The sequence below is a fragment of the Kitasatospora misakiensis genome, from assembly GCF_042656005.1.
Lineage (GTDB): Bacteria > Actinomycetota > Actinomycetes > Streptomycetales > Streptomycetaceae > Kitasatospora > Kitasatospora misakiensis.
Genome location: NZ_JBHSOF010000017.1, coordinates 56,998 through 114,668 on the forward strand (window position 1 = coordinate 56,998; position 57,671 = coordinate 114,668).

At 71.9% G+C, this 57,671-nt stretch carries 43 protein-coding genes and 1 pseudogene (2 of these 44 only partly in view); 20 read left to right on the forward strand and 24 right to left on the reverse strand.

The genetic code is table 11. From position 1 onward, the window contains the following. The 3 genes from pulA to ACFP3U_RS15565 all read left to right on the forward strand — a co-directional run. Positions 1-3,822 carry the 3' portion of a pullulanase-type alpha-1,6-glucosidase gene (gene pulA, locus ACFP3U_RS15555; RefSeq protein ID WP_380226095.1) on the forward strand. It extends 1,707 nt beyond the left edge of the window, so only the last 3,822 of its 5,529 coding nucleotides appear in the window; its start codon lies beyond the left edge, outside the window; the stop codon is at positions 3,820-3,822. A 573-nt stretch (positions 3,823-4,395) separates the two neighbouring features. Further along, positions 4,396-6,732 carry a M4 family metallopeptidase gene (locus ACFP3U_RS15560; RefSeq protein ID WP_380226096.1) on the forward strand — a complete coding sequence of 779 codons (2,337 nt, stop codon included), beginning with the start codon at positions 4,396-4,398 and terminating at the stop codon, positions 6,730-6,732. A gap of 292 nt (positions 6,733-7,024) precedes the next feature. Next, positions 7,025-8,800, forward strand: coding sequence for a carbohydrate-binding module family 20 domain-containing protein (locus tag ACFP3U_RS15565; RefSeq protein ID WP_380226097.1), 1,776 nt, complete (start codon positions 7,025-7,027; stop codon positions 8,798-8,800). 76 nt (positions 8,801-8,876) lie between these two features. Here ACFP3U_RS15565 and ACFP3U_RS15570 read toward each other — a convergent pair whose 3' ends face one another. Then, positions 8,877-9,620 carry an SDR family oxidoreductase gene (locus ACFP3U_RS15570; RefSeq protein WP_380226098.1) on the reverse strand — a complete coding sequence of 248 codons (744 nt, stop codon included), beginning with the start codon at positions 9,618-9,620 and terminating at the stop codon, positions 8,877-8,879. 482 nt (positions 9,621-10,102) lie between these two features. Here ACFP3U_RS15570 and ACFP3U_RS15575 point away from each other — a divergent pair, with 482 nt between their 5' ends. After that, entirely contained in the window at positions 10,103-11,155 is a 1,053-nt protein-coding gene (locus ACFP3U_RS15575; RefSeq protein WP_380226099.1) for an alpha/beta hydrolase, read from the forward strand. Positions 11,156-11,489: 334 nt separating this feature from the next. Then, complete coding sequence (locus ACFP3U_RS15580) at positions 11,490-12,254, forward strand: hemerythrin domain-containing protein (protein WP_380226100.1); 765 nt, start codon at positions 11,490-11,492, stop codon at positions 12,252-12,254. 62 nt (positions 12,255-12,316) lie between these two features. Here the strand turns inward: ACFP3U_RS15580 and ACFP3U_RS15585 are convergent, their stop codons facing one another. Next, positions 12,317-13,825: an FAD-dependent monooxygenase gene (locus ACFP3U_RS15585; protein WP_380226101.1), complete on the reverse strand. Its 1,509-nt coding sequence runs from the start codon at positions 13,823-13,825 to the stop codon at positions 12,317-12,319. 146 nt (positions 13,826-13,971) lie between these two features. Between ACFP3U_RS15585 and ACFP3U_RS15590 the strand changes: the two genes are divergently transcribed. Further along, positions 13,972-14,655 (forward strand): TetR/AcrR family transcriptional regulator C-terminal domain-containing protein, encoded by a 684-nt coding sequence (locus tag ACFP3U_RS15590; RefSeq protein WP_380226102.1) that lies wholly within the window; start codon positions 13,972-13,974, stop codon positions 14,653-14,655. Here ACFP3U_RS15590 and ACFP3U_RS15595 read toward each other — a convergent pair. The 3 genes from ACFP3U_RS15595 to ACFP3U_RS15605 all read right to left on the reverse strand — a co-directional run bounded on the left by ACFP3U_RS15595 (position 14,636) and on the right by ACFP3U_RS15605 (position 16,523). Next, on the reverse strand, positions 14,636-15,238 hold the full coding sequence (locus tag ACFP3U_RS15595; RefSeq protein ID WP_380226103.1) for a DUF6891 domain-containing protein: 603 nt from the start codon (positions 15,236-15,238) through the stop codon (positions 14,636-14,638). The two genes, ACFP3U_RS15590 and ACFP3U_RS15595, sit on opposite strands and share 20 nt — an antisense overlap. An 80-nt stretch (positions 15,239-15,318) precedes the next feature. Beyond that, complete coding sequence (locus tag ACFP3U_RS15600; protein ID WP_380226104.1) at positions 15,319-15,864, reverse strand: FHA domain-containing protein; 546 nt, start codon at positions 15,862-15,864, stop codon at positions 15,319-15,321. A 98-nt stretch (positions 15,865-15,962) separates the two neighbouring features. Further along, on the reverse strand, positions 15,963-16,523 hold the full coding sequence (locus ACFP3U_RS15605) for a DUF1697 domain-containing protein (RefSeq protein ID WP_380226105.1): 561 nt from the start codon (positions 16,521-16,523) through the stop codon (positions 15,963-15,965). A gap of 183 nt (positions 16,524-16,706) precedes the next feature. On the opposite strand from ACFP3U_RS15605, the gene ACFP3U_RS15610 reads away from it, so the two are divergent. Further along, positions 16,707-17,177, forward strand: a complete 471-nt coding sequence (locus ACFP3U_RS15610) for a pyridoxamine 5'-phosphate oxidase family protein (RefSeq protein WP_380226106.1) — start codon at positions 16,707-16,709, stop codon at positions 17,175-17,177. Positions 17,178-17,220: 43 nt separating this feature from the next. On the opposite strand, the gene ACFP3U_RS15615 is transcribed toward ACFP3U_RS15610, so the two are convergent. Continuing rightward, positions 17,221-17,589 (reverse strand): arsenate reductase family protein, encoded by a 369-nt coding sequence (locus tag ACFP3U_RS15615; protein WP_380226107.1) that lies wholly within the window; start codon positions 17,587-17,589, stop codon positions 17,221-17,223. A 166-nt stretch (positions 17,590-17,755) separates the two neighbouring features. Here ACFP3U_RS15615 and ACFP3U_RS15620 point away from each other — a divergent pair, with 166 nt between their 5' ends. Next, positions 17,756-18,973 carry a cytochrome P450 gene (locus ACFP3U_RS15620; RefSeq protein WP_380226108.1) on the forward strand — a complete coding sequence of 406 codons (1,218 nt, stop codon included), beginning with the start codon at positions 17,756-17,758 and terminating at the stop codon, positions 18,971-18,973. Here the strand turns inward: ACFP3U_RS15620 and ACFP3U_RS15625 are convergent. Beyond that, positions 18,960-19,478 carry a hypothetical protein gene (locus ACFP3U_RS15625; RefSeq protein WP_380226109.1) on the reverse strand — a complete coding sequence of 173 codons (519 nt, stop codon included), beginning with the start codon at positions 19,476-19,478 and terminating at the stop codon, positions 18,960-18,962. The genes ACFP3U_RS15620 and ACFP3U_RS15625 overlap by 14 nt on opposite strands. A gap of 11 nt (positions 19,479-19,489) precedes the next feature. Between ACFP3U_RS15625 and ACFP3U_RS15630 the strand changes: the two genes are divergently transcribed. Beyond that, positions 19,490-19,615: a hypothetical protein gene (locus ACFP3U_RS15630; protein WP_380226110.1), complete on the forward strand. Its 126-nt coding sequence runs from the start codon at positions 19,490-19,492 to the stop codon at positions 19,613-19,615. A gap of 55 nt (positions 19,616-19,670) precedes the next feature. On the opposite strand, the gene ACFP3U_RS15635 is transcribed toward ACFP3U_RS15630, so the two are convergent. The 4 genes from ACFP3U_RS15635 to ACFP3U_RS15650 all read right to left on the reverse strand — a co-directional run bounded on the left by ACFP3U_RS15635 (position 19,671) and on the right by ACFP3U_RS15650 (position 27,164). Next, positions 19,671-22,064 carry a SpoIIE family protein phosphatase gene (locus ACFP3U_RS15635; RefSeq protein ID WP_380226111.1) on the reverse strand — a complete coding sequence of 798 codons (2,394 nt, stop codon included), beginning with the start codon at positions 22,062-22,064 and terminating at the stop codon, positions 19,671-19,673. 107 nt (positions 22,065-22,171) lie between these two features. Continuing rightward, positions 22,172-22,381: a hypothetical protein gene (locus ACFP3U_RS15640; protein ID WP_380226112.1), complete on the reverse strand. Its 210-nt coding sequence runs from the start codon at positions 22,379-22,381 to the stop codon at positions 22,172-22,174. 135 nt (positions 22,382-22,516) lie between these two features. Next, positions 22,517-24,085, reverse strand: coding sequence for a S8 family peptidase (locus tag ACFP3U_RS15645; RefSeq protein WP_380226113.1), 1,569 nt, complete (start codon positions 24,083-24,085; stop codon positions 22,517-22,519). Positions 24,086-24,374: 289 nt separating this feature from the next. Next, positions 24,375-27,164, reverse strand: coding sequence for a helix-turn-helix transcriptional regulator (locus tag ACFP3U_RS15650; protein WP_380226114.1), 2,790 nt, complete (start codon positions 27,162-27,164; stop codon positions 24,375-24,377). 394 nt (positions 27,165-27,558) lie between these two features. Here ACFP3U_RS15650 and ACFP3U_RS15655 point away from each other — a divergent pair, with 394 nt between their 5' ends. From ACFP3U_RS15655 to ACFP3U_RS15690, 8 genes are all read left to right on the forward strand, one after another. Next, on the forward strand, positions 27,559-28,095 hold the full coding sequence (locus ACFP3U_RS15655) for an AMP-binding protein (protein ID WP_380226115.1): 537 nt from the start codon (positions 27,559-27,561) through the stop codon (positions 28,093-28,095). A gap of 148 nt (positions 28,096-28,243) precedes the next feature. Continuing rightward, positions 28,244-29,815, forward strand: coding sequence for an MFS transporter (locus tag ACFP3U_RS15660; protein ID WP_380226116.1), 1,572 nt, complete (start codon positions 28,244-28,246; stop codon positions 29,813-29,815). A gap of 322 nt (positions 29,816-30,137) precedes the next feature. Further along, positions 30,138-30,434, forward strand: a complete 297-nt coding sequence (locus ACFP3U_RS15665) for an FAD-dependent monooxygenase (RefSeq protein ID WP_380226158.1) — start codon at positions 30,138-30,140, stop codon at positions 30,432-30,434. Positions 30,435-30,571: 137 nt separating this feature from the next. Then, positions 30,572-31,729, forward strand: coding sequence for a LacI family DNA-binding transcriptional regulator (locus tag ACFP3U_RS15670; RefSeq protein WP_380226117.1), 1,158 nt, complete (start codon positions 30,572-30,574; stop codon positions 31,727-31,729). A gap of 95 nt (positions 31,730-31,824) precedes the next feature. Beyond that, a complete protein-coding gene (rbsD, locus tag ACFP3U_RS15675) occupies positions 31,825-32,226 on the forward strand; it encodes a D-ribose pyranase (RefSeq protein WP_380226118.1) in 402 nt (133 codons plus the stop codon). Between the two features lie 96 nt (positions 32,227-32,322). Then, complete coding sequence (locus ACFP3U_RS15680; protein WP_380226119.1) at positions 32,323-33,294, forward strand: sugar ABC transporter substrate-binding protein; 972 nt, start codon at positions 32,323-32,325, stop codon at positions 33,292-33,294. A 106-nt stretch (positions 33,295-33,400) separates the two neighbouring features. After that, the gene (locus tag ACFP3U_RS15685) at positions 33,401-34,978 is read left to right on the forward strand and encodes a sugar ABC transporter ATP-binding protein (RefSeq protein ID WP_380226120.1); all 1,578 of its coding nucleotides are present in this window, start codon (positions 33,401-33,403) and stop codon (positions 34,976-34,978) included. Beyond that, on the forward strand, positions 34,975-35,988 hold the full coding sequence (locus ACFP3U_RS15690) for an ABC transporter permease (RefSeq protein WP_380226121.1): 1,014 nt from the start codon (positions 34,975-34,977) through the stop codon (positions 35,986-35,988). The genes ACFP3U_RS15685 and ACFP3U_RS15690 overlap by 4 nt, the downstream gene beginning before the upstream one ends. Positions 35,989-36,135: 147 nt before the next feature. Here ACFP3U_RS15690 and ACFP3U_RS15695 read toward each other — a convergent pair whose 3' ends face one another. The 3 genes from ACFP3U_RS15695 to ACFP3U_RS15705 form a co-directional block, all read right to left on the reverse strand. Further along, the gene (locus ACFP3U_RS15695) at positions 36,136-36,261 is read right to left on the reverse strand and encodes a hypothetical protein (RefSeq protein WP_380226122.1); all 126 of its coding nucleotides are present in this window, start codon (positions 36,259-36,261) and stop codon (positions 36,136-36,138) included. Positions 36,262-36,732: 471 nt separating this feature from the next. Next, positions 36,733-39,630 (reverse strand): glycosyl hydrolase family 95 catalytic domain-containing protein, encoded by a 2,898-nt coding sequence (locus ACFP3U_RS15700; RefSeq protein WP_380226123.1) that lies wholly within the window; start codon positions 39,628-39,630, stop codon positions 36,733-36,735. A gap of 202 nt (positions 39,631-39,832) precedes the next feature. Next, a complete protein-coding gene (locus ACFP3U_RS15705; protein WP_380226124.1) occupies positions 39,833-42,634 on the reverse strand; it encodes a glycosyl hydrolase family 28 protein in 2,802 nt (933 codons plus the stop codon). Between the two features lie 434 nt (positions 42,635-43,068). Here ACFP3U_RS15705 and ACFP3U_RS15710 point away from each other — a divergent pair, with 434 nt between their 5' ends. Next, a complete protein-coding gene (locus ACFP3U_RS15710) occupies positions 43,069-44,067 on the forward strand; it encodes a LacI family DNA-binding transcriptional regulator (protein ID WP_380226159.1) in 999 nt (332 codons plus the stop codon). Positions 44,068-44,166: 99 nt separating this feature from the next. On the opposite strand, the gene ACFP3U_RS15715 is transcribed toward ACFP3U_RS15710, so the two are convergent. The 4 genes from ACFP3U_RS15715 to ACFP3U_RS15730 all read right to left on the reverse strand — a co-directional run bounded on the left by ACFP3U_RS15715 (position 44,167) and on the right by ACFP3U_RS15730 (position 50,446). Then, a complete protein-coding gene (locus ACFP3U_RS15715) occupies positions 44,167-46,401 on the reverse strand; it encodes an MMPL family transporter (protein WP_380226125.1) in 2,235 nt (744 codons plus the stop codon). Positions 46,402-46,643: 242 nt separating this feature from the next. Beyond that, positions 46,644-47,312, reverse strand: coding sequence for a response regulator (locus tag ACFP3U_RS15720; protein WP_380226126.1), 669 nt, complete (start codon positions 47,310-47,312; stop codon positions 46,644-46,646). A gap of 16 nt (positions 47,313-47,328) precedes the next feature. Beyond that, a complete protein-coding gene (locus ACFP3U_RS15725; RefSeq protein ID WP_417466415.1) occupies positions 47,329-48,465 on the reverse strand; it encodes a sensor histidine kinase in 1,137 nt (378 codons plus the stop codon). Positions 48,466-49,033: 568 nt separating this feature from the next. Further along, positions 49,034-50,446 carry a hypothetical protein gene (locus ACFP3U_RS15730; protein WP_380226128.1) on the reverse strand — a complete coding sequence of 471 codons (1,413 nt, stop codon included), beginning with the start codon at positions 50,444-50,446 and terminating at the stop codon, positions 49,034-49,036. Positions 50,447-50,637: 191 nt separating this feature from the next. On the opposite strand from ACFP3U_RS15730, the gene ACFP3U_RS15735 reads away from it, so the two are divergent. Continuing rightward, positions 50,638-51,600, forward strand: coding sequence for a hypothetical protein (locus ACFP3U_RS15735; RefSeq protein ID WP_380226129.1), 963 nt, complete (start codon positions 50,638-50,640; stop codon positions 51,598-51,600). Between the two features lie 599 nt (positions 51,601-52,199). On the opposite strand, the gene ACFP3U_RS15740 is transcribed toward ACFP3U_RS15735, so the two are convergent. From ACFP3U_RS15740 to ACFP3U_RS15760, 5 genes and pseudogenes are all read right to left on the reverse strand, one after another. Next, positions 52,200-53,747, reverse strand: a complete 1,548-nt coding sequence (locus ACFP3U_RS15740; protein ID WP_380226130.1) for an AbiJ-related protein — start codon at positions 53,745-53,747, stop codon at positions 52,200-52,202. Positions 53,748-53,767: 20 nt separating this feature from the next. Further along, positions 53,768-53,962 (reverse strand): hypothetical protein, encoded by a 195-nt coding sequence (locus ACFP3U_RS15745; RefSeq protein ID WP_380226131.1) that lies wholly within the window; start codon positions 53,960-53,962, stop codon positions 53,768-53,770. A 618-nt stretch (positions 53,963-54,580) separates the two neighbouring features. Further along, entirely contained in the window at positions 54,581-55,267 is a 687-nt protein-coding gene (locus tag ACFP3U_RS15750) for an SDR family NAD(P)-dependent oxidoreductase (protein ID WP_380226132.1), read from the reverse strand. An 85-nt stretch (positions 55,268-55,352) separates the two neighbouring features. Further along, positions 55,353-55,745 (reverse strand): ester cyclase, encoded by a 393-nt coding sequence (locus ACFP3U_RS15755; RefSeq protein WP_380226133.1) that lies wholly within the window; start codon positions 55,743-55,745, stop codon positions 55,353-55,355. Between the two features lie 67 nt (positions 55,746-55,812). Beyond that, positions 55,813-55,908, reverse strand: a pseudogene (locus ACFP3U_RS15760) (short-chain dehydrogenase); the annotation flags it as partial. A gap of 107 nt (positions 55,909-56,015) precedes the next feature. Here ACFP3U_RS15760 and ACFP3U_RS15765 point away from each other — a divergent pair. Then, positions 56,016-56,624, forward strand: coding sequence for a TetR/AcrR family transcriptional regulator (locus ACFP3U_RS15765; protein WP_380226134.1), 609 nt, complete (start codon positions 56,016-56,018; stop codon positions 56,622-56,624). Between the two features lie 325 nt (positions 56,625-56,949). On the opposite strand, the gene ACFP3U_RS15770 is transcribed toward ACFP3U_RS15765, so the two are convergent. Then, positions 56,950-57,671 carry the 3' portion of a TetR/AcrR family transcriptional regulator gene (locus tag ACFP3U_RS15770; RefSeq protein ID WP_380226135.1) on the reverse strand. 28 nt of this gene lie beyond the right edge of the window, so only the last 722 of its 750 coding nucleotides appear in the window; its start codon lies beyond the right edge, outside the window; it ends in the stop codon at positions 56,950-56,952.

Sequence of the window (57,671 nt, forward strand, 5' to 3'; positions counted from 1 at the left end):
AACAACGCCGCCGAGGCGAAGACCGTCACCCTGGACACCTTCTCGGCCGGCCAGGGCTTCGACCCGGTCTACCCCGCCGCCGGGGCGCGGACCACCAGCGGCGCCGACCGCAAGGTCACCGTCACCGTGCCCGCGCTCTCCTCGCTCGTGCTCAAGGCCGCCGGGAAGGCCGCCCCGGCCGCCGCCGCGCCCGCGATCACCCTCAGGGCGCCCGCCGACGGCTCCACCGGCACCGTCACCGTCGGAGCCGAGGTGCCCGGCGGCGGCTTCGGCCGGGTCACCTTCGCCGCGCAGATCGGCGACAAGCCCTGGCAGGTGCTCGGCACCTCCGATACTGGCACGTCCGGCTCTGCCGGCCAGCGGCCCTACGCCGTCACCCAGGACCTCGCCGGCGTCGCCCCGGGCACGCCCGTCCGCTACAAGGCCGTCCTCCAGGACGCCGGCGGCCGGCTGCGCTCCGCCACCGGCGGCTTCACCACCGGCACCCCGGCGCCGAAGCCGGTGCCCAGCGCCACCACCCGCCCGTACGCCGTCGTCCACTACCAGCGCAAGGACGGCGACTACGACGGCTGGAACCTCTACGCCTGGGGCGACCTCGCCGACGGCGAGTCCACCCCCTGGCCGGCCGGGCACCCGTTCACCGGCCGGGACGCCTACGGCGCCTTCGCCTACGTGAAGCTCAAGCCGGGCGCCTCGGACGTCGGCTTCCTCGTGGCGAAGAACGGCGTCAAGGACGTCGAGGCCGACCGGCACATCGAGGTCGGCTCCACCGGGGAGGTCTGGCTGAAGGAGGGCGACCCGGGCGTCGCCACCACCAATCCCGGGCCGGGGAACACCCAGCCCGCCGGCACCGCCGTCCTCCACTACAACCGGGCCGACGGCGACTACGACGGCTGGGGCCTGCACACCTGGACCGGCGCCGCCGCGCCCACCGACTGGGGCAGCCCGCTGCGGCCGGCCCGCCGCGACGCCTTCGGCGCCGTCTTCGAGGTGCCGCTCGCCGCCGGCGCCACCAGCCTCAGCTACATCCTGCACAAGGGCAACGACAAGGACCTGCCCGACGACCAGTCCCTCGACCTGGCCGCCACCGGCCGCGAGGCCTGGCTCCTCGGCGGCCGGGCCGGCTACCTGCTGCCGCAGACCGCCGCCGCCTCCTCCCAGCTGGACCTCGGCTCGGCCAAGGCGCAGTGGATCGACGCCAGGACCGTCGTCGTCCCGGCCGGGTACGGCGCCGGCGACGCCGCCCTGGCGAGCGGCACCAGCGCCCAGCTGGTCTTCGACCCGGCCGGGGGCATCCGCGCCGAGAACGGCGTACTGAGCAAGCCCGGCCGGTGGATCCGGCTGGAGCCCGCCGCCGGCGGGCTGACCGACGCCCAGAAGGCGAAGTTCCCGCACCTGGCCGGCCACCGGGCCTTCACCGTGGACGCCCGCGACGCCGCCCGGGTGCCGGACGCCCTGCGCGGCCAGCTGCTCTTCACCGAACACCTGCCGAGCGGCGCCGTCCTGGCCGCCACCGGCGTGCAGATCCCCGGCGTGCTCGACGACCGGTACGCCCGCCGCACCGGCCGGGTCGACTTCGGCCCCGCGTACTACGGCGGCAAGGTCGCGCTCTCGCTCTGGGCGCCGACCGCGCAGGAGGTCTCCGTCCAGGTCTTCGACACCGCCACCGGCGGCACCCCGAGGACCCTGCCGCTCAAGCTCGACGAGGAGACCGGCGTCTGGGAGCTGGTCCGCGACCGGGCCGAGCTCGACGGCAAGTACTACCTGTTCCAGGTCAAGGTCTGGGCGCCGGCCGTCCAGCAGGTGGTGGTCAACACCGTCACCGACCCGTACGCGGTCGCGTTCTCCACCGACTCGAAGCGGAGCCTGGTCGCCGACCTCGCCGCGAAGGAGCTCAAGCCGCCGGGCTGGGAGGACCACGCCGCCCCGCCGGCCGTCCCGCTCGGCCAGGAGCAGATCCAGGAGCTGCACGTCCGCGACTTCTCGATCGCCGACCAGACGGTCCCGGCCGCCGAGCGCGGCACCTACCTGGCCTTCACCGAGTCCGGGTCGGCCGGCATGAAGCACCTGCGCGAGCTGGCCTCGGCCGGCGTCACCACGATCCACCTGCTGCCGACCTTCGACATCGCCACCATCCGGGAGAACCGCGCCGAGCAGCAACTGCCCGCCTGCGACCTCGCCGCGCCGGCCGCCGACAGCGAGAAGCAGCAGGAGTGCGTGGCGGCGGTCGCCGCCCAGGACGCCTACAACTGGGGCTACGACCCGCTGCACTACAACGTGCCGGAGGGCTCGTACGCCACCGACCCCGAGGGGACCGCGCGCACCGTGCAGTTCCGGCGGATGGTGCAGGCGATCCACGCGGCCGGCCTGCGGGTGGTGCTGGACGTCGTCTACAACCACACCGCAGCGAGCGGCCAGGCCGAGCACTCGGTGCTGGACCGGGTCGTCCCCGGCTACTACCAGCGGCTGGACGCCAACGGCAAGGTGACCACCGACAGTTGCTGCGCCGACACGGCCCCCGAGCACGCCATGATGAACCGCCTGGTGGTCGACTCGGTCACCACCTGGGCCCGCGAGTACAAGGTGGACGGCTTCCGCTTCGACCTGATGGGCCTGGACCCGAAGTCCACCATGCTGGACGTGCAGGCCGCGCTGCGCCGGATGACCCCGGCGTCGGACGGCGTGGACGGGAAGAACATCCTGCTCTACGGCGAGGGCTGGAACTTCGGCGTGGTGGCGAACGACGCCCGGTTCGAGCAGGCCACCCAGCTGAACATGGCCGGCACCGGCATCGCCACCTTCGACGACCGGTTCCGGGACGCCGCCCGCGGCGGCGACTTCCAGCTCTCCTCGGCGCCCCAGCAGGGCTTCGCCTCCGGCCTGTTCACCGACCCGAACGGCTCGGCCGCCAACGGGACCCCGGAGCAGCAGAAGGCCCGGCTGCTGCAGCAGACGGACCGGCTCAAGGTGGGGCTGACCGGCAACCTGGCCGGCTACTCCTTCACCGACAGCTCCGGACGGACCGTCACCGGCAAGGACGTCGACTACAACGGCGCCCCGACCGGCTACGCGGCCCGGCCCGGCGAGGCCGTCGCGTACGTGGACGCGCACGACAACGCCGACCTGTTCGACGCGCTCGCGTACAAGCTGCCGACCGGCACCGCGCCCGCCGACCGGGCCCGGATGCAGGCGCTGGGTCTCTCGCTGACCGCGCTCTCCCAGGGCGCCGGCTTCGCCCAGGCCGGCAGCGACCTGCTGCGCTCCAAGTCGCTGGACGCCAACTCCTACGACTCCGGCGACTGGTTCAACGCGATCCAGTGGGACCCGTCGCGGGGCAACGGCTGGGGCCGGGGCCTGCCGCCGGCGGCGGACAACCGGGAGCTGTGGCCCACCGCCAAGGCGCTGCTGGCCGATCCGCGGCTGACCGTCGGCGCCGCCGACATCACGGCGGCGAGCGCGCAGTACCAGGACTTCCTGCGGATCAAGCGCTCCTCGCCGCTCTTCGCGCTGCCGACCCTGGCGGCCGTCCAGCAGCGGCTCTCCTACCCGCTGTCCGGCACACCCGGGGAGGCCCCGGGCGTGATCACCCTGCACCTGGACGGCACCGGGCTGCCGGGGGCGGAGAAGGGGATCACCGTGGTGTTCAACGCCACGCCCACCGAGCGGAGCCAGACCGTGGCCTCGCTGGCCGGGACGGCCCAGGCGCTCCACCCGGTCCAGGCGCGGGGCGCCGACCCGGTGGTGAAGCGGGCCGGCTTCACTGCCGCGACCGGCACCTTCACCGTGCCGGGCCGCACCGTGGCGGTGTTCGTGCAGGGCTGACGGACCGCCGCTCCCCGGGCCCCGTTCCGCCGTCGGCGGGACGGGGCCCGGGCTGTTCCATGCTGCTTCCGGTTCCATTCAATGTATGGAGTTGGCCGAAAACCGCCGCTGGCACGGCCGGAAAGGTGACGTGCCGCGTCCGTCGGGCGCTGTCGGCGGTTCCGCGGGCCGGGCCCGTGCCCTGAGCGCTGGTCAGTGCCCGCGGGGGGTGAGCAAACCTTTTCGGCGCTCATGAAAACGATCGTCAGATGTTCGTACGGTCGTAACACTCGCGGGCGTCCGGCAGATGTACGGCCCGGTAGCTAATCGGCCAATCCATGGCATGCATCTGTCATCAGCGGCTCGTTTGCTGCCACGATTCCTGCGGCTGCAGACGAGGGGGCCCCACCCCCCGGTGCAGCTGTCCCAGGTGAGGAACAGCGCGATCCCCTGCCGGAAGAACGCTCAATCCCCCTGCTCCGCAACCGCACCCGCGCCGCGCACCGGCGGCGGGGGCCCCCACTGAGTCGCAACCCTGCGGCCAGGTTCTCTCCACCGTCCGCGAACCCCGCGGCGGTCGGAAAAGGAGTCCGCATGTCCCGTTACGCCCACGCCCGGAAGGCGGCGGTCGTCATGGCCGCCACCACCGCGCTGCTGGTGACCGGCTTCCCGGCCATCGCGCAGGCGGTCACCCCTGACGCGCCGGCCGCCGTCGCCGCGCAGCAGGCGAGCCGGGCCGAGCTGATCGCCTCCGCGAACCAGCAGACCGCCGGCCTCGCCCAGACCCTCGGCCTGACCGGCGAGGAGAAGCTGGTCACCAAGGACGTCGTCCAGGACGCCAACGGCGCCCGCCACCTGCGCTACGAGCGCACCTACGCCGGCCTGCCGGTGCTCGGCGGCGACCTGATCGTCCACCAGGACGCCACCGGCGCCACCACGGGCGTGACCAAGGCCAGCGAGGCCGTACTGAGCGGCATCGGGACCACGCCGAAGCTCGCCGCGCCGAAGGCCCAGGAGGCCGCGCTGGCCGCCGAGGCCGGCTCCGCGCTCGACAAGGCGCCGACCCTGGTCGTCTGGGCCGGCGACGGCACCCCGCGGCTCGCCTGGCAGACCGTCGTCACCGGCAAGGAGTCGGACGGCACCCCGAGCCGCCTGCGGGTCGTCACCGACGCCACCACCGGCGACGTGCTGGGCAAGACCGAGGCCATCAAGACCGGCACCGGCACCGGCGTCTTCGTCGGCAGCGTCCCGCTGACCACCACCCAGAGCGGGTCCTCGTTCCAGCTCAAGGACGGCACCCGCGGCGGGCAGTACACCACCGACATGGGCAACCGGACGACCGGCAACGGCACCCTGTTCAGCAAGTCCAGCGACACCTGGGGCAACGGCCAGGCCAGCAACCGCGAGTCGGCCGCCGTCGACGCCCAGTACGGCGCCGCCGCCACCTGGGACTTCTACAAGAACACCTTCGGCCGCAGCGGCATCCGCAACGACGGTGCCGGCGCGTTCAGCCGGGTCCACTACGACACCGGCTACGTCAACGCCTTCTGGGACGACGACTGCTTCTGCATGACCTACGGCGACGGCGACGGCGACACCCACCCGCTGACCGAGCTCGACGTGGCCGGCCACGAGATGAGCCACGGCGTCACCTCGGCGACCGCCAACCTCAACTACTCCGGCGAGTCCGGCGGCCTCAACGAGGCCACCTCGGACATCTTCGGCAACGCGGTCGAGTTCTACGCCAACCTGCCGAAGGACAACCCGGACTACCTGGTCGGCGAGCTCATCGACATCAACGGCAACGGCACGCCGCTGCGCTACATGGACAAGCCCTCCAAGGACGGCCGCTCGGCCGACTCCTGGTACTCGGGCGTCGGCAACCTGGACGTCCACTACTCGTCCGGTGTCGCCAACCACTTCTTCTACCTGCTGGCCGAGGGCAGCGGCGCCAAGGTCATCAACGGCGTCAGCTACAACAGCCCGACCGCCAACAACGTCACCGTCACCGGTATAGGCCGGGACAAGGCGCTGCAGATCTGGTACAAGGCGCTGACCTCGTTCATGACCTCCACCACCACCTTCGCCCAGGCGCGCACCGCGACGGAGAGCGCCGCCACGGCCCTCTACGGCGCGGGCAGCCCCGAGCTGATCGCGGTCGGCACCGCCTGGGCCGGCGTCAACGTCGGCACCGTGCCGCCGAACCCGGGTGGCGTCACCGTCACCAACCCGGGCAACCAGAGCACCAAGGTCGGCACCGCCGTCAACCTGGCCGTCAAGGCCAGCGGCGGCACCGCCCCGCTGACCTACTCGGCCACCGGCCTGCCGGCCGGCCTGTCGATCAACGCCTCCACCGGTGTGGTCACCGGCACCCCGACCACCATCGGCACCTCCAACGTCACCGTGACGGCGAAGGACTCGGCCGGCAAGACCGGTTCGACGAGCTTCACCTGGGCGGTCACCGACGTCAACACCACCTGCACCCCGGCGCAGCTGCTCGGCAACGCGGGCTTCGAGACGGGCACGGCCGCGCCGTGGACCGCCTCCAGCGGCGTCATCGACAACTCGTCCTCGCAGGCGGCGCACGGCGGCAGCTGGAAGTCGTGGATGAACGGCTACGGCTCCACCCACACCGACACGCTGTCCCAGACGGTCACCATCCCGACCGGCTGCAAGGCGACCCTCAGCTTCTACCTGCACATCGACACCGGTGAGTCCGGCTCGACGCAGTACGACAAGCTGACGGTCCAGGTCAACGGCACCACGCTGAAGACCTACTCCAACGTCGACGCCGCCGCCGGCTACCAGCTGCGGACCTTCGACCTGTCGGCCTACGCGGGCCAGACGGTGACCCTCAAGTTCACCGGCACCGAGGACTCCTCGCTGCAGACCAGCTTCGTGATCGACGACACCTCCATCGCCACGAGCTGACCCGGCGCCGGTGAAGCCGGCGGAAACCAGGTGAGACAGGGCAGGGCCCGGCGGGTGCGACCGCCGGGCCCTGTGTCGTGCCCGGGTGGTGGTCGGGCCGGTTGCGCGGTGGGAGCGTTTGTCTACGACCTGTGCCGGGCCAGTGGGAACCTGCGGAAACGTTCCTTCCAGGCTCTTGACGGGCAACGACGGTGACCCTAAGTTCGGCGCAACGCTTTCCAGCAAGTTTCAGCAAGGTTTCATGAGCGGTATTCAGGCTGCCCCACCCCAGCCACCCCCCACAGGAGACAACGTGGTCACCACCGCCCCCATCCGCCGGCCCGCCCGCAGGGTCCGGCCCGCCCGAAGGGTCCGGCCCGTCCGCGCGGCCGGTGCGCTCGGCGCCTCGGCGGCCCTCGCGCTCTCGCTCACCGCCACCCTCGGCGCCGCCCCCGCCGCGCAGGCCGCCCCGCCCGGCGGCGGCAAGGACGTCACGGCGACCCTCTTCGAGTGGCGCTTCGACTCGGTCGCCAAGGCCTGCACCGACACCCTCGGCCCCAAGGGCTACGGCTTCGTCGAGGTCTCGCCGCCCCAGGAGCACGTCCAGGGCAGCCAGTGGTGGACCTCCTACCAGCCCGTCAGCTACCGGATAGCCGGCCGCCTCGGCGACCGGACGGCCTTCAAGAACATGATCGACACCTGCCACACGGCCGGCGTCAAGGTGATCGCCGACTCGGTGATCAACCACATGTCGGCCGGCTCCGGCACCGGCACCGGCGGCACCGCGTACAGCAAGTACACCTACCCCGGCTTCTACCAGGACCAGGACTTCCACTCCTGCCGCGCCGCGATCAGCAACTACAACGACCGCGCCAACGTGCAGAACTGCGAGCTGGTCAACCTCTCCGACCTGGACACCGGCAGCGCCTACGTCCAGCAGACGATCGCCCGCTACCTCGACGACCTGGCCTCGCTGGGCGTCGACGGCTACCGGATCGACGCGGCCAAGCACATCGCCGCCGCCGACCTCGCCGCCATCAAGGCCCGGACGGCCAACCCGCAGGCCTACTGGGTGCAGGAGGTCATCTACGGCGGCGGCGAACCGATCCAGCCCACCGAGTACACCGGCACCGGCGACGTCGACGAGTTCCGCTCCGGGACGTGGCTGAAGAGCGCCTTCCAGGGCGGCCGGCTCGCCGACCTGTCCGGCTGGGGCGGCGGCCTGCTGCCGGGCGACAAGGCCCGCACCTTCGTCGACAACTGGGACACCGAGCGCAACGGCTCCACCCTGACCTACCGGGACGGCTCGGCCTACACCCTGGCCAACGTCTTCATGCTGGCCCACCCCTACGGCGCGCCCAACGTCTACTCCGGCTACGCCTTCACCGGCCACGACGACGGCCCGCCGAACGGCGGCACCGTCAACGCCTGCTTCCAGGACGGCTGGAACTGCACGCACGCCTGGCGGCAGGTGGCCAACATGGTCGGCTTCCGCAACGCGGTGGCCGGCACCGGACTCACCAACTGGTGGTCCAACGGCAGCAACGCGATCGCCTTCGGCCGGGGCGCCAAGGGCTTCGTGGCGATCAACCGGGAGAGCGGCGCGCTCACCCAGACCTTCCAGACCTCGCTGCCGGCCGGCTCCTACTGCGACGTCCAGCACGGCGACCCGGCGGCCGGCGGCTGCACCGGCCCGTCCTACACCGTCGGCGCGGACGGCCGGTTCACCGCGACCGTCGCCGCCGGTGAAGCGGTCGCGCTGCACGTCGGCGCGCCCGGCGGCGGCACGGTGGTGAGCGGCGGGGCGTCCTTCGCCGTCAACGCGACCACCAGTTGGGGGCAGAACGTCTACGTGGTCGGGGACAACGCGGCCCTCGGCGCCTGGAACCCGGCCGCCGCGCTGCCGCTCTCCTCGGCCGCCTACCCGCTCTGGAAGCTCGACGTGACGCTGCCCGCCGGGACGTCCTTCTCGTACAAGTACCTCCGCAAGGACGCCTCGGGCGCGGTCGTCTGGGAGTCCGGGGGCAACCGGACCGCGACGGTGCCCGCTTCGGGGAAGGTCGTGCTGAACGACACCTGGCGGCCGTAGTCCTCAGCCGCCCGTAGGGGGACCCTCGTCAGCCGTGTGCGACGAGGGTCCCTTCGCGTGCGGGCCGGTGCCCGGCTCAGCCTCGGCCGATGTACGGCATGGCGGTCGCCATCACCGTGGCGAACTGCACATTGGCCTCCAGCGGCAGCTCCGCCATGTGCCGCACCGTGCGGGCCACGTCGTCGACGTCCATGGTCGGCTCCACCGCGATCCGCCCGTCCGCCTGCCGGACCCCCAGGCTCATCGCGGCCGTCATGTCGGTGGCGGCGTTGCCGATGTCGATCTGCCCGCAGGCGATCCGGAACGGACGGCCGTCCAGCGACAGCGACTTGGTCAGCCCGGTCACGGCGTGCTTGGTCGCGGTGTAGGCGACCGACTGCGGGCGCGGCACGTGCGCGGAGATCGAGCCGTTGTTGATGATCCGGCCGCCCTGCGGCCGCTGCGCCCGCATCTGCCGGAACGCCGCACGCGCACAGAGGAACGCGCCGGTCAGGTTGAGGTCCACCACGGCCCGCCACTCGGCGACGTCCAACTCGTCCACGGTGGCCGGGGCGCCGAACGTCCCGGCGTTGTTGAACAGCAGGTCCACCCGCCCGAACCGCTCGACGGCCGCCGCGAACAGCGCGTCCACGGCCGCCGGGTCGGTGACGTCGGTCGGCACCACGGCGGCCTCGGCGCCGCTCAGCCGGGCGGTCTCGCGCAGCGGCCCCGCCCGCCGTCCGGCGAGCACCAGCCGCCAGCCCCCGGCCGCCAGCTCCCGTGCGACGGCCCGCCCGACGCCGCTCCCGGCTCCGGTGACGACGGCGATCTGTTCCAGCATGTCGGACTCTCCTCGGCTCGCGGCGGCTGGCCCGATCGTTCCCGATTCCCGTCCCGGCGTCACTGGTGCGAGTGTCCGAGGCGCGGGCGCCGCGGCGGGCGCTCGGCCGTTCGGGCGGTCGCCCGTCCGGACGGTTCCGCCGACGGCCCGGTGGACGGTGCGGTGGACGGCCTGGCGGACGTCCGGCGGGCGGGGTCCGGTGGGCTCCCCGCCGACCGGCGGGGAGCGCCCCCCGCCGGTCGGCAGGGGCCGCCGCAGGCTTTACCCGATCGGGAACAAACATTGGATCGCCGCTGGCCATGCGCAACCGGCCCGCCGTCGGCCACGTCATAAGATCGCAGGACGGCACGCCGCCGCGCAGGGCGGCGAGCAGCCTCCCGGGGGTCCCGCAGACAGTCGCGCCCCGGGCCTGTCCGGCCCCACCCGGGGGCCACCGCCCGGCTCCGCGGAGCGGGCGCGACACCGGTCGGAGAGTTCTCACCGTGCAGCCGCAGTCCTTCCGTTTCCGCGCCGTGCTGACCGGTGCCACCGCCTTCACCCTGGCCGCCGCGCTCGCGGCCTGCGGTAGTACGGACGGCGGGAACAAGGGCGATTCGGCGAAGGCGGGCACCGGCTCCTCGGCCCCCGGTTCCCCGGCGGCCGGCTCGACCTCGGCCTCGGCACCGGCCGCGCCGACCACGACCGCCGCCTCGGGCAAGGTGCTGATGCCCACCGGCCCGCAGGCCACCTTCGGCAAGGCCCGGGACACCGCCGCCGGCCAGATCATGATGACCACCCTGACCGGCCCCAAGTCCGGGGTCTCCGGCAAGGTCTGGGTCTGGCTCCCCCCGGAGTACAACGACCCGAAGTACGCGAAGACCGGCTTCCCCGTGCTCACCCTCTACGCGGGCGGCCAGAGCGCCGGCTACAACACCTGGACGGACAATCAGCTGCCGATCCAGGAGGCCGACGCCGACCTGGTCAAGCAGGGCAAGGCGCACCCGTTCATCATGATCATGCCGGTGCAGAACCTCGACTCCAACGAGGCCAAGGCCCTGGAGTGCGCCGACATCCCGGGCCAGCCCAAGATCGGCACCTGGATGGCCGAGGACATCCCCGACTTCGTGCGCGCCAACTTCCGCACCGTGAAGGGCCGCGACGGCTGGGGCCTGATGGGTGCCTCCACCGGCGCGTTCTGCAGCGCGAAGCTGGCCCTCCAGCACCCGGACAAGTTCAAGGCCGCCGTGCCGATCGACGGCTACTTCAACCCCGACTCCCCGCTGTGGAAGGGCTACGAGAACGACCGGCAGGCCAACAGCCCCGACCTGCTGGTCTCCCAGGGCAAGGCCGACGTGAAGATGCTGGCCACCGCCGGCGGTGCCAACGCCTACGAGATCAAGCTGGTCAAGGCCTGGGTCGCGAAGGCCGCGCCGCCGCTCTCCGTCGAGTACTACGAGCAGCCCGGCGGGAAGCACCTGACCACCGACTTCAAGAAGATGATCCCGGACACCCTGCAGTGGCTCAGCAGGAACCTCGCGGGGCCGCAGAGCGACTGAGCCCGGAGCGGACCGGCCGATTCACGGCGGCCGGTCCGCGCAGTACCTCCGGCGGCACCCGGCGAGGTCCCGCGTGCCGCCCGGGAACGACCGGCCGCCCGCGTTCCGGTGGCCTCCGGTCCCCCCGCGCCTCTCGCCGACTTCTCGGCTTCTCGGCTTCTTGGCTTCTTCCTGGCTTCCCGTCTCCCTGGCCCGCGTGGCCCGCATGGCCGCTGAGCTGCACGTCAATCGGACATTGATTCGCCTCTGATGTCCTCCCACCACCGTGTGGGAGTGCCAGCCCACCACTTCCGCCAGGTCGAGCCAAGCCCTGCCAAGCCGTGAAGAGAGTGCCATGCCCAGCCACCTGCTGCCCGTAGCGTCCCCGGTGTCCCCGGCCGTGCCCACCCAGCGCGGCTCCGCGCCCGACCGCACCGCCGACGAGGAACCGCAGGCCGTCCGCTTCGCCGGGCTGCGGCTGGTGCACGCCGCGCTCCGCCGGGACCTCGCCCGGCTGCCCAACGCGCTCCGGCTGCTGCAGCCCGGCGAGGACGAGAAGGGCGCCGCGCTGCTGCGCCACTGGACCTTCGTCACCGCCGTGCTGACCTGCCACCACGAGCAGCAGGACACCCGGATCTGGCCCATCGTCCGCCGCTTCGCGCCCGAGCTGCGGCTGCTGCTGAACTGGTTGGAGGCGGACCACCACAACCTGGACCACTCGTTCACCCGGGTCACCACCCTGGTCCGGATCGCCAGCCGGGACACCGGTTCGGTCTGGCCGGTGGCCTACGCGATCGAGGACCTGGCCGCCCGGCTGGAGACCCATCTGCGGGTCGAGGAGCGCCAGTTGCTGCCGCGGATGGACGCGGTCTTCGCGGAGGGTTCGCGGGTGGGCAGCCTGCCCGAACTGCTCGACGTGATGCACTCGGCCGACGGGCCGGGGACGCCGGACGCGCTGGCCTGGCTGCTGGACGGCGTCGAGCCGGAGGTGGTCGAGCGGCTGCTCGCCGACTGCGACGACATGGTGGCCCGGCACTGGCCGCACTGGCAGGCCACCTACCAGCGCTGCACGGCGCCGCTGTGGGGGGCGTCCGAGGCCTGGGACGCGGCCGGCGAGTGAACGCCGGGGCTTCTGTGGTGCTTTGACGCTCGGCAGCCTGAGGCCGCTCGGGCGCGTTCCGGTCAGCGCAGACCCAGGCGGGCCAGGTAGCCCGGCAGGTCGGACGGGTCGTGGGTGGCCAGGCCCAGGTAGCCGTCCGGTCGGACGACGAACAGGCCCTGCCCGTACGCCCGCTCCGCGACGCCGCCGTCGATCCGGTGCCCGTGCACCCCGGCGGGCAGCTCCGGCAGCTCCGGCAGCGCGCGGCCGACCGCGAGCACGGTGACGTGCGGGCCGCGGAACAGGTCGAACAGCCGCCGCGCCGTCCCGGTTGCGGCGTCCAGCACCGAACCGTCCAGCGGGGCGTCCGGGGCCCGTTCGCCGGCCCGTAGCGCGTCCTCGGCCAGGCCGGGGCGTGCCTCGACGGTCAACGGGCCGTCCTCGTAGCCGAGTCCGAGCTGTTCGGTGCGCGGGCCGCGCCGCAGCCCGCCGTCCCGGACGCCGCCGGCGCGGTGCAGCCGGGTGGAGATGTCCAGGACGTCGGCGGCGATCGGCAGGCGCTCCGCCTCGTAGCTGTCCAGCAGGGCCTCGTCGGCGCCGTGCCGCAGCACCTGGCCGAGCTTCCAGCCCAGGTTGTACGCGTCCTGGACGCTGGTGTTGAGGCCCTGGCCGCCGGCCGGGGAGTGGATGTGCGCGGCGTCGCCGGCCAGGAAGACCCGGCCGTCCCGGAGCCGCTCGGCGAGCGCCGCGCGCGGCCGGAAGTCGGACGCCCAGTGCACCCGGCCGAGCGCCGACTCCGGCAGGTGGGTGCGGGCCGCGATCGTCCGCCGCACGCCCGCCGCCGAGGTGTCGGGCTCCTGCGGGCCGCTGCCGTCCTCCCCGCCGAACTGGGCGAACAGCTGGAAGGCGGTGGTGCTCGGCAGCGGGCAGAGCAGCACCGCGCCGCCGGGCGCCTTCGGCCAGATGTGCCAGTTCTCGCGGTCCAGGCCGTCGACCTCCAGGTCGGCGACCAGGCTCGGACGCGGGTCGACCTGCTCGCCCGCCATCGGGATGCCCACCGCCCGGCGGACGGCGGAGCGGCCGCCGTCGGCGGCGACCAGGTAGCGGGCGGAGACGGTCCGCTCGGCGCCGTCGGGGCCGGTCAGTCGCGCCTCGACCCGGTCGGGGTGCTGGTCGAGGCCGCTCAGCGCGGTGCCGAAGGCGACCTCGCCGCCGAGCTCGCGCAGCCGCTCGTACAGCAGCTCCTGGGTGCGCCACTGCGGAAGCATCCAGACCGCCGGGAACGGCACGGTCGGGTCCGGCTCGGGGGTCCCGACGAGGTCCCACTCGCCCTGCCGCTCGCCGTCCTCCCAGCTCAGCATCCGGGGGTAGGGCCGGCCGGCGGCGTGCACGGCGGCGAGCAGGCCGAGGTCCTCGAAGACCTCCTGGGTGCGGGGCTGGAGGCCCTTGCCGCGCGAGCCGGGGAACAGCGCCCCGGCCTTCTCGACCAGCAGCGCGGACACCCCGCGCCGGGCGAGGTCGCAGGCGAGGGTCAGGCCGGTCGGGCCGGCGCCGACGACGAGGACCTCGGTTTGGGTCCGGGCGTGCGTCATCGCGAACTCTCCTTAACGTCGTTAAGCTGCTGACGTCCGGAAGCATGGGCTTAACGGTGTTAAATTGTCAATGCCGAAGGGCGGGCCGAACCCGGCCGCGCCGCCCCGAGGACCGGCCGCCACGAAGGCACGAAAGGAAGCGCGACATGCCGCCGAAGCTGGACCGCGCCCAGGTGGTCGACGCCGCCCTGCGCCTGCTCGACGAGACCGGACTGGAGGGGCTCACCCTGCGCCGGATCGCCACCGCGCTGGACGTCAAGGCCCCCGCGCTCTACTGGCACTTCGCCAACAAGCAGGCGCTGCTCGACGAGATGGCCACCGAGATGCTCCGCCGGATGTCCGCCGGGCCGTCCGCCGCCCCGGAGAGCTGGCAGGCGGCGATCACCGACACCTGCCGCACCCTGCGCGCCGCCCTGCTCGGCTACCGGGACGGCGCCAAGGTCTTCAGCGGCACCCGGCTCGCCGACTACGGGCACACCGAGGGGCAGGAGGCCCTGCTCACCGCGTTCCGCCGGGCCGGCTTCGAACTCGCCGACGCCGTGCTGGCCTTCACCACCGCGTACGCGTTCACCATCGGGTTCGTCATCGAGGAGCAGGCCGTCCAGCCGGTGCCGGGGGAGCGCGCGCCCGACTACGACCCGGACCGGCGGGCCGCCGCGATCGATCCCGAGCACGCGCTCGCCGCCGCCGCGAGCCGGGAGCTCTTCGGCGACTTCGAGCGGCGCTTCGAGCGCGGCCTGGCCATCGTGGTGGCCGGCGTCGAGGCCTCGCTCCGGCCCGCGTCCGGGCACGGCCCGGTGCGCGGCGACGCTACTCCGGCAGCCGGTTGAGCCAGGTGATCGGCGTGACCGCGATCGCCGTCTCCGGTGAACCGTCCCACTCCAGCGGCAGCCCGGCCGCCGTCAGCGCCGCGACGACCTCGCGCCCGACCTCGGCCGTCCGCCGCACGGCCTCCTCCGTCGATTCGCCGTCCACCTGGAACCCGCCGTACCGCAGCATCAACGCACCGCCGTCGGCGGCCCGTTCGGTGTCCTGCTGGTGGAAGAACACGAAGCCGCGCGAATCCTCGTCGGCCTCGCCCCCGATCTCGGCGTAGCCGCAGTTCGCGCAACAGGTGAAGTCCATCGCGGCGACGATGCCCAGCTCCTCCAGGGCGTCGAAGGCGATCTCCAGCCGGTCGACGTCGGTCGTCTCCGGCCAGGAGGCCTGCTCCTCCAGACGCTCCCGCCACAGCGGAGCGACGATCCGCTCTGCCTCCTCCATCGTCAGTCCCTGGTCGTCGAGGACCTCGACCAGGGACTCCGCTATCTCGTCCGGCTCCTGGAAGCCGCACCGGATCAGCTCGCGGGCCCGCTCCTCGGCGTCCCGCAGTACCTCGTCGGCAAGGGTGCTCTGTACGGTGTCCTGGTCCATACCCGCATCCAAGCACCCCCCTCTGACAACCGCCCCGGCCCGACGGCTACGTCGGCCCCGCCGCCGGATCGGTCGCCGGCTCAGCCGGTGGCGAGCCGGAACTCCAGGTTCCCGAAACGCACCTGGTCGCCGGGGCGGACCCGGACGCCGCCGAGGATCCGGTACCCGTTCACATGGGTGCCGTTGGTCGAGCCGAGGTCGTACAGCACCCAGCCGTCGCCCTCGTGGCGCAGCTCCGCGTGGTGGCGCGAGACCGACGCGTCGTTCAGCCGCAGTCCCGAGCCGGGGATCCGGCCGATCGTCAACTGTCCGCCCCCGGCCTGCGGGAGGCTGAGCCCCGGCAGCCGTTCGGCCCGCCAGGCCCCGCCGAGGCGCACACCGAAGGCGGAGACCCGGCCCACCGCGCGTAGCAGGAACCGTCCGATCGGGTTCCCGGCCGGCAGGTCCGCCATCACCGACTTCAGTTCGGCGCGGCTGCTCGCACGGAGGACGAGATCCAGTCGGCCCAGGAAGGTGTCGTGCGACAGCCGGCCGTTCCCGGCACCCTCCCGCAGCACGTCGAGCGCCTGCTCCCGCTCGGCCTCGGACGGCCGGACCACCTGGGTCCGGTTCTCACGCGACATCATGGACCGATTCTCGGCCGCCCCCGCCGACCTGTCCAGATTCCCGGGCCCGTAGGTGCCCGCCGGTACGAGGCCGTGACGAGCGGTCCGACCGGGGGGCCTCAGGCCTTCCGCGCGGCGGCCGCGATCTTGGCCGTGGTGTGCAGGAAGCGCGAGGTCACCGACCCCTGGTACGACTTCCCGAAGAGACTGCCGGTGGTGACCCACTTCCCGTTCCGCAGGTGCACCACGACGAACGCGGTGCCGGGATCGGCGCCGATCACCTCGTAGTCGCCCTTCGGCGAGGTGAACGGGATCGGGAAGTCCGCGGGCAGCGGCTCGGACAGGAAGTTCACCGTGAGCCGCACGTCCGGGGTGACCTCGACGCCCGCGAACGGCTCGGCGTCCAGCACCGCCTGGACCTCGTCCACCGTGCGCAGCAGCACCGGCACCGGGAAGCCCAGCCGCTCGGCCAGGTGGTGCTCGATCCGCGCGGTCAGCGCGGCCCGGCCCGCCGCGTCGGTGTCCTCGGCGGTGAAGAACACGTTGCCGCTCTGGATGTAGGAGCCGACGCGCTCCAGGCCGAGCTCGCCGAAGAGCGCCCGCAGCCGCTCCATCTTCACCGTCCGCCCGCCGACGTTCACGGCGCGCAGGAAGGCGATGTAGGTGGTCGTAGTGGTCACCCGGCCAGTGTGGCACCGCGCACCGACAACGCACGGTGGGCGAGCGGCCGTGCGGTCGGGCGGCCGGTCGGGCGTCCACCGTCGTACGGTCGGGCGTCCGCCGTCCGCCGTCCGCCGTCCGCCGTCGGCCGGTCGGGCGGTCGTCGCACGGCGGGTGTCGGTGCCCGGTGCCACACTGGCGGCATGGCTACCTGGCAGGATTTCGAGCACGAGGCGCCGGACCTCGCCCCCGCGGTGCGGGCCCGCTTCGAGGCCAACAAGCACCACGTCCTGGCGACGCTGCGCAAGGACGGTTCGCCCCGGGTGAGCGGCATCGAGGTGGACTTCATCGGGGCCGACCTGACGCTCGGGTCGATGCTCGACGCGGTCAAGGCGCGGGACCTCCGCCGCGACGCCCGCTTCGCGCTGCACAGCAACCCGAGCGACGAGACGCTGGCGGGCGGCGACTCCAAGGTGTCCGGCCGGGCCGTCGAGCTCACCGACGACACGGAGCGCGCCGCCTACGAGTCCGAGCTGCCCGAGCCGCCGCCCGGCCCGTACCACGCCTTCCGGCTGGAGCTGGAGCAGGTCGTGCACACCACCGTCGAGGACGACAGGGTGCGGATCAGCTCCTGGCGCCCGGGGGAGCCGGTACGGCGGTACGAACGCCGCTGACCTCCCCGGCACGGCCGCTGGCCGCGGCGGGGAGCCGGGAGCTTCAAGAGGGGCCTTGCGGCAGTACGGACCGGACGGCCTCGGGCGTGCGCGCGACCACGGCGTGCCCGTCGTCCGCGGTGATGATCGGGCGCTGGATCAGGATCGGGTGCTCGGCCATCGCGGCGAGCCAGCTCGCGCGGTCGCCCTCCTCCCGGCCCCACTGCTTCATGCCCAGGTCCTTGGCCACCGGCTCGTCGGTCCGGGCGATGTCCCACGGCTCAAGGCCGAGCCGCTCCAGCACCTGCTCCAGCTCGGCGACGCTCGGCGGGTCCTCCAGGTAGCGCCGCACGGTGTACTTCATACCCGCGCCGTTCAGCTCGTTCAGTGCGCTGCGGCACTTCCCGCAGCGCGGGTTGATCCAGATCTCCATCCCGCCACCCTACCGACCGCTCCCCGCCCGGCCCCGCCCCCGCGCCGTCCGGGCCCGCTCCGCCGCCCCGCGCCCGGCCGCGCCGTTCCCCTCCCGATACGGGAACTCCCCTCCGTCCGCCGACAGTTGTCCGTGGGGGAGTTGGATCTACGGGAGGGGACACCGCATGGACGGCGCGTCGATCATCGAGCAGCTCATGACCACCGAGGGGCGTTTCGACCCCTATCCGCTCTACGCGCGGGCGCACGAACTCGGCGTCGCCGTCCCGGCCGGCCCCGGCGTGGTCCTGGTGGTCGGGCACGCCGCCGCCAGCCAGGTGCTGCGCAACCCCGCCTTCGCCGTGGAGGACAACCGGAGCCTCGCCGCCGACAACGCGGAACTGCTCGCGCACCCCTCCGTCGAACTGCTCGGCCGCTCGATCCTCCAGCGCAACGCCCCGGACCACGGCCGGGTCCGCTCGCTCGTCGCCTCGGCCTTCAACGCCCGCCGGGTCGCCGCCCTACGCCCGGCGGTCGAGACGACGGTGTCCCGGCTGCTCGACGAGCTGGCCGAGCTGGGCGCCGACGGCTCGCCCGTCGACTTCATGGACGCCTTCGCCTTCCGCCTCCCGGTCGAGGTGATCTGCGAACTGCTCGGCGTCCCCGCCGCCGACCGCCACCGCTTCCGCGCCCTCAGCTCGGACCTCACCATCGCCCTGGAAGTCATCCAGGACCTCGGCGAACTGGCCGCCGCCGACCCGGCCGCCGAGGAACTCTCGGTCTACTTCGAGGAGTTGATCGCCGAACGGCTCGCCCGGCCGACCGGCGACCTGGTCAGCGACCTGGCCCGGATCGCCGCCGACTCCCCGGAGCGGATCTCCGGGGAGGAACTGCTGAGCAACCTCGTCCTCCTCCTGGTGGCCGGCTTCGAGACCACCACCAACCTCCTCGGCAACGGCCTCGCCCTGCTCTTCCGCCACCCGGAGGCCGCCGAGGGCCTGCGCACCGGCTCGCTCGACCCCGCGCTGTTCACCGACGAGGTGCTGCGCTTCGACTCCCCGGTCCAGCTCACCTCGCGGATCTCCACCGCCCCCGACCTCGCGGTGGCCGGCCTGCCCACGCCCCCCGGCACCGCGGTGTTCGTCATGCTGGGCGCCGCCAACCACGACCCCGCCCGCTACGCCGACCCGGGCCGCTTCGACCCGGCCCGCACTGACAGCCAGCCGCTCAGCTTCGGCGGCGGCCCGCACTTCTGCCTCGGCAGCCAACTCGCCCGGCTGGAGGCGGACATCGCCATCCCGGCCCTGCTCGACCGGTTCCCCCGGCTGGCCCTGGCCGAGGTCCCCGTCCGCCGCGACCGCCTCGTCCTCCGCGGCTACGAGACCCTCCCCGTCACCGTCCGCTGAGCCCGGGCGGACCGGCCGTGCCCGCGCCTGAGCCCGCGCCCCCGCCTCCGGCGAGGAGGTGGCTGCGGGCCGACTGGTAGGAGCAGCCGGCGGCGTCGAAGGCGGCGGCCGTGGCGCGGACCCGGGCCGGCTCGCCGTCCAGGAGGGCTTCGGCCCGGTCGAGCTGCGCGGCGGCGACCGGGTCGCCCGCGCGCCGGGCGAGTTCGACGGCCCGCTCGGCGAAGGCGACGGTCTCCCGCGCGGTGTTGTCCGGACTGCCCTGGACGGAGCCGTAGGCGTCGGCGAGGACGGCCGCCTCGGCCAGCGCGAGGGCGGCGGCCTGCTCGTAGCGCTGCTGGGACTCGGCGAGCAGATGGCGGGCGAAGGCCGGTTCGGCCAGCGCCAGGGCGAGGCGGTGGGCGTCGGCCCGCCGTTCCGGCCGGTCGGCGGCCCAGGCCAGGGCGGCCGCCACGGCCGCCACCACCCGGTCCGGACCGGTGACCGGGGCCAGGTCGACGAACCACACCCGTCCGCGACGTGGCCGCCCTCGACGACGGCGCCCTGTGGCCCACCGGCTTCGCCCTGACCGCCCTCACCCCCGAGATCGAGGACCGCATCACCGCCCTCCTCACCCGGGCCGTCCTCACCCGGGCCGTCGGCTGACCCCGGTCGCCAGGGACGACCGGCCCGGGGGACCGGCGTCGAGCGCGTCCCGACCTCAGTGGAGCGGGATCTCGGCCCAGATGGTCTTGCCGGTGAGACTGTGCCGGGTGCCCCAGCGGTGCGCCATCTGGGCGACGAGCATCAGGCCGCGGCCCCCCTCCTCCCAGTCACGGGCGCGGCGCAGGTGCGGGGCGGTGCTGCTGGCGTCCGAGACCTCGCAGATCAGGACCTGGTCGCGGATCAGCCGCAGGGTGATCGGCGCGGCGGCGTAGCGGATCGCGTTGGTCACCAGCTCGCTGACGATCAGTTCCGCCGGATAGATCTCCTCGCCCGCGCCCCACTCGGACAGCCGTTGCGAGACCGCCTTGCGGGCCGTCGCGACCGCGGACGGGTCGGCCGGGACGTCCCAGGTGGCGACGTGGTCGTCGTCCAAGGCGCTGGTGCGCGCGATGACCAGGGCGACATCGTCGCGGGGCCGCCCCGCCACCAGGTCGGCGAGGACGGCGTCGCAGGCGGCCTCCAGCGATGGTCCGGCGTCCGCGAGCACCTGGCACAGCCGTCGGTACCCGTCGTCGACGTCGCGCTCGCGGGTCTCCAGCAGACCGTCGGAGAACAGCGCCACCAGGCTGCCCTCGGCCAGTTCCACCGTCGTCGCCTCGAAGGGCAGCCCGCCGACGCCGAGCGGCGGGCCGATCGACAGCCGGGCCGCGGCCGGCGTGCCCTCCGGCGGCACGATCACCGGTGGCGGATGCCCCGCGCTGGCCATCGTGCACGTCCGGGACACCGGGTCGTAGATCGCGTAGCAGCAGGTGGCGCCTATCTCGCCGACCTCCCCGGTGGCGCCGGCCTCCGAGGACAGCCGCACCACGAGGTCGTCCAGGCTGGTCAGCAACTCGTCCGGCGGCAGGTCCAGGTCCGAGAGGGTGCGTACGGCGGTGCGCAGCCGGCCCATGGTCGCGGTGGCGCGGATGCCGTGGCCCACGACGTCGCCGACGACCAGGCCGATCCGGGCGCCGGAGAGCGGGATCAGATCGAACCAGTCACCGCCGATCCCGGAGCGTGTCGACGCCGGGATGTACCGGGAGGCCGCCTCCATCGCCGCCTGCTCCGGCATGCGCTGCGGCAGGAGGCTGTGCTGCAGGGCCAGCGCGGTCTCACGCTCACGGGTGTACCGGCGGGCGTTGTCGATCGCGACGGCGGCTCTGGCGGCCAGCTCCTCGGCCAGCAGGAGGTCGTCCTGCCCGAACCGTTCCATCCGGTCGGGGCGGCTGCGGCGGTAGAACACGGAGACGCCGAGCGTGACCCCGCGGGCACGCAACGGCACCGCCACCATCGAGTGGTAGCCCTGGTCCCGGATGATCGCGGCACGGCGCCGGTCCGTCTCCATCCAGTGGACGAACGCGGGGTCGTCGGCGTTGCAGAGCACTCCGCCGCCGGTGGCGAGGGCGCGCGCCGGGGGTGTGAACTCCGGATAGCTGTCGGTGGTGCCGATCTCCAGGACGGTCGGCAGTCGCGTGCCCGGGGCGAAGCGGTGCGCGATCCGCCGGAGCACCACACTGCCGGAGAGCTCGCCCTCACCCGGTTCGACATCGGCTTCGAGCGCGACGAGCAGGTCGACGCTCGCGAAGTCCGCGAACTCGGGGACGGTCACCTCCAGCAGCTCACGCGCGGTGCGGTCGAGATCCAGCGTGCTGCCGATCCGCCGGGAGGCGTCGTTGAGCAGGACCAGCCGCTTGCGGGCCCAGAACTGCTCGGTCATGTCGTGGGCGACGAGGGCGACACCGTGCACCGTGCCGTCGGAGTCCTTCAGCGGAGCGAAATCGACGGACCACGCGTGGATCCGCCGCTCGCCCCCGGTGCGCTGGAAACTCTCCAGGTACACCGGCTCGCCGCTCTCCAGCGCGCGGCGCAGTCCGTCGGCGAGGTCGACGGCCTGCGGCTGGGTGGTGATGTCGAGCATGCCCAGGCCGCGCACCGCGCTGTCCGGCAGGCCGACGACGGGGACCATGGACTGGTTGGAGTGGCGGTACCTGAGCCGCGCGTCGTACAGCGAGACCGAGCAGTGCGGCAGCTGCTCGAACGCCCACTGCGCCAGATCCTCGTCCTCGGGCCGGGGCTCCGACCCCGTCAGCGCGCACACGACGCGCCAACTGTCCGGCGGGTCGTTCGGCGGGTCGTCCAGTGGGTCGTCCAGTGGGTCGTCCGGTACGCCGTGATGCGCGACCACGGTCACGTCCACGCGCCGCCCGTCGCGGTGCCGCAGGGCGAGCGGGCCGCTCAGCCGTTCCGGGTTCCCGGCCAGCGCCCGGCGCAGGTCGGCGCCGTTGACGGGCTCGACCAGCAGGTCCGCTGCGGGCCGCCCCACGACCTCCTCGGCGGGATGGCCCAGGAGCCGCTCGGCGTCGGCGTTCCAGCCCGTCACGTACCCGCGGCCGTCGACGACCACCACCGCCGTGCCTGCTTCGCCACCGCGCCATGCGGCCGGTCGGCCCTCGGGAGGGCGCCCATCCTGTTTCGTCACGGCATGATCACTCACAGAAATCCGGGAGCACCAGCCTAGCCCGGCAGGGAGAACAGCAACAACAGCACCGGCGGCCCCCCGGCCACGCCCGCAGCCCGGGGACGGAACGCGAGCGGGGGCTGCTGGCCGGTGCGGCGTACGAGCTGCGCGCTGTGGTGGCGGGCGACGGCGTCGGCGGTGTCGAGGCGGCGGAGGGCTTCGGTCAGGCTGTGCGCCTCCTGCCGGCCGGCCTCCTCACCCCCCACCCCCGCCTCCCGGACGCCCTGGCACACCCCGCCGCCCTGGCAATCCTGGACACGCCGTACCGCGCCCCCGAGGTGCTGTGACACGACGGGAGGGCCGGACACCGCCGCGGTGTCCGGCCCTCGTCGGTCAATGGGTCAGAACTGGAGCGACCAGCTGTTGATGTAGCCGGTGTCCTTCGCCGCGTTGTCCGTCACCCGGAGCTTCCAGGTGCCGTTCGCGGTCTCGGAGGAGGCGTTGACGGTGTAGGTGGCCTGCACGTCGTCCGCGCTGTCGTTGGTGTTGTAGTCCTTGAGCGGGTAGGCGCTGCCGTCGGGGGCGATCAGCTGGATCTGCAGGTCACCGCGGAAGGTGTGGCGGATGTCCACGGCGACGGTGAGGGCGGCCGGGGCGTTGCCGGTGAGGCCGGTGACGGCGACCGGGGAGTCGACGGTGGTGTTGTCGCCGACGGCGTAGTCGGTGGTGTTCTCGAACTTCTTGCCCGTGGGGGGCGTGGTGGTGCCCCCGCCGCTCTTGAGCAGGCGGTTCGGCGAGTTGGGGCCGGGGTTGGTCACCTTGTTGGCGGTGGCGTCCGCGACCAGCTGGTCGCGGATCTGCTGCGGCGTCCAGGTCGGGTTGGCGGAGAGCAGCAGGGCGGCGGCGCCGGCGACGTGCGGGGAGGCCATCGAGGTGCCGTTCATGGTGGCGTTCCAGTTGTCACCGTTGTTGGAGGCGGAGGTGATGTTGGAGCCCGGGGCGAACAGGTCGAGGCAGGTGCCGAAGTTGGAGTAGTTGGCGCGGGCGTCCGAGGAGTCGATGGCGCCGACGGTGATCGCCGCGCCGGTCGAGGCGGGCGTGGAGGTGCAGGCGTCCCGGTTGTTGTTCCCGGCCGCGACGGCGTAGGTGATGCCCGAGGCGATGGACCTGGCGACCGCGTCGTTGACGGTCTGGGTGGTGTCGCCGCCGATGCTCATGTTGGCGACGGCGGGCTTCGCGGCGTTGGCGGTGACCCAGTCCACGCCCTTGATGATGGTCGACCAGGGCGCCGAGCCGTTGCAGTCCAGCACCCGGACGGAGACCAGCTTCACGCCCTTGGCCACGCCGTAGGTGGTGCCGCCGACGGTGCCCGCGACATGGGTGCCGTGGCCGTGGCAGTCGGCGGCGTTCGCGTCGTTGTCGACGAAGTCGTAGCCGCTGACCGCCCGGCCGCCGAAGTCCTGGTGGCTGAAGCGGACACCGGTGTCGAGCACGTACGCGGTGATGTTGGAGGCGGTGGTGGCGTAGCTGTACGCCCGGTCGAGCGGGAGCGCGGTCTGGTCGATCCGGTCCAGGCCCCAGGACGGCGGGTTGGGCTGGGTGTCGGCGATATGGGCCATGCCGTCCGCCTCGACCCGGCGCACGCCCGGCTCGGCGGCCAGGCGGCGGGCCTCCGCGGGGGAGAGGCGGACGGCGAAGCCGTTCAGCGCGGCGGTGTAGACGGGGCCGAGGCTGCCACCGTGGCGGTCCGCCAACTGCTGCGCCTTGGAGGTGACTTCGGTGCTGGTGCCGCCGTCGGCCAAGGTCACGAGGTACGCGCCTTCGATCGCGCCGGGCCGGTCGGTGCCGATCACGGTGCCCTCGGCGGCGGAGGCCGGTGCGGCGGCCAGGGCCGGGGTGACGAGGGCGGCGAGCAGGACCGCTGCCGCCGTGGCGGCGCTGTGCCGGTGGAGCCGTGCTCGGAGCTGCATGGGGGTCTCCTGGAGCAGATGGGGGTGTCGGGAGGGCGGGCGGCGGCCGGCCGGCTGGTGTGCCGGACGTCGTCTCCACCGGGCCGTGGCCGCACCGGAGTTGTGGGGCGGTGCGGACCGTTCGGCCGTGGGGCTCCGGGTCGTCGGGTCGCTGGGCAAGAGCATCGGGCCGGCCGGCGCCCGGCAGCCAGGTTTGACGGCACCCAGACAAGACCCCTGAGCCACCCAGAAAACCGTCCGTCCCGCGGGCTCGGCGGCTTCCGTCGCGTGGTGCGGTGGGCCTTCGCGCCTACTTCGGGTTCTCCGGGGCCGGGGCGAGGGCGAGGGCCGGACCCAGGGCGGTGCGGGAGGGGACGGCGAGCTTCCGCATGGCGTTGGCGATGTGGTGCTCGACGGTGCGGTGGGAGAGGACGAGGCGCTCGGCAATCTCCGCGTTGCGGAGGCCGGCGGCGGCGAGTTCGGCGATTTCGCGCTCGCGCGGGGAGAGGGCGTCGCCGTAGGGGCGGCGCCCGCCGCGCGTGGGCGGGGTGATGCCGTGGTCGCGCAGGAGGGTGCGGGTGAGGGTGGTGTCCCAGGTGGCGCCGAGGGCGGTGAAGCGGTCGAGGGCGGCCAGGACGTCGGGCGCGCCCTCCTGGCCGGTGGCCATGAGGGCGCGGCCACGGGCGAGTCGGGCGCGGGCCTGCTCGTAGGGGCGGTCGGCGGCGGACCAGGCGTGCTCGGCCTCGGTCCACGGCTCGGGGGCGGGGCCGAGCAGCGCCCGGCAGGTGGCCAGGGCGGCGTGGCCGGCCGGGGCGTCCCGGCCGGCGAGGCCGTCGGCGAACTCGGCGGTGAGGGCCTCGGCGGCCGGGCGGTCGCCGAGGGCGGTGAGGGACTGGACGGCGGCGGGGACCAGTTCGGCGGCCCAGACCCAGGCCTCGATCCGGCGCAGCGCGTCGAGGGCGGGGCCGGTGTGCTCCCGGGCCCGGCCCGGCCGTCCGGCGGCGAGTTCGATCCGGGCCAGGGCGCCGGCGGAGGCGGCGGTGATCATGCCGGTGTCCTGCCGGACAGTGCGCTGGGCCTCGGTCAGGAACCGCCGGGCGGTGCCGGTACGGCCGCCGACCAGCGCGTGCAGGCCGCGCAGCAGGGTGGCCTCGGCGGCCAGGTCGGGGATGTCGGCGTAGTCGGCGGCCGCCGCGGCCGCCCGGGCGTCCAGCTGCTCCCAGTGGCCGCCGGTCCAGTCCAGGATGAGCCGGGCGATGTGGGCGAGGCCGTAGAAGTACGGGCTTTCGGCCTCCTTGAGCAACTCCTCGACCCGGGCCAGGAAGTGGGCGGCGGCCCAGGGGAGGCCGAGCAGGACGCAGGCCTGGGCGAGGTTGGCGTTGGCCCGGGTGAGGTGCTGGCGTTGGACGGGGGAGCCGGGCTCGGCGGGCAGCTCGCGGACGGCGTCCCAGGCGGCGGGGTCGCCGATGAACATCAGGGTGCTGACCCGGTTGGCCTGGACGGCGATCAGGGTGTCGGGGTCGCCGATCGTGGCGGCCAACTCGTCGGAGCGGGTGAGCCATTGGAGGTGGCGCCGGAACGGCCAGCCGCTCACCGAGGGGATGGCCAGCGTGGACATCGCCCGGGCGGCGAGCTCCGGCCGGTCGGTGAGGTCGGCGATCGCCTCGGCGATCTCCTCCCGCCCGGCCTCTCCGGCGCCGGCCTGGTTGCGCAGCAACATCCCGGTGTTGAGCCGGAGTTCACCCCGGAGGCCGGTCGGCAGCGACTCCCCGGCGAGGACCTCGCGCAGCAGCGGTACCGTCCCCGGGTCCGGCCGCCCGGTGAGCGCGGCCTGGCTGAGCTTGAGCGCGAGGCGGGCCCGCCGCGCGCCGGTCGCGGCGCGGGCCGCGTCGCCGAGCCGGGCGACGGCCTCCGCCCCGCGACCGGCCCGGGCCGCCTCGTCGGCCGCCGCCTCGGCGTACTGCGGCCACCGCGGGGAGGCGGCCAGCCGGTGGTGGCGGGCGAGTTCGGCCAGCGGGGCGCGGTCGGGGCCGGAGCGCAGACGGCGGGCGGCCCGGAGGTGGAGCTGTCGGCGCCGCTCCGGGTCGGTGAGTTCGGCGGCGGCGGCCCGGGCGAGCGGGTGGGCCGGGGCGAAGGTGCCGTCGGGGTGGCCGGCCAGCAGACCGGCCTCGGTGGCGGGGGGCAGGGCGGTGGCCGCCTCGGTGGGCGGGAGGCCGGCTACGGCGGCCAGGGTGGTGGCGGTCACGGGGAGGTCCAGCACGGCTGCGGCCTGCACCAACTGCCGTGCATTGTCCGGCAGTTCGGAGATCCGGCCGAGGAGCTCCCGGCGGGCGGACGCCGGCAGGGGCGGGGTCTCCGGCGGGAACGGCAGGTCGGCGGCGGCCAGCAGGGCGGCGGCCAGGCCGGGCAGCCCGGCGGTGCAGCGCAGGACTTCGGCCAGCAGGGCGGCAGAGGGTGGACCGGCCGAGCCCGGAGGCCCCGGCAGCAGGGCGAGTTGGTCGAGGTCCAGCGGTTCGACGGCCAGCTCGGTGGTCGGCCGTCGGGCGTCGGCGAGGATGCCGGCCAGGGCCAGCTCGGCGGCGGGGGAGCGGCGGCTGGTCAGCACCAGCCGGGCGGCGGGAGGCTGCCCCACCAGGTACCGCAGGAAGCGCAGCGTCAACGGGTCGGCCGCGTGCAGGTCCTCCAGGACGAGCACCGGCTGGAGTTCGGCCAGCAGCGCCGTCAACCCCCGGAACACCAGGTGCGGTTCGGTGGACGGCGGCGGCGGGGGCAGCTGACCGGCCAGCTCCGGCAGCAGGCCGTGCAGCGCGCCGGTCACCGGCGGCAGGGTGGCCGGGCCGAGCAGCGCGGCGGCCGGGGCGAGCGCGTCCACCACCGCGCCGAGCGGGAACCGCTGCCCGCCCCCGGCGCACCGCCCGGTCAGCAGCGGGCGCCCGCCGGGTAACGGCAGCCGGGCCAACTCGCCCACCACCGCACTCCGGCCCGCCCCGGCCGGCCCGGTCAGCAGCACCACACAGGCCGGCTCGGCGAGCGCCGCGGTCAGCCCGGCGAGCACCTCCGCCCGCCCGACGAGCGGCCCCGGACTCGCGACTGGCCTCACTGGGCGCACGGGTCCCCCCTCCCCCCTGGTCACCCCACTCGGACCGGCCGCCCACCCTAGCCGGGCACCGCGGACCCGGGGTCGGCCGGAGGAAAGAACCGTGGACCACCGGGGTTTTCTGGGTGCTCCCGGCGGGACCCCGGAGGACGGAGCGGCCTCCCGCTGGCCGAAAGCCGGCATGCGCGGAGCCCTTGACGATGCGCCTGACCTGCCGTGCGCGCCGTCCGCAACTCGGGCCGCCCAAGCGCCGACCAGCGTCGGAGCTGCGCGGACCGCCCCAATGTTCGGCAGTATCTTGACGGCTAATTCTCAGATGCCTAAGTTGAGCGCAGTTCCAGCCCTCGAAGGAGGAGTGACCCGCAAGCGGCAGTGACGCACACGGAGGAGTCCCCCGTTGCACAACGAAGGCATCGGTTCCTGGCCCGCGCGCCGGGCCCGTAGGACGCCGCACCGCACTGCCCTGCTCCACGAGGGCCGGTCCACCAGTTACGTCGAGCCGCACCGCAGGTCCGGCCGCCCCGCCCACCTGCCGCACCTGCGGGGAGTGCGCCGCGGCGACCGCGTGGCGTTCCTCGGCCCCAATCACCCCGCCTTCCTGGAAGCCCTCTTCGCCGCAGGGCGGGTGGGCGCCGTCTTCGTTCCGCTCAACACCCGCCTGGCCGCGCCGGAGCTGCGCTACCAGCTCCGCGGCTGCGGTAGCGGAGATCTCCTGACGGTGCATCAGGGAGCTGATCCACTGAAGGGGTTGGCGCAGGAATCGGAGGTGTGGGAGGTCGAGGGGGAGGAGTTCGAGGCGCTGCTCGCCCACCTCGACGGTCGGCCGGCCCGCTACAAGACCCCCAGGTCCGTGCGCTTCACCGATGCGCTGCCCCGCGGCGGCACCGGCAGGCTGCTCAAGGGGCCGATCCGCAGCGCCCACGGGCAGGGCTGACCCGCTCCTCGCCTGCCCCGGAGCGCGCCCATCAGGTAGGCCCCCGCGTACCCCGCACCGTCCACGGCCGCACCGCCCTGCTCACTCTCGGCGGCGCCGACCTCGGCCGCGGCTTCCCCGTTCGCCCCTTCCCCCAGGAGGACCGTCCATGCCCACCTCCACCAAGGCGCCGGTGCGCCCCGCGCAGAGCGGCCCCGCGCTCAGGCGCGGCACTCTGGTCGCCGGACTCCTCGCCGTGTGCACCGCCCAGATCGGCCTGGCCATCCCGGCCACTCTCAACGGCCTCTTCCAGAGCCAACTGCATCCCGTCGGCTCGCAGTTGACGTGGATCTCGGACGCCTTCCTGCTGCCGGTGGCGGTGCTGGAGCTGACCTTCGGCCTGCTCGGCGACCTTCTGGGCCGCAAACGGTTGCTGGTCGGCGGCGCCGCCCTGCTGGCCGTCGGCGAAGTCGTCAGCGCCACGGCGTCGGGCATCCACCAACTCTGGGTCGGACAGGCCCTGGCCGGCTTGGGCGCCGCGGCGCTCTTCCCGACCTCCCTGGCGATCCTCGCCGCGGGCGCCGCGTCGACCGCCGAGCGGGCCCGGATCGTCGCACTGTGGGCCGCCCTGCTCTCCACCGGCGGCTTCGTCGCGCCGCTGATCGGCGGCATCACCGCGACCTACGGCTCCTGGCGCTGGGCCTTCGTCGTCGTCACCCTCATCGGCGTGGGCAGTGCCGTGATCAGCACCGTCTTCGCCGCCGAATCGCGCGCCCCCGAGGGCCGCTCGCTGGACCCGGTCGGCCAACTCACCATCGGTGTAGGCCTGTTCGCCCTGCTCTACGGAATCATCCAGGGCCCCGAGGACGGCTGGACCTCCACCCCGGTGATCGCCGCCTTCACCGTCGCCCTGCTCGGCCTGGCCGGCTTCGTGGTCGCCGAACTGCGGGTGGCGTCGCCGCTGCTGCGCCTGGACCTGTTCCGCAACCGCTCCTTCGCGGTCGCCTCGGTGGTGGCCGTGGTCGGCATGTTCAGCTTCCTCGGCACCGCCTACTCGATCAGCATCCGCCTCGGCCCCGTCCAGGAGCAGGCCCCCATGCGGACCGCCATGGCCTTCCTCCTGCTCAACGGCACCGCCCTGGCCATGCTGCCGGTCACCCGCCGCCTGCTGAACGCGGTGACGCCGGCCCTGCTGCTCGGCTCGGGCCTGCTGCTGATCGCGGCGGGCAACTACTGGGCGGCGACCCTGCCGATTCACGACCACTCCTTCGCCCTGCTGATCGCGCCGCTCGCGCTGGTCGGCATCGGCTTCGCGGTGACCGTCTCCTCCGTTACCGCGACCGCCGTCAACACCGTGCCGCCGCACCTGGCCGGCATGGCCAGCGCCACCACCAACCTGCTGCGCGACTTCGGCTTCACCCTGGGGCCCGCGGTGATCGGCGCGATCGCCCTGAGCCGGGCCGGCGACAGCTTCGCCGACGCGCTCGGCGCTTCCGACCTGCCCGCGCCGCTCAAGGCCGCGGGTGCCGAGATCCTTGAGGAGGGTGGCCCGCTGGCCGTCAACGGTGCGTCGGCCGGGCCGAAACTCTCCGCCCTGCACCCGCTCGCCGAGAGCGCGCTCGGGACGGGCTACTCGGTCGGCTTCGTGCTCTGCGGCTCCGCCGCGCTGTTCTCCGCCGTGCTCGCCCTGCTGGCCCTGCGCGGTCGCGCGGGCGCGGAGGCACCGGCCCTCGCGGACTGAGGGGGTGCGTCCCGCCGCGGCGGTCCGAGTCGCGCCGTGCGGGACGCCACCCGGAGCGCCGCCGCCGACTGATCGTCAGCTGGCCGGTGTCCTCCGGTGCAGCGGGGGATCCGGCACGCGGTCAGTGTCACGCCGTCAAGTCCGCGAGAAATTCCGTGACGGTATTCGAACAGGCGCAGAGGTTCGAGCCCGCCGGCGCAGGGATCCATCTGACCCCCAATGTGATGCGCGTCCTGGCTCACGTCGGGATCGGTGACGCACGCGTCAGATCCGGAATTCGGCGGAAACCTTGAGCAAATGGCCGCTCTTCGAGCGCCCGCCGTTGCAGCAGTGGGGCCGGGGGAGAATCGCCCTGCTGGGCGACGCCTGTCATCCGATGAGGCCGCATATGGCTCAAGGGGCGGCCATGGCCATCGAGGACGGTGCGCTGCTGCTGCGTTGCCTGGAAGTCGAGGACGAGAACGATCACGATCGCGGCGGCCGTTCCCGTGCCCGTGGGCCGCTTCCCGTCGCCCTCGGCGGTGGCCGCGTCCGGTCCGGCGCGCCATCCTCGTACGCACCCGCAGCGCCTCGGCTCGGAGTGCGGCCCACGGATCTCCGATCTCGATCACATCGGTGATCCCCCCCTCGACAACGGTTTGGGATCGGGCTCTTGCAGTTGCGCCGGTTGCTTCTCATAATTCCGGAGCCCGCAGTCAACACGAGTTGCCAACTCGTGTTGGGGCGCCTTCCCTCATGACTTCCGGGAGCTCCACCATGGCAACACGGCAGGACGTGGCACTACTCGCGGGTACCTCGCCCTCGGTCGTCAGCTACGTGCTCAACAACGGGCCCAGGACCGTCGCCCCCGCGACCCGGGAACGGGTCCTGGCCGCCGTGAAGGAACTCGACTACCGGCCCAACGCGGTCGCCCGCTCGCTGCGCCTCAGCCACACCATGACCCTGGGGCTGGTCGTCCCGGACGCGGCCAACCCGTTCTTCGCGGAGCTGGCCCGGGCCCTGGAGGACCACGCCTGGGCGGCCGGCTACACCCTGCTGGTCGGCAACACGGTGGACGACCCCGACCGCGAGGCCGGGTACATCCGGACCTTCCTGGACCGGCAGGTCGACGGTCTGGTGCTGATCCCCGCACAGGGGGATCAGCCCTGGCGGACCGAGCTGGCCCGCAGCGGCGTCCCGACCCTGGTCTTCGACCGGGCCCTGGACGGGGCCGGCATCTCGCAGGTGCTGGTCGACAACGTGCTCGGCGCCCAGCAGGCCACCGAGCACCTGCTGGCGCACGGCCGCCGCCGGGTCGGCTGCGTCGCGGGCCCGCTCGGCATCCACCCCACCGTCGACCGGGTCGTCGGCTGGCGGCGGGCGCTGGAGCAGGCCGGACTCAAGGCCGGCACCGGATCGGGCGGCCGGACGGGCTGGGAGGCCTGCCCGGACGCCGCACCGCTGCTGCACGGCTCCTTCGGCCTGCTGGACGGCTACCGCTCCGGCCGCGCCCTGCTCTCCCGGGACCGCTCGGTGGACGCCCTTTTCGTCACCTCCGACGAGCAGGCCGCCGGCGTCCTGCGAGCCGCCACCGAACTCGGCATCCGGGTGCCGGAGGACCTGGCGCTGGTCTCCTTCGACGGCATCGCGGGCGGCGCCTACACCATCCCGGCCCTGTCCACCATGCGCCAGCCGGTCGAGGAGCTCGGCCGGACCGCGATCGCCCGGCTGCTCGACCGGATGAAGGCCCCGGACCTGCCGATCACCCGGGACGTCCTGCCGGTGACCCTGCTGGCCCGGGGGTCCTGCGGCTGCCCGGACCCGGCGGGCGGGGAACACACCGACCTGTCGACGGCCGCCGAGGGCGCCGCCACCCCGGCCTCTCCCGGCCCCACCCCTGACCAGCAGAACCACGGAGCACGGAGCAATGACTGAACGACCGGTCGTCGGCAGCCCCACCACGGACCTGTCGAGCACCGTCCCCCGACTGCCCGCAGCCGCCGCGCCGGTTCGGCGGACCGAGGTGCGGCATGCGCACTGACGGCCTCTGGCACCCCCGGCTGCTCCAGCTGATCAGCTCGCTCGGCCACGGCGACCTGCTGGTGGTCGCCGACCCGGGACTTCCGGTGCCACCGGGCGTGGAGAGCATCGACCTGGTCTGGCGGCGCGGCGACCCGCCGTTCCTGCCGGTGCTGGCGGCGGTCCTCGACGAACTCGAGGTCGAGCACGCCGACCTCGCCGAGGAGCTGACCGACCCGGTCCTGCTGGCCGGTCTCGACAGCCGGTTCGAGCAGCACGGCCTCACCGGCGCGGTCGGCCGGCTCCCGCACGAGCGCCTGAAGGAGCTCACCCGTTCCGCCCGCGTCATCGTCCGAACCGGCGAGGCCACCCCCTACGCCAACGTCGTCCTCAGGGCCGGCGTCCCGTTCTGACGACTCGTCACCCAATGCGCGACATCCCCCACGCGCCCGCTCCACCTTCGTGCCACCCCACCCCACCCCACGCTCCACCCGAAAGGCCGCACCCTCATGAACGCCAAGCTCGCCCTGACCGCCTGCACCGCTCTCGTCCTGGTCACCACCCTCGCCGCCTGCGGGCAGGAGGGCGACAGCTCCAAGCCGACCGGCACGGCCGCGAAGGGCGGCAAGCCCACGGTCTGCCTGGTGATGAAGTCGCTCGGCAACGAGTACTTCCAGGCCATGCAGAAGGGCGCCGTGGAGCACGCCGGACAGCGCGGAGACCTGACCCTCAGCGCGACCGGCATCCAGAACGAGACCGACATCGACGGCCAGATCGCCGCCATCAACAAGTGCATCACCGACAAGGCCGCCGCCCTGGTGCTCGCCCCGGCCGACTCCCGCGCGCTGGTCGCCCCGCTGCAGCGCGCCTCCAAGGCCGGAATGAAGCTGGTCAACATCGACGTCAAGCTGGACGACGCCGCGCTCAAGTCCGCCGGCCTGGACGTCCCCTTCGTCGGCCCGGACAACACCGCCGGCGCCCAGCAGTCCGGGGAGGCGCTGGCCAAGGCGCTCGGCGCCGGCGGCAAGGTGATCATCCTCGAAGGCGTCTCGGGCGCGGCCAACGCCCAGCAGCGCAAGGCCGGTTTCGAGGCCGCCGCCACGGCCGGCGGCCTCCAGGTGCTCGACTCCAAGTCCGCGAACTGGGAGACCGACCAGGCCTACACCGTCACCACCAACCTGATCACCGCCCACCCCGACCTGCAGGGCGTGATGGCCTCCAACGACAGCATGGCGCTGGGCGCGATCAAGGCCATCGCGGCGGCCAAGAAGCAGGGGCAGATCAAGGTCACCTCCTTCGACAACGTCGACGCCATCCACCCGTACGTCCAGGACGGCACCGTGGTGGCGACCGTGGACCAGTACGCCGCCAAGCAGGCCGGTGACGGCATCGACGTGGCGATGAAGGAGATCGCCGGCCAGCAGGTGAGCGCCTGGGTGAAGACCGACATCAAGCTGGTCACCAAGGCCGACCTCGGCTGACCCGGCCCCGGCCCGTGGCGGTCCCACCCGCCACGGGCCCGCGGCCCCGATCCACCCCCTCGATCCGCATCCGACCCGCGCCCCAGCCGGAAGGCGAGCCCACCCCATGAACACACCCGACACCGGCCCTCCGGCCCCGGTGCTCGCTGCCGTCGGTATCAGCAAGCACTTCCCCGGCGTCCAGGCACTGGAGGATGTCCGGCTCGAACTGCTCCCCGGCGAGGTGCACGCCCTGCTCGGTGAGAACGGCGCCGGCAAGTCGACCCTGGTCCGGATCCTGGCCGGCATCCAGCAGCCGGACGGCGGTGGCATGACCCTCGGCGGCGAGCCCTACCGGCCCGCCGACACGGCCGCCGCGATCCGGGCCGGCGTCCAGGTCGTGCACCAGGAACTCAACCTGCTGCCGAACCTCACCGTCGCCGAGAACCTCTTCCTGCAGAACCTCCCGCGGCGGTTCGGCCTGGTCGACCGTCGCGAGCTGAACCGCCGCGCCGCCCGACTGCTCGACGAGGTCGGCCTGGACGTCAGCCCCCGGACGAAGGTCGAGCGACTCGGCATCGCCCAGATGCAGTTGCTGGAGATCGCCCGGACGCTCTGGCAGGACTGCCGGGTCCTGGTGATGGACGAACCCACCGCGACCCTGACCCCGCGGGAGACCGAGCGGCTGTTCACCCTGCTGCGCCGGATCACCGCGCGCGGCACCGCCGTGCTCTACATCTCGCACCATCTGGAGGAGGTGTTCGAGATAGGCGACCGGATGACGGTCTTCCGCAACGGCCGGTACGTCACCACCCGCGACCTCGCCGACACCGACACCGCCGAGGTGATCCGGCTGATGGTGGGCCGGGACCTCCAGCACGAGTACCCGCCGTACCAGCCCGGCGAACCCGGTCCGGAGCTGCTGCGGGCCGAGGGCCTCCAGCCGAAGGACGGACAGCCCGTCAGCTTCGCGCTCCGGGCCGGCGAGGTGGTCGGGGTGGCCGGGCTGGTCGGCTCCGGCCGGACCGAGACGGTCCGGGCGCTGTTCGGTGCGGACCGGGCCGTCGGCGGAAAGGTCCTGGTCAAGGGCGTACCGGCGCGCCTGCGCACCCCCAGGGACGCGGTGCGGCACGGCATCAGCCTGCTCACCGAAGACCGGAAGAGCCAGGGGCTGGTACTCGACATGCCGCTGGCTGCCAACGTCACCCTGACCGCGACCCACAAGGTCTCCCGGGGCGGCCTGCTCCGGCGGGCGGAGGAGAGCCGGCTGGCCCAGCACGCGGTGGACAGCCTCGCCGTCCGCACCCCCGGCGTCCGGCACCCCGTCCGCACCCTCTCCGGCGGGAACCAGCAGAAGGTCGTGCTCGGCCGCTGGCTGCTCGCCGACACCGACGTCCTGATGGTGGACGAGCCGACCCGGGGCATCGACGTCGGCGCCCGCTACGAGATCCACCAGCAGCTGGTGGATCTGGCCCGGGCCGGAAAGGCCTTGCTGGTCGTCTCCTCCGACCTGCCCGAACTGATGGGCATCTGCGACCGGATCCTGGTCTTCTCCCGTGGCCGGATCGCCGGCGAGGTGCCCCGCGAGGAGTTCGACAGCTCGCACATCCTGACCCTGGCCTACTCCGGCTACGTTTCCGCGCCCGCCTCCGCCCCTGCCCCTGCCCCTGCCGACGCCACTTCAACGAACGGTGACACCCGATGACCACCTCCGCCGCCCTCAGCCGCAAACCCCGCTCCGCGGCTCTGCTCGCCCGCCAGGTCATGGGTGAGGCGGGAATCGGGATCGCCCTGCTCGCCTTGGTGCTCGTCTTCACCGTCGCCGCGCCGAAGTTCGCCACCTCGGACAACCTCACCAACATCGCCACCGAGATCACCCTCAACACCATGCTCGCGGTCGGCATGACCTTCGTCATCCTGGTCGGCGGCATCGACCTGTCGGTCGGCTCGGTGATGGCCCTGTCGGCGGTGGTGGCCGGCCCGCTGCTCACCGCGCACGGTCTCTCCACCCCGGTCGCGATCCTGCTCGCGGTGCTGGTCTCGGCCCTGGTCGGGATGGTCTGCGGGCTGGTCAACGGCCTCGTCTCGGAGCGCTGGCGGGTGCCGTCGTTCATCGTCACGCTGGGCATGCTCAACGTGGCGCGCGGCGCGGCCCTCCAGTACACCAACGCCAAGACCGTGTACGACTTCCCGGTCGGGTTCAGCCTGTTCGGCACCTCCACCGTGCTCGGCATCCCGACCCTGTTCTGGATCGCGCTGGCGATGGTCGCGGTGGGTCACCTGGTGCTGACCCGCACCGTGTTCGGCCGTCTGGTCTTCGCCATCGGCAGCAACGAGGAGGCGGTCCGGCTCTCCGGTCACCGCACCTCGATCGTCAAGGTCGCCGTCTTCGTGATCAGCGGTCTCACCGTCGGCATCGCCGCCGTCACGTACATGGCCCGGCTCAACATCGCCAGCCCGATCCTGGGCAGCGGCTACGAGCTCAGCGCCATCGCGGCGGTGGTGATCGGCGGGGCCTCGCTCTCCGGCGGCAAGGGCTCGATGATCGGCACCCTGCTCGGCGCCTGCCTGCTCGGCGTGCTCACCAACGGCCTGCTGCTGATGGGCGTCTCCGACTTCCAGCGACAGATGATCACCGGACTGGTCATCATGATCGCCGTGGTGGTGGACTACTACCGGGGCCGGCTGGCCGCCCGACTGCCCGTCGAAGCCTGAACCGCGGCCACCGTGTCCGGAAGCCCCCGAAGGCCGCCGCCCCCGCAGCGGGGGCGGCGGCCTTCGGCACCGATGGCATGCGGCAGGACGTCGGTTGAAGCGTTCGACCCGGGACGATCAGTCCGATGATCCGCCGGGACTGGTCGGTCATCCAGTCCGCGCGATGACGACGCAGGCGATCAGCAGCACCGCGAACGACGGTTCGGGCAGCAGCAGGCCGCCGAGCAGAACCGTCGCGCCGGCCCGTGTCGCGGCCCACCGTCCCCATCCCACCCGACGGTCCCCGCCCGGTCACTCCGCCGACCGCCCGGAGCACCCCCGCCGAGCGGGCGGAACACCGTCGACGCCGACGGGCTCCCCCAGCCGACCGGATGACAGCACCCCGCCGGGTGGCCGGACCTTCCTCCGGGCCGGCGTCGGGCCGGCGCCGGGACGCCACCCGGGCGCCCGCCCCCGTCGTGGACGGCGTCCTGGTCGCGGCGGCGGGCGTCGACACCTGGCTGAACCTCACCGAGGACCCGCCCCGCTCGACCTGGCCATCGCCGTGCTCGCCTGTGCCGGGCTGGCACTGCGACGCAGGTTCCCCCTCGTCGTCCTGCTGCTCACCCTGCCGATCGCCTTTCGTGGCCCTCGCCGTCGCCGCCGGGATGGAACGCTCCTGAGGATCTCGTCCGCGGAGGCGCCGACGCCCCCCCACGGGCGCGCGGGTGGGGCGCGTCCGGGAGGGGCGCTCGGCCGGCGCCGTCACACTCCGACGGGCTGCCACTCCTGGTTGGTGCCGCCGGCGGCGGGCCACTGGATGATCTTGGCGCCGTCGTTCGTCGAGCCGCCGCCCACGTCCGCGCACAGGCCGTTCTTGACGTTGATCAGGCGGTAGTAGCCACTGGACGTCGGTACGAGCTTCCACCACTGGTTGACGCCGTTGCTGTCCGACGACTGGTCGAGCGCCGTGCCGTTGGTGGTGGAGCCACCGGGGCTTTCGAGCACCTTGCCGCTGTTGACGTTGGACAGGCGGTACGAGCCGTCGTAGTCGGGGATCAGCTTCCACTTCTGGTCGGCGCCGCCGGACCAGGTGGACTGGACGGCGGCGCCGCCGTTGGCGGTGGAGGCGCCGGAGACGCCGATGACCTTGCCGCTCCTGCGGTTGACCAGCTTGAAGGCTCCGGTGAGCAGGCCGATCGTGATCGTGGTGCTCGTGCCGGCGGTCAGCGACACGGTTCGGGCGTGGTTGCCCAGCGAGGACGTCGTCACCGTGGCGGCGGTGCTGACGGACGTGATGCCCCGTCGGCAGATGAAGGTGATGTCCTGGTCGATGTCCGAGGTGAGCTGGACGGTGGCGGTACGGGCCGCGGTGTCCCAGGTCAGGGACTGGATGCTGACGCGGTTGCGGCCGCGGACGCCCTTGATGGTGCCCTGGGCCAGCTGGTCGGGGAGGGCGGGAAGGATCTCCAGGACGCCGGGGCGGCTGTAGACCAGTGCCTCGGCCAGGACGGCGGGGATGGTGTTGGCCGCGTCGCAGTTGTAGATGTTCAGGTTGGGGTTGTGGGAGGTCATCAGCGACCGCCAGACCATGTTCTTGCCGTAGATCTTCAGCAGGTTGGCGTACACGCCGGCGCCGTCCTTGAGGCGGGCGCGGGACAGTGCGCGGTGCAGGCTGCCGTGGGCCGAGAAGTTCGCGTCGGTGCGCAGGTCCAGGGCCCTGGCCGCGACCTTGACGAGATCCGGCCGCTCCTCGGGGTTGATCTCGTGCAGCGGCCAGGCCCCGTACATGTGCTGCACGTGTCGGTGGTCGTAGCGGTCGGTCAGGCCCGGCCAGGACCATTCGGCCAGCGCCCCGTCGCTGTTGACGGTGTAGTCGGGCAGCTTGGCGAGCAGGGCGGTCCAGCGGGCCACGCCCTGGCCGCTGCCCTGTTCCAGGCCGAGTTGGTTGGCGGCGTCGATGGCGGCCTGCAGGGCGTGCCGGCCGGCCATGATGTCGCCGGTGGCGTTGATGGAGAAGGCCTGGCCCGTGCTGGTCGGGGTGTTCTCCATGGAGAAGGAGGGGACGAAGACGGCCTTGCCGTTGGAGTCGGTGCGGGTGAGGAAGTCCTCGTAGAACAGGGCGAGTTCCATCAGGGCGGGGCCGAGCTTGTCCTTGAAGAAGGCGGCGTCGCCGGTGACCTGGTAGTACTCCAGCAGTGGGTAGAGCATCCAGTCGGCGCCGCCGGTCCAGGCCTCGCCGGGGAAGCTGGCGTTGTTGAAGTGCAGCATGTGCCCGTACTCGCCGTCGGTGCGGGACGGGGCCATGAAGCCGCGAGCGCCGTAGAGCCGGGCGGCGTTGTCGCGCCAGTGCGCCAACTGGCCGAGGACGAGGTCGAAGTACCCCTGCATGGCGTCGCTGAGGTCGAGGATGTTGCCGCCGGAGACCTGGAAGTTGACGTTGGCGTCGGTGGTGAAGTCGTCGGCCCAGGAGCCGGCCCAGGTGCCGGTCCAGATGCCGGTCAGGCGGGGCGGCAGGACGCCGGTCGAGCTGACGAACAGATAGCGGCCGGAGTCGTACATGCGCTCCAGCAGCGCCAGGTCGACCGCGCCGCTGTTGGCGTTCTGGCGGCCGATGAGGTCGCTGGTGGCCAGCTGGCGGTCGGCGGTGGAGACGTTCAGGTCGATGCTGGAACGGTCGTACATCGCCTGGTGCTTGGGAGCGTGTCTGCCCAGCAGGGTGGCGTAGTCGGCGGTCAGCGCGGCCAGCGCGGTCTGCAGCGGCTTCGCGTCCCAGCCGGTGGAGGTCTCGTACCGGCCGAGCTTGGTCAGCAGCAGCACCTTGGTGGCCTTGGCGACCACGAGGGTGCTTCCGCTTGCCGTGACGGAGGCGCCGGATCCGGAGACGACGACCCGGGTGACGCCCTCGTAGCCGAAGGCGCCCTGCCCGGCGGGGTAGGTGCCGCGCAGGTTCAGGTAGCCGTCGCCGCTGGAGACGGTGGCGGTGGTGGCGTAGGAGACAGTGGTCGGCGTGCTCTCCAGCGCGGTGTTGACGCCGAGGGTGGTGTCGACGGTGCGGCCGGTGGCGGGCAGCAGCTCGTGCACGATGACCTGGTCGGCGCGGGAGACGAAGACGTGGCGCTTCCAGGTGCCGAAGGAGTCGGTCCAGGTGTGGGTGACCTCGCCGGTGCGGAAGTCGGTGATCCGGGCGTAGTCGTTGACCGTGGTCATGCCCGGGGTGCTGAGCTGCAGCTCGTAGCCGGGGTGGAAGGTCTGCGTCCACTTCAGCTTCCAGCCGTTGGCGAAGGTCGACGCGGCCCCGGCGTAGTCACCCGCCAGCGCCTTGTTCCGGGCCGGGTCCAGTACGGCGGTCAGGTCCGGGGGCATCGTGGTCCGGGTGCCGTTGGGCAGCACGAACCGGTGGTGGTTGAGGACCATCTTCTCGAGCGTGGGGGCTCCGTAGTACACGGTGCCGTACTCGCCGTTGCCGCTCAGGAAGCCGTCGGTCCAGGCCGAGGCGGTGGCGTTGTCCCACATGCCGCGGTCCGGGAGGGTGACCTGGGGCGGGACGGCCGCGGCGGCCCGCTTGGCGAACACGAGACCGGGCAGGGTCGTGGCGCCGACGGTCAGCGCGGCGGCGGTGAGGAAGTGCCGGCGGTCCAGGGGGCGGTCGGGCAGTTTCACGATGCGACTCCGTTGTCTGATGCCTGACGGTGGGTGGGGGGCGGTGTGGCGTCCGCGGCGGGCTGCGGCGAGCTCCGGCAGCAGAACAGCGCCGGAAGGGGAACGTGGGAATGCTCTGGACCCAACCGGCGCTGTCTGCCGTGATCGTGGTGCGTACTCGGAGCGGTGGTGCCGCGACCTACGGGGTCACGGGGTCACAAGGTCACGGGGTCACGGTCATCGCGGGCACCATGTCGGCGTTCGCGTTGGTGAGCTTCCCGGCGCCGGTGGCGCCTTCGGAGCTGACGAAGCGCAGCTCGTGGTTGGTGCCCGTGTTGCCGACGGCGAGCAGGAGCGTGGACTGCTGGGCCGCGAAGGCGTTCTGGACGAAGGCGGTGATGTCGACGGTGATGTCGCGGCCGTCGACGGCGTTGCCCTGGTGGCTCCCGCCGCCCTCCGGGACGACGGTCGAACCCAGGGTGAAGACGGCCGACCTGGCGACCGAGGAGGTCGTGGCGGTGAAGCTCGGCCGGTTCGGCCAGGTCATCGTGGAGACCGGGCAGGACGTGCCGCCGCCGGTGCAGGTGGTGTCGCTGACGGGCTGCACGAGCAGCTGGTCGGTGTCGGTCGACGGAACCGTGGTGTAGCGGTGGCCGACGTAGGTGAGGTGGAGGGTGGCCTGGCTCGGGGCCTTGGTGAGGCCGCTGAGCGGGAACTGGAGGTAGGTGAGCTTCCCGTCCCCGGAGCCCGTGGTGTACTGCTCGCCCATCAGGCCGCTACCGGTGTTGCGGGTGAGGAGGGTCAGGTCCGAGGAGTTGTTCGTGCCCTGGTCGCCGGACCACGCACCCACCCAGGTGTCACCGCTGGTGACGGCGCCGGGCTTGACGTTCTGGGTCTGGCCGTTCGCGCCCGTGTAGGTGCGGGTCAGGGTGGAGACGCCGCTCGTCGTGAGCGGGAGCTGGCCGGTGTACTCGACGAGCTGGCCCGCGACGCGGAGGTTGTTCAGCGTCGCGTTCGTGACACCGGTGATGGTGCTCGGGGTCTGCTTCGAGAACCACACGTTGTCGAGGTTGACGGTGGGGATGGGGGCCTTGGTGTACGTGTAGGTGGCTCCGGACCCGTTGGGGTTGGGGGCGTACCCGTAGTTGGCCTGCTGGTCGGCGGTGATGGTCTGGGTGCTTCCGTCGCCGCCGCCGATGCCGATCGATCCCGACGAGAGCCGGGACGTGTCGATCGAGCTGTTCTTCACCACGACGCTCTGGATGCGCGGGTACGTGTCGTGGTTGTTCATCACGGTGATGCCGCCGATGGGGGCCGACACCGAGTTGAAGTTGTCGAACGTGTAGTTGGTGAGCTGGTGGCCGAGGGTCTGGTAGCCCAGTCGGATCCCGTTGCCGGCGCCGACGGTCCAGTTCAGGGTGTTGCTGACCGAGATGTTGTTCGAGTCCTCGGTGTCCCACTGGTTGGAGTTGAACCCGAGCTGGTTGGAGACGGCGTCGTAGGCGCCGACCGCGTTGACGTAGCCCTGGACGTTGGCGCTCGGGGTGCCGAGCTGGAAGTTGCTCCAGACGCCGGAGGCGAGCGGGGTGAACCCGTTGCTGGGGTTGTAGTGGCCGGACGCGAACGCGTCGTCGTTGCCGAGGGTGAAGACGCCGTTGGCGGTGATGTCCTGGCCGCTCGCGAAGTCCGTGCCGTCCACCCACGGCTGGCCGTACGGGGTGAGGGCCTTGATGTTGTTGAACGTGACGCGCTTGGCGGTGTGGGTCTCGAAGTTCCACTGCTTCGCGTTGCGCTCGTAGGTGTCGTTGAAGGTGATGTCCGACGAGTGCATGACCATGACGCCGCCCTGGTGCTGGCTGCGGTAGGCGTCGTGCAGGTCACCGCCGGCGGTGGACCTGTAGTTCGCCACGCCGTTGGCGTCGAAGACGCCGCGGCCGTCGATCTCGACGTTGTTCGAGTTGACGATTCCGATCGCCGGCTCGAAGGCCTCCATGTACGCCTGGACCCGGTTGACCAGCAGGGCCCCTTCGTCGGTGTAGACCTTCAGCTTGCCGCCCTTGAGCTTGCTGCCGTCCACACCGTTGACCTGCAGGCCCGACCACAGGTAGGTGCCGTTCGGGAAGTAGAGGGTGTTGAGCTGCGCGGGGTTGGCCTGGATGGCCTGGAGCGCGGCCTGCAGGGCGAACGTCGCGTCGCCGGCGGCCATCACGCGCTGGTTCGGGTAGCGCACGTTGGAGGTGTTCGCGCTCACCAGGCTGCCGGCCGAGGTGGTCTGGCCGGCCGGGATGGCGGTGCCGTTGACGGTGCGTCCCGCCATCGAGCTGGTCGTCGCGGCCGGGGCGGTCTGGGCCGCGCTGTTCGGGTGCGCCGCGAGGTAACTGGCCGCGAACGTCTGGAAGTTGAGGACCCCGGTCTGCGTGTTGACGCCCGAACCGTCCGACGCGGCCGTGGTGTCCGGACGCAGTGACGGGTCCTCGATCGGGTCGTTGACGACCGCCAGGTAGGGCTGGCCGGCGGCGTTGGTCGAGTCGCCGTTGACCATCACGATCGCCTGGTTCAACCCGGCGCTCGCCGACATCTGGAACGTCAGGGTGTGCTTGTCCGCGCTCACCGACACGCTGCCGGCGGGGTAGTAGCGCGCCGGGTAGACGTTCACCGTGTTGATCGTGGTGGTGGGCAGCGTGACCGTGATCGTCGGGGTCCGGGAGTCCGACGCGAACCGCGCGATGTCGAAGTTGTGGCCGTTCTGGGTGTACTGCACGGCCTGGACGGCCGTACCGGCGGCCTGCACCTGGTACTTGGTGGCCGCCAAGTCCGGCGACGTCGTGGTGCCGCCCCCCACGCCCGACGGCGCGTAGGTGTGGATGACAGGGGTGGCGGCGTGTGCGGAGACGGCGCCGGTGAGCATGAGGCTCGCCGCCGCGAGGGCGGCACTGGCGCTGGCCGCGATGACGCGGTTGACGCGCGAGGTGCCCCGCGCCGAAGTGGGGTTCGAGGCGGCTTCGTCGCCGGCCGGTCGGATCATGCTTGTCTCTCCTTGGGACCAGACCGTTCCAGGTCTGTTCGGGCGCTCGCCACCCGCCGGGGACGGCGCGGAGCGTGGGGACACCGCGGCCGAGCTGCTGTGGGGGTTGTCGCTACCGAGAGGGCCACCACGACGCACCCGGTGGGATGGCACGGGGTGACGTCGAGTGTTGGTTGATGCGGTGGACCGTGGATCCATCGCGTTGACCGATCCATGCGACCGGTGTGGCGGGGACGTTAATGGCGCATTTCCTGGAATGTCAACGGCTGCGTGCCCCCAGCGCGTGGGAGCGTGTACGACCTGAGATGTTCCCCACCGTTCACGTAACGGCTGCATCACGGTCTTCCGGTAACGCCTTGCCCCTGTGCGGCCTGCGCTCCTACGCTGACGCCACATCGTGGATCGATCAATGTTCGGGGGCACTCGTGGTGACAATGGCCGAGGTGGCCGCCCGGGCAGGGGTCACCAAGCAGACCGTCTCGAACGTGGTGGCCGGCAAGAAGGTCCGGCCGGAGACCCTGACGAAGGTGAACACGGCGATCGCCGAACTCGGCTACAAGCCGAACCTGGTGGCGCGCTCGCTGCGCACCGGCACCACGTCGACGGTGGGCCTGTTCGTGCCCTCGGTGGCCAATCCGTTCTACTCGGAGGTGGTCGAAGAGGTGGAGAACGTCCTGGTCGGCCACGGGTACAACCTGCTGCTGGCCACGACGCGCGACGATCCCGACTACACCCGGGCCCACCTGGAGAACCTCGCCGCGCGCTCGGTTGACGCCCTGCTGGTCGCCGGGGACAAGGGCGTCGTGCAGCAGGTGCCGATGCTCACCGCGGCCGACTTCCCGGTCGCGCTGTTCGCCTGGGAGGGCGACCCGCCGACCACGCTCCCGGTGGTGTCCATCGACTACGAGCACGCCGGCTTCCTGGCCGGGCGCCACCTGCGCGAGCTCGGCCACCGGAACGTCGCGGTGATCGCCGACCTCCCCTCCCACGCGCCGCGCGTCGGCGGGCTCCGCCGGGCGTTCGCCGCCGACGGGCTGGCCATCGACGACCGCAAGGTGTTCACCCGCACCAGCGACGACGCGGCCGGCGGGTACAACGCGGCCTGCGCGGCACTGGACGCCGACCCGGACCTGACGGCACTCTTCGCCACCCACGACGTCCTGGCCGTCGGCGCCATCGAGGCGGTGCTCCGCTCCGGGCGGCGGGTCCCCGAGGACGTCAGCGTCGTCGGCTTCGACGACATCGCGCAGGTCGGCCGGATCAACCCGGCGCTGACCACGGTCACCTTCCCGAAGCGCGAGATGGCCCAGCAGGCCGTCGAACTCCTGCTGCGCGCCGTCGACTCCGGCCGCCCGCCGACCAACGTCATCTCCCTGCTGCGCCCGACCCTGACGATCCGCGACAGCAGCGCCCCGCCCCGGGCAACCGCCTAGGCCGCCCCGCGGCCCGCCGCCCGCCTAGGCCGCCCGCCGCCCGCCGCCCCCGTCGGCGTGCGGCGTGCGGCGTACGGCGGCGGTCACCGGATCCGCCGGCTACGGGGCGGGGTGCGCTCCGGCCTCCGGCGGCCCGTCGGCGGGGCGTTCGAGCGTCACCTTGGGCAGCCGCCGGGCGAGCGGCGCGGGCAGCCACCAGGCCCACCTGCCGAACAGCTGCATGATCGCCGGGACCATCAGGCAGCGGATGACCACGGCGTCCAGCAGGATCGCCACGGCGAGGCCCAGGCCGAACTCCTGGAGCATCCGGTCGGCGCTGAGCATGAAGGCGCCGAACACCACGATCATGATGGCCCCGGCCGCGGTGATCACCTTGCCGGTGGAGGCCAGCCCCTCCCGCACCGCGAGTGAGTGGTCCTTGGTGCGTTCCCACTCCTCGTGCATACGGGAGACGAGGAACACCTCGTAGTCCATGGAGAGCCCGAACACGATCGCGAAGATCAGCACGGGCAGGAAGGCCTCGATCGGGCCGGGCTGCACCCCGAACAGGCCGTGCTGGAAGACCAGCGTCATCGCGCCGAGTGCGGCGGCGATCGAGACCAGGTTCAGCAGGGCTGCCTTGATCGGGATGAGGATCGACCGGAAGACCAGCATCAGGAGCAGGGACGACAACCCGACGACGACGGCGATGAACAGCGGCATCCGCTTGGAGACGGTCTCCGAGAAGTCCTGGGAGGCCGCCGTGGCGCCACCGACCAGGACCTTGGCGCCGGTGTCGTGGGCGAGTCTCGGCGCCACGTCCTTGCGCAGGTGGTGCACGAGGTCGGCGGTGCCCTGGGACTGCGGCGACGTCGACGGGTAGACGATCACGGTGGACAGGGCGCCGTCCTCGGACGGCATCGCGGGGCTGGCGGCGGCCACGCCCGTCGTCCTGGCCAACTCGGCGGAGACGGCCTGCCCGGCGGCCTCGTCCCCTTGCGCGAGGACCACCAGCGGGCCGTTGAAGCCGGGGCCGAAGCCCTCGGCGAGCAGGTCGTAGGCCTGCCGGGAGGTGGTGCTCTTCGGGTCGTTGCCCGCGTCGGCGAAGCCGAGACGCAGGCCGAGCGCCGGTGCGGACAGCGCCAGCAGCGCGACGGTGGCGGCCAGCAGCGACGGCAGGGGCCGGCGCTGCACCGCCGAGGCCAGGGCGCGCCAGCGGCGGCCCTCGGCCTTCCCCTTGGCCGCGCTCCTCGCGGCGTTCTTGAGCACGTGGCGCCGGATGCGCTCGCCGAAGACCGCCAGGAGCGCGGGCAGCAGGACGAGGGAGGCGGCCATGGTGGTCAGGACGGTCAGCGCCAGCGAGAGGGCCACGCCCTGCAGGGAGCCGAGGCCGAGCGCGACCAGGCCGAGCAGCGCGATGATCACGGTGCACCCGGCGAAGAAGACCGTCCGGCCGGCGGCGTCGAGCGCCTTGCGGCCGGCTTCGGCCGGGTCAGCGCCGTCGGTGAGTGCCTGCCGGTAGCGGTAGAAGATCAGCAGGGCGTAGTCGACGCCGACACCGAGCCCGACGAGCATCGTGATCGGCGGGGTGAAGTCGGCGATGGTGAAGACGTGCGAGGCCATGACGATCAGGCCGAGCGCGCTGCCGACGGCGAAGAGCGCGGTGAGCAGGGGCACGGCGGCGGCCACCAGGGAGCCGAAGAGCAGTCCGAGGATGACCAGCGCGGCCACGATGCCGGCGATCTCCGCGGTCGGGCTGCCCTTCTCCTCGGCGCCCCGCACGGCCTCGCCGCCGACCTCGACCTGGAGGCCGTCCGCCTTCACGCCCTTGGCGGTGTCGATGATCCTGGTGATCCGCTCCTTCGGCATGGCCTCGGCCTTGGCGTCGAGTGTGACGGTGGCGTAGGCGATCGTGCCGTTCGTGGAGATGGCGGAGGCGTCGGTGTACGGGCTGCGCACCTCGGCGACACCGGGCAACTGCCCGACCTCGGCCAGCATCCGCTCCACGGCGGCCCTGGGCCGGTCGATGCCCCGGCTGTCCTTGAGGACGATGTCGACGCTGTCCCCGGCCTGGTCGGAGCCGTGCTCGGTGAACAGATCGGTGGCCGTCTGCGAGTCGGTGCCCGGAAGCGCGAAGTCGTTCCTGTACGCGGAGCCCGCGGCCTGCGAGCCGAGCGTGACGGCGGCCACGACGGCCACCCAGATCAGCAGGGCGACCCAGCGATGCCGCTGGGCCCAGCCGGCCAGGGCGCCGAACCGGCCGACGTGCGGCCTGTCCGGCCTGTCCGGCCTGTCGGGTCGGCCCGGTGGGGCGTGCGGGGCGGCGGGTGCGGGCGCGCCGTGGGTGGGAGCCATGGTGATCACCTCGGAGTCGAGCACGGGTTACCGGAGACGACGAACGCGACCGCCACGGCGCCGCACAGCGTTGGCGCGCCGGTCAGAGCTGCGTTCGTGCACCTGATCGTGCACGCGTCGCGGGGGCGAAATCGTCAGTCACGGGATGACACCCGCGTACCCCAGCGGATGTACGCGACGTGGCACCCGGGGGCCGTACGTCCTCTCGGGCCCGGTGGCGACCATGCGGTCCCCTCGCCGGCCTAGCCCTCCATCCACCCCGGGCTGATCAACCCCGACTCGTACGCCAGCACCACCACCTGGGCCCTGTCCCTCGTCCCGAGCTTCGTCAGGATGCGGCTGACATGGGTCTTCGCCGTCGACGGCGACACCACCAGACGGGCGGCGATCTCGTCGTTCGTCAGCCCGGCGGCCACCAAACGCATCACCTCACGCTCCCGGTCGGTCAGGGCGTCGAGCCGGGGATCGGGCCCCGGCCGCTCGACCCGGCCCGCGAACTCGGCGATCAGCCGCCGGGTGACCGACGGACTGATCAGGGCATCCCCGCGAGCCACGACCCGCACCGCGTGCAGCAGTTCCTCCGGCTCGGTGTCCTTCACGAGGAAACCGCTCGCCCCCGCACGCAGCGCCCCGTACACGTAGTCGTCGAGGTCGAAGGTCGTCAGGATGACCACCTTCACCGCCGACAGCCGCCCGTCCGCGGTGATCGTCCGGGCGGCTTCCAGACCGTCGATCCCCGGCATCCGGATGTCCATCAGCACCACGTCCGGCCTCAGTTCGCGGCAGGCCGCCACCGCTGACTGCCCGTCGGAGGCCTCGCCCACCACCTCGATGTCGTCCTCGTCGTCCAGGATCGACCGGAACCCGGCCCGGACCAGCCAGTGGTCGTCCGCCAACAGGACCCTGATCATCAACCGCTCCACCCCGTCACCCACCTGTGACCCCGTACGGTAGCCGGGCCCGCACCACGAATCCGCCCTCCGGCCGCGGGCCCGCGCTCAGCTCACCGCCCAGCGCCCGCGCCCGCTCCTCCATCCCGGCGACACCGCTCCCGCCCCCCGGCCCGGCCGGGAAGGCCGCCGCACCCCGGCCGTCGTCCTCGACGGCCACCGTCAACTCCCGGTCACCGTAGGCGAGTCGGATCGTGACGTGCCCGGCGCCGCTGTGCCGGACCACATTGGTCAACGACTCCTGCAGCACCCGGTACGCGGCAAGGTCGACCTGGGCGGGCAGCACGCGTTCGGCCCCGGTCCGCTCGATCCGCACCACGATCCCCGCGAGCTTCGCCGAGACGACCAGCTCCTCCGCCCGGGCCAGACCCGGCGCCGGCGCACGGGGCGCGTCCTCATCGACCCGCCGGAGCACGTCCAGAGTGGCCCGCAGCTCCCGCAAGGTCTCCCGACTGCCCGCCTTGATGGCGCTCAACGCCGCCTCCGCCTGCGCGGGATCCTTCTTCCACCGGTGCAGAGCCGCGGACGACTGCACGTTGATCATCGAGATGTTGTGCCCGATCACATCGTGCAACTCCCGGGCGATCCGCAGCCGTTCCTCCGTCGCCCGCAACCGCGCCTGCTCCTCCGCGTACGCCACCCGCCCATGCCGCGCACTGCCGAGGGCCACCACCGCGACCAGCCAACCGACCAGCATGAACACCGCCGTGCCCGTAACGTCGTTACGAGGCAGAACCGTGTCCACACCGACGCCGATCACCATGGCCACCGCGATGGCGACGGCCGCCCGCAGCCGCCCCTGAGCCGCGATGCCGTACAGCACCATGATCGGCACCAGAACCAACGGCCCGTCCACCGTGCTCAACAGGTAGTAGACGCCGGTGGCCAACGCCGTGAACCACCCCACCACCACCGGATACCGCCGCCGCAGAAACAGCCCCCCGCACACTGCGACAACGACCGCCCAGGACGCAACCACCCCGGCCACCGATCCACCACCACCCCGCAGCCGCTGCCCTTCCGCGACCACCACCAGCACGAACGTCCCCACAGCAAGCACGGCATCGGCCCGAACGCCACGAGGGATCCCCAAACGGGCCTGAGCGAGAGACAGCACGCCCTCATTCTGCCCACGACCCCGACCACAAACGGACCCGGCCCGGTCCGCGCCGTCCCACCTCCGACCTGCGTTTCCGCAGGTCGGAGGTGTCTCTACAGGTCCTAGTACAGCTAGAGCACGCCTCTGACCTGCAGAGATGACCGTCTCGCGGAAGATCGTTTCACAACCAGTGCACTCGGCGGTCTTGAGGGCCGACTGCAGGCGGCCGGGGTGCCGTCCCCCGCTCGCCTCAGCCCCCATGCCGTTGTCCCACCGTTGTGCTCTCCGCTCCCCCTTCCTCCGCGGGCTCCTCCGGGCCTGGCAAGTCGGCAGTCGAACGGTCATGGTCGCCGCGACGCAGCTCGTTCCGGACCCGCCGCCAAGCACGGATGATCGGAGGCACTTTCGACAGCACCTCACTGATCTGCGCCAGCAGCAAGGTGAGGCAGCCGAACGATGCGAGCACGAACAGAGTCACACGATCCCAGCTCACCGCGCGACCCCCGCTCCCGGGGTACCCGACTCACCTCGGCGTGACGTGATCAGGACTGCGGCCGCCTCTCCACCGGGTCGCGGCCTGCCGCTAACCGAGGACGACATGACGGACGAGCCACCCGAGGGCGTTCACTCCCAACCGATCCGGCTCCTGGAGCAGCGCGGCCTCCACAGCACCGAGATCGGCGAGCTCCGGGGGTGCGGACAGTCGGTCCAGCGAGGCAAGACGCTTCATCGCGGCGTCGACAATGGCGGGCCAGCCGGGCATGCCGAAGTGGTGCGTGGCCTTGAAGGCAGCTGTGAACGCCCGGTACAGAAGGGCGTCGCGCCAGCCCTGTCGACGCATCAACTCCTCGGTGATCCAGACCTGTTCCTCTATGTTGCGGACGAAGTCGGCGACTGGCCCGGACGCGGCGCGCAGCGTGAAACGGGAGCCGCCTGCCCACGGGAGGTCCAGGTCCGAGGCGACGGCCGTGAACGCACCCAGTCGTTCAGGTCCGCCGTCACGGGCGGCGATTAGCGCCTTGCGGGCCCGACGGTACAAGTCGACGCCCTGGGCGAAGACCTCGCCGGCATCCGGCCCACTGGGTGCTGCGCGGATCGCGTCGAGCGGTTCGTTCAGCAGGGCTTCGGCGGCCAGCCCGGCAGCCGCCGCGCTCAGCAGGACCTCCGGGTCGTCGGGATCGATCCCGAGACGAGGGAACGTGGCCGAGGCCTGCTCCTCCAACAGCGGGAACAACGGGGGCGGCTCCTCCGGCTTTGGCGCGAAGAGTGCGGCGAGCCGCGGGGACAGGGGAGCCGGGCCGGGCTCCTCGATGGAGACGTCGTGCTCCAGGAGGTCCTCGAAAATGGCGTCCGGTCCGCAGTCGATGTGCGACGTGTCATGCCGCCCAGAGCAGTCCTCAGGGCACTCCAACTCCTGGCACATCTCCGGTTCCTCGGGCTGCGACTCATTGACCAGGTGGTAGACGAGCCTGTCGGCCACGGCCCCGCGGGCCGTGATCATGGCGCCGCCCATCAGCATCTCCGCGTTCGTCAGCAGGTGGTCCTCCCGGTCGGCTGTGGCCGGAGGCTCCGGGGTGTCGGGGATCCAGGCGTGGGCCGACTCCAGCGATATCGACAGCCAGGCGATCCGCAACGGCGGGACCTCTCCGTTCCCGGCCAACTCGGCGACTGCCTCCGCGGCCTGCCGGACCGCGTCGAGCCGGGCCAAGTAGTGATCGCGAACCGATTCCCAGGCCTCGGAATCCTTGCGGGCCTGCTCGGCGTTCTGTGTCAGGCCGGCGTCCCGGGTCTCCCGTGACCGGGTGACCAGTCGGCTCAGACACGGGCGGCACCCGGACAGACTGGCCTCCGGAGCGGGGCCGAGCGGCACCGCCCCGAGATCCCGGCCGAACGGGGCGCCGCACACGCAGCAGTCCAGGCCCGCCATCTGCCGGCCCGTTGGTACGGCGGGTAGGGCGGCACGGATCGTGCCGTGTGCGTAGGCAGGTATGTGCACGGGGCGAACTCCTCGGGTGTCGTGCTCCGCTGGTGTCCTCACCATGCTCACCTGGGCGTTTAGCCGTTAGTCACCAAGTGGAAGATTGGGCGTCGAACTTGACGGAAGCTGACTGCGACGCAGGCCGCGGCAGCGAAACTTGACACCCCCGGCCGGAGCCCGTTCACCGGCCCCGAACCAGGAGGATCCAAGTGGTAGACGCCCTGGACGAGTCCCGGCCAGAAAGCTGGCACCAGGAACTGGTCGACGCGTTGCAGGAACTGCACCGGGCGGCAGGTCAGCTGAGTTTCCGAAAGGTGAGCACGCTGATCCGCGAGCGGGAGGACCAGCTGTCCGGACCCAGCCACGAGACCGTGCGGTCCGCGATCAACGGAAAGCAGATTCCGCGCTGGGAGACGGTGCACGACATCGTCATGGTCCTTGCGGGCCTGTGCAGCCCCGCTCGGGATGAGGAAGCCGAGGTCGGGAGATTCCTGCTGCTGTGGCGGGGAGCCCGCGAAGGAGAGAAGGGAGCTCGGAAGTCGTTCCAGGAATTGGCCAACAGCGGCTGGGGCGGCGAGGACGGCAAGTGGACACCCGAGATGGTCATGGGCATCTTGGTCAACCCGTTCAGTGCCATCCAGATTGCCCCCGGGCTCGCCGCCCCGCACGAACCGATCATCTCCGAGGACGTGTGGATCCGGGCGATGGAGAAGTTCATCGAGGAGGACGGGGCCGAGCACGCACTGAGGGTCCTGCTGCACACGCTGAAGGGCGACTACATCGGAGCCACCGAAGGCACACCGTTCGGCTACCAGGATATGGACCGGGAGGCGATGGACGCATACGCGGCCTTCCAGTACGGCTGCCGGGAAGTGCGCCGCCGCTTGCGGGCGGAGCCCAATCTCCTCGCAGAGTCGATTCGCGCGATGCGGGCCGATGAAACGATGGACCGGGACGACCGGGCGGAGATGCTCGAGAACGAGTCGGACCTGAGCCTGATGAGAGAGGTCATGATCGTGACCCCGGACACCTGGGACGACGTGTCCGAGGAGGCCCACCACATGGTCTTCGGCTACCTGATCAAGCAGATAGGCCCACTCGGCCCACTCAGCCTGCCGGACGCGGACCGTTTCCCCATCCTCTGGCGCATTCCCGAACCGTCTGCGGAGTAATCCCGACCCGTACCCGCCCGGGCCGCCGCCTGGCAGCACAGTCCCGGGCGGGGTGGACAGGCAGAGCCCAGCGGTGAGGAAGACGCCGCGGCTTTGTGTCGTTGGTCTTGGCGGCGGCTCTGGTCGCCTCTATCGCTCTGTGTATGCGCGGCACCCGGGCGGCGGAGCACCCGGCGATGCCTCGAATCGGCCGACCCTGCTGGCGCCTGACGAGGTGAAGCTATGCGATCAGAGCAACTGGCGAGATCGGACTCATTTCACTCCCATTTCACACCGCGAGCCCGACAGGGCTCGGTACTTGCCCCCGCATAGACGTTTCCGCAGGTCAGCGAGGTGCTGACCTGCGGAAACGATGAGAGATCGAACTGCGTTTCCGCAGCTCGGAGGCGCTCCTACAGGTCGTAGTTCTGATCGAACATGCCTCTGACCTGCGAAAATGACACCCTCAAGGAAGATCATTTCACAACCAGTGCACACGCGGCGGTGATGACGATGAGAGGCGGCAAGAAGCGCTGAGCGGAGACCACGACGTCGAGCCGGCTCCTCGCCGTGTGGCGCGGTGCGGGACTACTGATCGTGGCGATGAGGCATCGCTCCACTCAGCGGCCTTGTGGCTCGACCATGGCGGCGAAGAAGTCTCGAAGCATGGTTGGAGCTGTCGCCTGTCCGAGTTCGTGGCCGCCGAATCGGTACACCTGGTATCCCTTGAGCCGTAGGGCCCGGTCCTCGGCGACCATCTTCGAGTACAGGCGCGGAGAGGCAACGTTGCCCTCGGCATAGTGCTGCTTGCCGTCGACCTCCAGGACGATTCTCTCGGCTCCTGGGAGCAGGAGCAGGAAGTCCATGCGCTCACGGCCCAGGACACTGTCCTTGCCACCGCGCTCTGAGCGGGTCCTAGGGTCGAGGTGCAAGTAGACCTGGGGGAGCAGAGCGGGGTAGGCGGCTCCTGTCTCGTTGATCGGATAGTGCCGGCAGTAGGTCCGAAAGAGGAGCCTTTCGGGGGTGATCGCTTCAGGTTGCTTCGGGTCGTGGTGCAGCGAAGCCCAGAGCCGCCTGTATAGGGATTTGCCGACGGTCTCGTCTGCTGTGTCCTCAGGGAAGGACACCTGTGTTCGCCACCAGTCGATCAGGCCACCCCAGGTGAGGCCGGAAGTCGGCAGGGGGCGGTCGTATTGGAGGCAGAACTCGCCATTTTTCACGACCAGGACATCGTTGTTGATGGCGTCGCCCAGCACGAAATCCGGCTTGGGCCCGTTGGAGGCGAAGAACAAGTTCTTCATGGTGCCGGGAACTCCGGCGCCGATGGGACGGGGCATGAAGACGGGTGCACCGCTGATGCTGTCGGTCTCGGCGAGTTCGTATCCGTCGTGCATCAGTATTGCGTTGATGAGTGCCTGGAGTTGCTCGACCTCTTTGGCGTCGGTGCGGACTTCGGGGTGCAGCATCTCGGCGAGGAACCGCAGCAGGTACTCGTCGCCGTCCGCGAGGGCGAACCTTGGGTCGGTCCAGAACCAGTCCGCGTCCCAGTCGTACGGATCGGCGATGCAGTGGTGGCCGATGTCCTGGGTGGCGGAGGCGTGCTTGGGATCGCTGCTCGGCAGGTTGTCGAGGTCGTAAAGGCGGTTCAGGAACTGCACCTCGTCGAGGGTGCCCCACCAGTTGGTCGGCAGGTGCTCGCGCAATCGTCGGCGTGTGACATCGGTGATGCGTTGGGACTTTGGGCGGTCGTGCACCAGGTGCGGATGGTGGGTGTCGAGCTGAGCCAGAACCGGGTCGACGAGGCTTGCGACGTATCTGCGCCGTGCCTCGTGGCTTCCGGTCATTCCCTGTTGCTTCCAGTAGCTTCTGAAGCTCTTGAAGTCATGGAAAGGCGAGTTGAAGCTCACGTTGAGCCGGCGGAGGACTACGGAAAGGGTTCCGAGAAGTAGAGCGATCTCATCGTCATCGAGGAGTTCTCCGCCGGATGTGCCGAGCGCCTCCAGGTCGGCCCTGGCGATTCGAACGAGCTCGTAGGCGGCGTCCAGATCGGTCACGTCATACAGGGAAGCGGCACGCAACTGCTCCACTCGTCCGGAGTCGAGACCGGGCCTGGCGAAACCGAACTCGCCGTAAGGGGTGGGCTGGTGTACGAGGAACTGGCGGTTCACAGCACCGTTCATTGGCGGTCCTAGAAGTCGACGCCGAGGAGCGTGTGGGGGCGCCGGTCGAGTTTCGCGTTGCGGGTCTTCTGGCGCAGCCAGTCGGCAAGGCTCTCCTCGCGCTCCAGGAGCAGCACCAGCTCACGCAACTCGCCGAGCACCATGACCTTGAGCGCGAGGAATCGCTCGCACTCCGCGACCGCCGGGGAGTGCCGTCTCTTCATGGCCGCAACCACCAGGTCCGAGCTGATCAGCCTCGCCGCCCCGGGTCGCCTTCCGGTCGCACTGCACCGGCATCAACCTCCGAGACATCGCAGTGGCTTGGGAAGGTCAGGGCTTCACCTCCGTCGCCCCGGAGGAGCTGAGCTACCAGGACACGGGTGCTGCCCGGGGCCCAGCGGCAGGCGACGCCGCCCGGCGGCGGTGACGCCTCGCGTGGCTCGGGTGACCACCGACGCACGGCGCATCCGATGGCCCGCCGAGGAAGAGTGCCCGTGTGGCGGTAGGGGTGGATGTCCGGATGCCCGGCCGGCGTGAGCGGGGTGGGGTGGGGGTAGGCGCGGTGTACCGGCGCGGTGCCATCCGGGCGTTCGCCGGGTGCCCGTCGGCTGTCGCCGCACTGCCTTCCCGAATCCCGCGCGGATGCGACGCCCCGGCCCGTATGACTACCGTGGACGTTGGTGGGCCCGGAAGGGCGGTGCGCCGTGACCTCCCGTGATCGACATCCGCGAAGCAACAGCGCGCCCGACCGGATCCCCGACGCCGCGGTCACTGCGACGGTTCGGGACGGCGTTGTGGTGTGCGCGCTCGCCGGCGCCGGGCCCCGGCCCGTTCCCACACGGCTACCAGGGCACTTCGCCGTTCTCGTCCTGGAATGTTCCTGTCGGGCCGTCAGCATCGAGGGTGGCCAGGCGCACGACGACCCTGGCACTCTCCTCCGGGGACCTCCCGACTCCGAATGCCGCGGTCATGTCGGTCGCGGTGGTGCCGGGCTCGACTGCATTGAACTTGATGCCCGGCTGGGCTTTGGCGTACTGGACTGTGAGCATGGTGGCTGCGGACTTGGACGCAGAGTAGAGCGCCAACGGCAAGTTGAACTCAGGTCGCTCCGGATTGGTCACTGCCCAGAAGGATCCGGCGCTGCTGGAAACGGTGACCACAGTGGGGTTCGAGGACTTGCGCAGCAGAGGAAGCGCCGCCTCGGTGACGCGCACGATTCCCACCGCGTTGGTGTCGAAGGCCCGGAGTGCCGCGGGACCGTCGGTGACTCCGTTCCCCAGGACGCCCGCGTTGTTCACCAGGACGTCGAGCCGGCCCTCGGCCGAGTCGATAGTCGCCAGCGCGCTGCTCACCGATGCGTCGTCGGTCACGTCGAGCTGCACGAATCGTGCGCCCAGCGCCGCCGCGGCCTTCTCGCCGCGCTCGACGTCACGAGCGCCGATGTAGACGACGTGGCCCAATGCAAGAAGCTGTTTGGCTGTCTCGAACCCGATGCCCTTGTTGGCCCCGGTGATCAGAGTGATGGTCATGCGTATCCCTACGAGCTTTGTGGCCCGGCTGGGGCCGTTGGCGATGTTGGGCATGCTCTGCGAGTTGCTGACGCTGATCCGGATCTCAGCCGGTCAGTTGCCGGCGAAGTTCGCCGGCGTCGTGCAGGGCGGTCATGTGCACGAACCGTCCGTTGCGGACCTGGTAGATGGCGTACTCGACGATCTCGAACGAGGCGCCGGTAGGAGCCACACCGAGCCATTCCTTCACCGGGGTGCCCGTGTTGACGAGTCGCGCGGCCAGGCGGTCACCGTCGAAGAGCAGCTCCTTGAGCTCCCAGTGGAGGTCCGGAACCGCGTCCACGTCATGCTTTTGAACCGCGAGGAGGTCGTCCCTAGTAGCGGGCTCACCGTTCAGGGTGGTCCGGTCGTTGATGAACTCGTCCATGCCGTCGAACTTGTGGGCGTTGAGCGCCTCGATGTAGCGCAGGTAGAAAGCGCGCAGATCTCTGTCGGACACAAGGTGACCCTTCTGTGGTGCGGCTCCGGATGGGAACTGCGACGGGATGCTGATGGCGACATGCGACGCCCTCTACGGCCTGGTGTGCGCCCTGGGCCGCCGGCCGGACGGCACTTGCCAGGCCGATCCCGGTGCTGCCCCCGGTGGCGAGAGCGGTCTTCCCCCAGGCAGTCTCACGTGGTCACCCCCTCCGACTTCCGCAGCGATCGCTGCAGAAGTCGAACGTTAGCACTTCCGCAGCGATCGCTGCGGAAAAGGTAGGCTGTGGGGGTGGAGAAGCAACAGAGCAGCCTCATCGGCCGGCCCCGCGGATTCGACGCCGATCAAGCCCTGGAGCGAGCCATGCTGGTCTTCTGGGAGCATGGCTACGAGGGAGCCAGTACGGCGGTACTGACGAATGCGATGGGCGTCTCCACCACCAGCATGTACGCAGCCTTCGGCAACAAGGAGAAGCTGTTCCGCAGGGTTCTGGAGCGCTACACCGAGGGCCCGAGCGCATACTTCGCCCAGGCCCTCGAGGAGCCGACCGCCCTGAATGTCGCCACCGCAGTCCTGGCCGGCACCGTTCGAACCACCAGCGGCCCGGCCCATCCACACGGCTGTCTGGGCGTCCAGGGTGCCCTGACCACCAGTGGCTCCGGACAGGAGGTCCGCGACCTCCTCGTCGCCTGGCGCAACGACGGCTACTGCCGGCTCCGGGAGCGGTTCCAGCGCGCCGTCGACGATGGCGACCTGCCTCCGCAGACCGATCCGGGGCTCCTGGCCCGCTACCTCACCACCTTCGCCTACGGCATCGCCGTACAAGCCGCGAGCGGTGTCGACCGCGACGAACTCCGGGAGATGGCCGACGCGGCGCTACGAAACTGGCCACCCGTCTGAGGCGCGCCCGGAGTCTTGTGCTTTTCGACCACCAGGGAAGGGGCTTGACGCCTTCTGGGTGCCAGCCTGTCCGCGCGAGGTCCAACGCACACGGAGGTGACGGCTTCACACAGCCGCGACCTCCGGCGGTCGGCTCGGTACGGGCCGTAGGCAGGTCGGCCGCTCAGACCGAGCCGGCGGATCCGGTGCCTGTCAGCCTCGACCCGCGATCCGCACGCCCCCTCGGGCATCGACTGTCAGATGGGTGGCCAGTTCCGTAGCTCCGGCGCGGCCGCCTGTTGGAGCTCGGAGCGGTCCGGCAATCGTGGTGGGTCGTCCGTGCTTCTCACTGAGGCTCGGCGTGGGGCTGTGCGGTGATCCGGCGATGAACGTCCTCGACCAGGTCCCGCATCGCCATGCGGAAGATCTCGGCCTGGTGTTCGCCGATGAAGGTGGTGTGTCCGAAGACTTCGAGGACGACCATGCCGTGCATGTGCCCCCATGCGCTGACGAGGAGAGCGGCCGCAGGAGGCGGCAGGGTGTCCGGGCCGTGCGGAATCAAGCGTTCCAAGTCCGCCCGGAGGGCTGACGAGAGGACCCGGGTGTCGGCCGCGGCCAGTTGTGACGTGGTGAACCCGCCGAACAACTCGCGCTGGAAGACCTCGCCCACCCGGCGCATCGCCAGAACGGTCGGACCCTCGGCCGGTGCTTCGTAGTGCCGCAACGGCGCCCCGTACAGCAGCTGGAACAGCTCGGGATGGGTAACGGCCCATCGGCGGTAACCCTCGGCGGCGGCCAGGAACCGCAGAGCGGCGGGTTCGTCCGTCATCGTGTCGACAGCCGCTGTCACGGCGTCAGCCAGGTCCTCGTACGCCTTGGCGACGAGAACCGTGACGAGGGCGTCCCGATTCGGAAAATAGTGGTAGAGCCCCTGCACGGTCATACCGAGGCCACGGGCGACCGCTCTCAGGGACAGGGCGTGCAACCCGTGCTCGGCGAGGTGGCTCTCGGCGGCGGCCACGATCTCCTGGGTGGCGACGGCCCGGCGTCGCTGGCGCAGGGATGGCA

Excerpts from the sequence above, each read along its gene's own strand:
- ACFP3U_RS15560 (WP_380226096.1), top strand. The coding sequence starts at position 4,396 with ATGTCCCGTTACGCCCACGCCCGGAAGGCGGCGGTCGTCATGGCCGCC.
- ACFP3U_RS15570 (WP_380226098.1), bottom strand. The coding sequence starts at position 9,620 with ATGCTGGAACAGATCGCCGTCGTCACCGGAGCCGGGAGCGGCGTCGGG.
- ACFP3U_RS15580 (WP_380226100.1), top strand. The coding sequence starts at position 11,490 with ATGCCCAGCCACCTGCTGCCCGTAGCGTCCCCGGTGTCCCCGGCCGTG.
- ACFP3U_RS15585 (WP_380226101.1), bottom strand. The coding sequence starts at position 13,825 with ATGACGCACGCCCGGACCCAAACCGAGGTCCTCGTCGTCGGCGCCGGC.
- ACFP3U_RS15590 (WP_380226102.1), top strand. The coding sequence starts at position 13,972 with ATGCCGCCGAAGCTGGACCGCGCCCAGGTGGTCGACGCCGCCCTGCGC.
- ACFP3U_RS15595 (WP_380226103.1), bottom strand. The coding sequence starts at position 15,238 with ATGGACCAGGACACCGTACAGAGCACCCTTGCCGACGAGGTACTGCGG.
- ACFP3U_RS15600 (WP_380226104.1), bottom strand. The coding sequence starts at position 15,864 with ATGATGTCGCGTGAGAACCGGACCCAGGTGGTCCGGCCGTCCGAGGCC.
- ACFP3U_RS15610 (WP_380226106.1), top strand. The coding sequence starts at position 16,707 with ATGGCTACCTGGCAGGATTTCGAGCACGAGGCGCCGGACCTCGCCCCC.
- ACFP3U_RS15615 (WP_380226107.1), bottom strand. The coding sequence starts at position 17,589 with ATGGAGATCTGGATCAACCCGCGCTGCGGGAAGTGCCGCAGCGCACTG.
- ACFP3U_RS15620 (WP_380226108.1), top strand. The coding sequence starts at position 17,756 with ATGGACGGCGCGTCGATCATCGAGCAGCTCATGACCACCGAGGGGCGT.
- ACFP3U_RS15645 (WP_380226113.1), bottom strand. The coding sequence starts at position 24,085 with ATGCAGCTCCGAGCACGGCTCCACCGGCACAGCGCCGCCACGGCGGCA.
- ACFP3U_RS15660 (WP_380226116.1), top strand. The coding sequence starts at position 28,244 with ATGCCCACCTCCACCAAGGCGCCGGTGCGCCCCGCGCAGAGCGGCCCC.
- ACFP3U_RS15670 (WP_380226117.1), top strand. The coding sequence starts at position 30,572 with ATGGCAACACGGCAGGACGTGGCACTACTCGCGGGTACCTCGCCCTCG.
- rbsD (WP_380226118.1), top strand. The coding sequence starts at position 31,825 with ATGCGCACTGACGGCCTCTGGCACCCCCGGCTGCTCCAGCTGATCAGC.
- ACFP3U_RS15680 (WP_380226119.1), top strand. The coding sequence starts at position 32,323 with ATGAACGCCAAGCTCGCCCTGACCGCCTGCACCGCTCTCGTCCTGGTC.
- ACFP3U_RS15685 (WP_380226120.1), top strand. The coding sequence starts at position 33,401 with ATGAACACACCCGACACCGGCCCTCCGGCCCCGGTGCTCGCTGCCGTC.
- ACFP3U_RS15690 (WP_380226121.1), top strand. The coding sequence starts at position 34,975 with ATGACCACCTCCGCCGCCCTCAGCCGCAAACCCCGCTCCGCGGCTCTG.
- ACFP3U_RS15705 (WP_380226124.1), bottom strand. The coding sequence starts at position 42,634 with ATGATCCGACCGGCCGGCGACGAAGCCGCCTCGAACCCCACTTCGGCG.
- ACFP3U_RS15710 (WP_380226159.1), top strand. The coding sequence starts at position 43,069 with ATGGCCGAGGTGGCCGCCCGGGCAGGGGTCACCAAGCAGACCGTCTCG.
- ACFP3U_RS15715 (WP_380226125.1), bottom strand. The coding sequence starts at position 46,401 with ATGGCTCCCACCCACGGCGCGCCCGCACCCGCCGCCCCGCACGCCCCA.
- ACFP3U_RS15720 (WP_380226126.1), bottom strand. The coding sequence starts at position 47,312 with ATGATCAGGGTCCTGTTGGCGGACGACCACTGGCTGGTCCGGGCCGGG.
- ACFP3U_RS15745 (WP_380226131.1), bottom strand. The coding sequence starts at position 53,962 with ATGAAGAGACGGCACTCCCCGGCGGTCGCGGAGTGCGAGCGATTCCTC.
- ACFP3U_RS15750 (WP_380226132.1), bottom strand. The coding sequence starts at position 55,267 with ATGACCATCACTCTGATCACCGGGGCCAACAAGGGCATCGGGTTCGAG.